Raw genomic sequence first — 57,671 nt, forward strand, 5'->3', positions numbered from 1 at the left:
GCCGCCCGCGCCGCCCAGGGCGTCGCCGCCGCCGTCGCCGCGCCGAGCGCCATGGCGCTGATCGCCACGAACTTCGAGGGCGCCGCCCGGGTCCGCGCGCTGAGCGTCTTCTCCGCCGTGACCGGCGCGGGCGCCGCCGTCGGCATGATCGCCGGCGGGGTGCTGACCGAGGCCGGGTCGTGGCGGTGGGTGTTCTTCGTCAACGTCCCGGTCGGCCTGGTCCTGGCGCTGGCCGCGCCGCGCGTCCTCACCGAGACGCCGCGCCGCCCCGGCCGGTTCGACGTGCTCGGCGCCCTCGCCTCCACGACCGGCATGACCGCCCTCGTCTACGCGCTGATCCGGGTCGGGACGGACGGCTGGGACGACGGCCGGGCGCTCGCGGCGTTCGGCGCGGCGGCCGCGCTGCTCGCCGCCTTCGTGGCCGTCGAGGCCCGCGCCCGCCGCCCGCTCATGCCGCTGTGGCTGCTGACCGGGCGCGACCGGGCCGCGTCCTACCTGACCCAGCTGTGCCTGGCGGCCGCGATGTTCGGCTCGTTCTTCTTCCTCACCCAGTACCTGCAGCAGGTGCTCGGCTACGGGCCGCTGCGCGCCGGGGCCGCGTTCCTGCCCATGGTGGGGATGCAGTTCGCCGTCGTGCGGACCGCGCCGCGCCTGCTGGCGCGCGCCGGCGCCCGCCCCCTGGTCGTCGCCGGAACCGCCCTCCTCACCGTCGGGCTGCTGTGGCTGACCCGGCTCTCCCCGGGGGACGGCTACGCCGGCGCGGTGCTGACGCCGTTCCTCCTGATGGGCGCGGGCGGCGGGCTGTCGATGCTGCCGCTGAACGCGACGATCCTCGGCAGCGTCGAGCCGGAGCAGTCGGGCGCGGCGGCCGGGGTCGCCCAGGCCATGCTGTGGTCGGGCGGGTCGCTGGGCTCGGCCGTCATGGTGACGGCCTACGGGTCCGCGGCGTCCGGGCACGGCCCCGCGGCCGCCGTCGACGGCATGGACGCGGCGTTCACGACCGGTGCGGGGTTCGCCGCCGCGGCGCTTCTGGTGGCGCTCCTCATCCTGCGCGTCCGGCGCTGAGCGCTCACGCGGGCGGGGGAGCGGCCTCCTCGAACCACGCGAGGAGTTCGCTGTCGCCGACCAGCCGCGCCGTGTCGGCGGCCGACGGCGACCCCGCCCGCGGGTCGGCCCCCGCCTCCAGCAGGGCCCGCACGACCTCGGTCTCCCGCTTGAACACCGCGCCGGTCAGCGGGCGGTGGCCGCGGTCGTCGGCGCGGTCCGGGTCGGCGCCCCGCAGCGTGAGCGCCCGGACGGTCTCCACGTGCCCGTGGCAGGCCGCGTGCATCAGCAGGGTCTCGCCCCTGTGGTCGGACAGGTTCACCGGCACCCCGTCGTTCACGTGCGAGAGGATCCCCTGGGTGTCGCCGGCCCGGGCCATCTCGAACAGCCGGGCCGCGAGCTCGTCCGAACCGGGCCGGAAGCCGTCCGCGAGCGGGGCCGCGCTCTCGGCGGTGAGGAGCCCGCCGAGGCTGTCCTCGCCGTAGGACAGGCGCTTCTCCAGCGCGACCAGCGCCCCGTCCTCGGGGAACGAGGCGAACCGGACGTCGTCGGCCAGCGCCCTCATGATCATCAGACCGCGCCCCTGCTCGGCGGCCGGATCGGGCGCCGGGACGCGCGCCGCGTCGAAGCCCGTCCCCGAGTCGATCACCTTGATCACGCAGCGCCGGTCCTGGATCATCGCCCGCACGGTGTAGTCCGCCCCGTGCTCGGCGTGCTTGATCACGTTGGTGCACGCCTCGGTCAGCATCATCTCGATGTCGTCGCGGATGTGGCCCTCGACACCGAGCGCGGCCAGCGCCGCGTCCAGGAGCTTGCGCGTCGCCGGAACGCTCGCCACGTCGCGCGGAAGCACGAGGTCCATGGTGATTTCCACATCATCTCCATCCGTCCCCATGAATGGTGCCCAATCGGTCACGCTGAAACATGGGGCGGACGGTCAGCGCGGCTCGGCGGGCCTCGGCGCGTAGTCGTCCACGTACTCCTGGCCCGACAGCCCCCGGATGGCCTCCATGATCTCGTCGGTGATCTGCCGGGCCGCCCGGCCGCGCGGCACGCCCACGTCCCGTCCCCGGAAGTCCATCGGCGCGCCGATGCGCAGCCCGATCCGGCCCGGCCGCGGGACGGCCTGCCCCCGGGGCTGCACCTTGTCGGTGCCCTCGATCGCCACCGGGACGACCGGCGCCCCGGTCCGCATCGCCAGGCGCGCCACCCCCGTCCGGCCGCGGTAGAGCCGCCCGTCCGGCGACCGCGTCCCCTCGGGGTGGATGGCGAACACCCCGCCGCCCTCCAGCACCGCCGCCGAGGTGTCGAGCGCGTCGAAGGCGGCCCGCCCCCCGGACCGGTCCACCGCGATCGCGCCGACGCTGCGGAAGAACGTCGCCGTGGCGCGGCCCTTCAGGCCCGCCCCGGTGAAGTACTCGTGCTTGCCGAGGAAGTGGACCCGGCGCGGCACCATCAGCGGCAGCACGAACGAGTCCAGGAACCCCAGGTGGTTCGCCGCGAGGATCACCGGCCCGATCCGCGGGACGTGCCGCAGGCCGCTCACGCTCGGCAGGAAGGCCAGGCGCATCGCGGGTCCCATGACCACGTGCTTCATGAGGGGATAGATCAGGCGTTCGGGGTCCATGTCCGAGCAGGCTATGGGGCGCGCCGCCCGGTCGCCGCTGGCGCCCGATACAAGTTCGGCACCCCGGATCTTGTAGGGATCCGCACTTGCCCCGCCCGCACCGCTAGCCCTCGCTCCCGCCCCCCGGCGGGCCGCCGTCCCCGTCGTCCCGGGCCTTGCGCGGCCGCCCGGGGCCTCGCATCCGTCCCGCCGTCCCGGGCATCCGCCCCGCGTCCGCGAGCGCCTTGCGCAGCAGGTACTCGATCTGCGCGTTGGTGCTGCGCAGCTCGTCCGCGGCCCACCGCGCCAGCGCGTCGTGCACGGCCGGGTCGAGCCGCAGCAGGATCTTCTTGCGCTCCGCCACTGGTCGCGGCGCTCACTGGTAGAGCGAGCCGGTGTTGAGCACCGGCTGGGCGTCGCGGTCGGCGCACAGCACCACGAGCAGGTTGCTGACCATCGCCGCCTTGCGCTCCTCGTCCAGGTCGACCACGTTCTCCTCGTCCAGCCGGTCGAGGGCGAGCTGCACCATGCCGACCGCGCCCTCCACGATCCGCTGCCGCGCCGCCACCACCGCGCCCGCCTGCTGGCGGCGCAGCATCGCCTGCGCGATCTCCGGCGCGTACGCCAGCCCGGTGATCCGCGACTCGATGATCTTCACGCCGGCGGACGCCACCCGCTGCGCCAGCTCGTCCGACAGCTGCCCGGTGATCTCGTCGGCGTTGTCGCGCAGCGACGTCCGGTCGTGGGCGTCGTAGGGGAAGCTGCCCGCGATGTGCCGGACGGCCGCCTCGGTCTGGAACGCCACGAACTCCACGAAGTCGTCCACCTCGAACACGGCCCGCGCGGTGTCGGCCACCTGCCACACCACCACGGCCGAGATCTCGATCGGGTTCCCGTCCAGGTCGTTGACCTTCGCCCGCCCGGTCTCGTGGTTGCGGATCCGCGTGGAGACCTTGCGCCGCTCCGTCAGCGGATTCACCCACCGCAGCCCGTCGTCGCGGACGGTCCCCTTGTACCGCCCGAGAAGCTGCAGCACCCGCGCCTCCCCGGGCGCCACCGGCGTCAGCCCCGCCGCGACGACCAGCCCGGCCAGCGCCAGCAGCGACCCGACGACCACGCCCGCCGCGAACGCCGCGCTCCCGCCCGCCGCGACCCCTCCGACCACCGCCGCCGTCCCCGCCAGGACCAGCACCACCGCGACCCCGAGCATCCCCCACCCGCCCCGGTCCGCCGCCGCCCGCTCCGTGATCTTCGGCCGTGGCATGTCCACCGTCGCCGCCGCGTCCACCATCCCGTCCCCCTGCTCCCGCGCCATCACTGACATAGCAAAGTGATATCACATTTTCTGCAAGGAGGGCGACCGCCCGCTAGAAGGAGCCTTCGGCCGGCACCAGCGGCGTGTCGTCGGCGATGGGCGCCATGCGCACGCCCATCAGGGCGAGGGTCCTACGCAGAACGGTCTCGCTGTTGACCACGAGGCCGAGGATGTCCGCCGACTCCAGCGCCTGGGCGAGCTTGGTCACGTGTTCGAGCAGTTCCTCGGCACCCTCTCGCCGCTCCCGCTGGAGCGTGCCGAGGGTCTCCGCCGCCTGATGCGGCTCATGGGTGAGCCGCACGGCGTACCGGGCCGTGGGATTGCCGGCGCTCTCCTCCAGGAAACGCTGCCACCGGAGTCGGAGGTCGTCCGTCTTCTTCAACCGCAAGGTGTCGGCCTCGGCCTTCGCCTCGATCCTGTACCTGTCGAGAGCGCTCTCCCGCATCGCGTCGCGCACTTCATCGGGCGCCCGCAGCTCCACGCGGACCGTCCACGCCCGGGTGCCGTCCGAATCCAGCGCCATCTCGGCGAGGCGGTCCGAGAGGTCCCGGTTGGCCGCCTCCTCTGCCCTTCCGGCATCGAAGACCGTGAAGCGGCGGGCGGTCTCGCGCACCGCTATGCGAACTGTCTCCATCAGCCGCTCCACCTCTGTGGCGTTGTCCCGCCACAGAGCCATCCGCCGCCACCCGGCGGCCGTGCTGGCGCAGTAGGCGGTGACAGCGAAGTCGAACGCGCCTCCCTGCGCCGGCACGGTGAAGCGCGTGGGCTCGAACGCGGAATCGGACGTCGGCGGTTCCGGGGCATGGGCGGGGAACTGGTGCTTGATCAACCACATTGCTTTCTCAACTCCGTGTCTGATGCCGGGAGGGGGTGAGCCGGAGTAGGCGGTGGTACTCGGTCGGCGTGATGTCGCCGCGGTGGAGGAGGAGACGCGCGTGGAGGCAGAACGCCGCTCTCAGCCGGTTCGATCCCGCCCCACCAGAGGGGATGACCTGTTCGATCACCGGCCGGAGTGCGGGAGCGTTCCCGTAGGCCACCATCCACCGGGCGAACAACTCCCAGGCTTCCGGGACGGCGGGGCGCTCCCGGCCGGACGGTTCGGTGATGCGGAGCGACAGTGCGTGCTGCCATAGACATGCGATATGCCCGGTGGCACCGCCTTGTCGCGCCACCTCGGTGAGCGCCGGGCGACCGGAACGGGGCCGCAGCGCGGCGAGTCGAAGGAACGCGGTCGCGGCGGTGAGACGGTTTCCGGAATGCTCGCTCTCCGCCCAGTTCGCCAGGGTTTCGATGATCTCGATGGCCGTTCGCGCCGAGTACAGAAACGAGAGGGATGTGGCCACGGCATCTGCGGTGCCCTGGCCGGACCGCCGGGAAGCCGTCTCGAATACCCTCAGCGCGTCGTTGAGATCGTCGGCGCCGAGGTGCGAGCCGTGAGCCCGGATCGCCACCATGACTTCGCCACGAGTGCCCCGGGACAGTAGCCGCAGGTGTTCTCGAACCCTTGGTTCCAGCGCGGGTTCCTGGGCGGCTGCCTCAAGTACCCAGGCTGCGAGGCGCTGATCCTGCCGTGAATCGGACTTGCTCCAGGGACGGATGAACCGTTCGTCGACCGTGGTGAAGTCGAATGTCGCGAACAGTCCCACCGCATGGGCGGCTCTGATCGCGGTCTCCCGGCTGTGGGCGAGCCCGTCCAGCCATGCCATGAGCGGCTCGCGGATCGTGGGTTGCTCCTCCCACAGCACCTGGAGGGTCGTTCTTGCACGAGTCCGCTGCTGCAGTTCCACGATCCGGCCGCCGCCCCTCGGCGTCGGGCGGGTTACGGCCCCCGCGCGGTCCAGCCAGGTTCGAAGATCCTCCCAAGCGGGCAGCGGTCGCTTCTTGTCCTCTCGCTTCCAGGCGGTATCGATACGGTCGGCGAGGTCCAGTGCTGCCCGCGAGACCGTGCTCTCCTGCATACCGTGCAGTACGGCCACGCTCGCTATGAAGCAGCGGCTGAGAATGGGCCGTCGTTCGGACAACCGCTGCCGGACCTCTTCCCTCACACGGTCGGGAAACTCAGCGATCACATCCTCGGCCGGCCTCCCCTCGGCCAAGCCTCGGGCCAACCTGCGGGCATGGTCGGCGGCCTTACGCGGCGACGTCTCCTCCGCGAGTTGGTCTTCGGCGGCCCGCAGCGCCGATTCGGTGAGAAGGTGCGGTTTCACTCCGTACGCGGCCGCCTCCCGGTCGAACACTCGTCTGAAGACCTCGACGGCGGCGGGCGGCCGGTGCTCGATGACAGTGCCGAACGGCGCCGGTCCGCGAGCGGAGACGAGAAGCACCAGACGGCAGCCCCTCTTGACGGCGAGGTGTTCCAGATCGGCGAGTTCCGCGTCCGGGCCATGACTCTTTTCGACCTCGATCACATACCCGTGCCGCGGACGCAGGTCCGCCGGGCGGATCAGCGTCAGGGAACCTTCGACCCGGACGAAACCGACGGGTGACTCGTCCATGGGCGCGACCGCGGCATGAGGAAGGCACCACTGCATCAGGGCGGTCAGCGCGGCGGTCAGACGTCCTGTTTCGCTTGTTCCGCGTACGTGTACCACGGGGGAGCGCTGCAGGGCCCGTTGGAGTTCGGGCAGTGAGGGGATCGAGGCGATGTGGTCTGGGGTGAGCCGCTCGGCCACCTGTTTGGGGACGTACTGGATCCGGACGGGACGATCTTCTTTCGCGCTTTCGAACACGTAGAGGTCCCGCTGAGCGTTCTGAAAGGTGCCGCCTGAGACCTCGTTGGAGACGCTGCCGATCCAGTCGCGCCCAGCCGCGGCACCAGGGCCGTCTGCCTCGAGGGAACGCAGGCTTTCCCGCCGCTGCTGTTCCTCGCGTTCGTCCGCGGCGACCCGCTGGTAGAAGCGGCGTCCGTCGGACCGATCGGGGTCTCGTTCGCCGTCCGCGGAACCAGCCGCGCCGCTCTGCTCTTCGGGTTCGGGCCCGGTCTCTGCTTCTGACCCAGCCTGGTCATCGGTGGGGCTGGGCGATGACGGCTCTGGGGCCGCGGCTCCAGGGCCGCCCGGTCCTGGTTCCCTCATCGGTCTCGCTCCCTGCCGATGTTCATGTCGCGGCCGGACGACTGAAGGGTGCCGGAACCGCTGACCTCCATTCGCTGTGTACCGATGTAGTCCCGCCCCACGGTGGGGGCCTGACTGGGAGCAGAGGGGGCGGAGTGAGGCTCCCCCGTTGCGGTGCCGACCGGGCCCTTCCTGTTGGGGCCGGTGTTCTCCGGGACGTCGCCGTCCGGCATCTGGAGGTCGTGGACGTCGAACCGAGGCACGTACAGATAAGCGTCGTACGCCTGCTTCTTCACCTGCACTCGGACGGAGCGGAAGTCGGACGGGCGCGGCTCGCCCGGGCCCTGCGTGACGTAGTCGCGGTAGACCTCCGTGGAGACGATCACCGCTAGGTCCGCGTCGGGCAGTGCCGCGAGTGCGGCGCGCACGGGGGCGGAGTCCCGGAGGCGCGCTGGGAGGACGGCGTGCTGCCCGGGCCATCCGATCGCCCCGTCCAGGTGGATCGGCCCGACGTGCACGGCCAGGCGCAGGCGGATCCTCGTCCAGTGATCGTCGGCTCGCCTGCGGTTGTGGACGCCAAGAGCGGTGTCCAGTTCGCGGACGAAGACGTCCATGAGCGCCGCGACATCGGCGTCCCTGGGCAGGACGGCGAAAACGCCGTCCCCGCCTACCTGTCTCACCCATGCCTGCCTGTCGAGTTCCGCCCAGTCGGCCGCGGTGTCGAGTGAGTCGCCGAGTGCGCTCTGCAGGACTCGTTGTTCGGCGTCGTTGCGACTGCTGTAGTCCTCGATGTCCGCGGTGACGAGCACCCGGTGCTCGGGGACGGGCCTGCCGGTCATCGTGCCTCCCTGGCTCGGTTTCGACGTCCAGGGTGAGCGCCGAGCTGGGAAACGAGGGCCGATAAATCAGGCTTCAGCGAAATTGCTCTGGCGCGCCTCAGGGCTGCCACGGGGGCAGGTCTGCGTAGGCTGCGAGCCTTCGGAGGTCGTGAATGATCAGTCGGCGCCGTCCCGGGCTGGTCACCAGCCCGAGAGCCGCCAGTTCGCGCAGCGCCTTGTGGACGGTGTTCTCCTTGGCCCCGATCAAGCCTCCGATCTCGGCCTGGGTCAGCGGTATTCCGAGGTCCGTTCCGGTGGAGACGGGGAGGCCGTGGCGTTCGGCGAGTGCGAGCAGGACTCGTGCCAGGCACCGGGAGGCGTCATAGTTCGCGAAGTCCAGACGTCGCTGATTGGACCAGCGAAGACGTTCGCTGGTCATATGCGTGAGCGCGAGGGCGGCGGCGGGCCTGCGCCGCAGGAACTCCAGGAAGACCGAGCCCCGGATCTGGCTCACGGCGACCCGCCCGCAGGTGACGACGGTGGCCGAGCGCGGAGCGCCGTCCAGGGCGGCCATCTCCCCGATCAGGTCGCCGCTCACCCGGAGCGCGAGAAGGGCCTGACGCCCGTTCTCGGTCTGTGCCGTCACCTTGACCAGCGCATCCAGGAGCAGCCACACCGAACCAGTCGGATCACCCTGGCGGACGAGGACATGTCGCGCGGGAAAGGCGCGGATCTGTCCGATCTTCATCAGGTCTGCTCTGCACTCTTCCGGAAGCCGGCCGAGGAAGGTGCCAGAAGGCCAGCGACGTCCGGAGCTCGAACCATTCGGCATGATCTCCTCCCGTCTGCGAATGCGTCCGGACCCAATCTTGCGCCGTTCCGCGCTGATCGGCCTCCCCGGCGGTGTGGCCGGCCTTAGGTCGGCTCAGCGACCGCTTGTCGTTTCCCTTTCGCTCAAGTGCGAAGCCGTTCTCGGTGAGGAAGCACTGCGGTCCCGCCGCATTGGACGGGACCGGTCAGGCATGGCCGATCAAGGGACGGAGACGAGTTCCGGCTCCTCGGTGTCGGGGATGAGTTTGGGGACGTTGCGCAGGGTGACCAGGGCGAAGACGGCGACCAGGACGGCGAGGCCGGCGCTGCAGGTGAGGGCGGCGTGCATGCCGTCCACGAAGGCGCCGCGGGCGGCGGCGGCGACCTGCGCGCCGAGGGCGCCGGGCAGGTTCGCGGCGGCCTGGAGCGCGCCGCCGAGGGAGTCGCGGGCGGCGGACGCGGCCGGGGCCGGGACGCCGGCGGGCAGGTCCAGGACGTTCCGGTACACCGCGTTCAGCACGCTGCCGAGGACGGCCATGCCGAGCGCGCCGCCGAGTTCGGTGGCCGTCTCGGAGATCGCGGACGCGGCGCCGGAGCGGTCCTTCGGGACCGACGCGAGGACGGTGTCGGCGGTGACCGTCAGCGCCAGCCCCATCCCGATGCCCGACAGCAGCATCGCCGGGACCATCGTCCAGTAGGACGTGTGCAGGCCGATCGCCATGTAGAGGGCGAAGCCGCCGGCCGACAGCGCCATGCCCGCCGCCACGGCGCGGGCCCGGCCGAGCGCGTTGATGAGCGGCGGGGCGAGCGCGGCGCCGCCGACCATGGCGCCCGCGGCGCCGGGCAGGCCCGCCAGGCCCGCCCGCAGCGGCGACCAGCCGAGCGCGAGCTGGAAGAACAGCGAGAAGATCAGCGACTGGGCGACCAGGGTGAACATCGCGAACATGTTGGTGCCGACCGACCCGGAGAACGCGGCGCGGCGGAACAGCGTGATGTCGATGAGCGGCTCGGCCACCCGCCCCTGCCGGACGAGGAACGCCGCCAGCGACAGCAGGCCGGCCAGCGCCGAGACGTAGACCACGGGCTCGTCCACGCCGTGCGCGGCGGCCTCCTTGACCGCGTACACGACGCCGAGGACGCCGGCGACCGACAGCGGCACGCTGATCAGGTCGAGGCGGCCCGGGACGGAGGTGCGCGACTCGGGCAGCACGAGCGCACCCGCGACGCACGCCACCGCCATCAGCGGCACGTTGATCATGAAGATGGAGCCCCACCAGAAGTGGTCGAGCAGGGCGCCGCCGACGACGGGCCCGAGCCCGACCGCGAGGCCGGCGACGCCGCTGAACGCGCCGACCGCCATCGTCCGCTCCTTCGGCTCGGTGAACGCGCGGCGCAGCAGCGACAGGCAGGACGGCATCAGCGTCGCTCCCGCGACCCCGAGCAGCGCGCGGGCCGCGATCAGCAGCTCGGCGCTCGGCGCGTAGGCGGTGAGGGCGGACGTGGCGGCGAACACCGCGGTCCCGATCAGCAGCAGCTTCTTGTGGCCGATGCGGTCGCCGACGCCGCCCATGGTGATCAGCAAGCCGGCCAGCGCGAACCCGTAGGCGTCGGCGATCCACAGGATCTGCGTGGCGGAGGGGTGCAGGTCCGCGGACAGGTGCGGGACGGCCTGGTTCAGCGCGGTCAGGTCGATGTTCGGCACGAGCGCGACGAGCAGGCAGATCGCGAAGGTGCCCCATTTGCGGGCGGAGGAGTCCATGCCCCGGAGGTTCGCGCGGCGCGCTGACCGTCCGCGCACCGTCCGCTGACGGCGGGACCGGGGCCCGGTCAGCCGCCGCCTAGCAGCGCGAGGGCCCGGTCGCGGGGGAGGGACGCGGCCCGCGCGAACGCCGCCTCGCGGGCGTCGTCGTCCAGCAGGCCGCGGACCCGGGCGAGGACGCGCTCGGTGTCGGGGTCGCCGGACACCGAGACGCCCCGCAGCACCCGGCCCGCGCCGAGCAGCAGCGCCGCCCGCTCCCCGTCGCCCTCCCCGGCGGCCAGGTCCGCCAGCGCGGTCGCCACGTCCGCCTGGTAGCCGAAGATCGGATGGTCGAACGACATGTCCACCGCCTCGCGCAGCAGCGCCCGGGCCCGTCCGGCGTCGCCCTCGTCCACCGCGAGCCATCCCAGCCCGACCAGCGCTGCGCCCCGCACGGCGGCGGCGATGAACCGCTCGGAGCCGTAGCCGGTCAGCGCCGCCTCGTACATGGCCCGCGCCTCGGCGGCGTCCCCGCGCAGCCGCGCGACCGTGCCGAGCCCCAGGCAGCCCCCGGCGACCTTGTCGGGGGTGCCGGCCCTGCGCGCCAGCTCGGCGCCGCGCTCGTAGTCCGCCCGTGCCGCGTCGAGGTCGCCCCCGCGGATGTGGACGACGGCGCGCTGGTAGAGCAGGTCGGCGGTGTCCTCCAGGGCGCCGAGCTGGCCGACCAGGTCCAGCGCCTCGTCCAGCAGCGCTCGGGCGCGCTCCCGGTCGCCGCGCAAGGCGGCGAGCTGCGCGAGCGGGTCGAGCGAGTTGGCCGTGCCCCAGCGGTCCCCGCACGCCCGGAAACCGCGCACCGCCTCCTCGCACGCCTTCTCCGCCTCGGCCAGGTCGCCGCCGAACTGGGCGAGGAAGCCGTCGCTCATCCGCACCAGCGCCCGCGTCCACGGGTCGTCCCCGACCTGCCGCTGGAAGACCTCGATGTCGGTGCGTCCCGGGCCCGCCGTCAGGGCCCACAGCACGATGACCGCCGGGTACCGGACGGGACGGTCGATGCCGCGCAGGAGCTCGGCGGCCCGGTCGAGCCACGCCACCGCGCGCTCGCCCGTGACCCCGCCCGACACCGCGTTCGTGACGCACAGGACGTACTCCTCGTCGAGGCCCTCCGGCGGGTCGGTGCCGACCACGTCCAGCAGGTCCGCCGCCAGCGCGGCGCCCTCGACGCGCCCCCGCAGCCACCAGTACCACGACAGCAGCGCGATCATCCGCAGCGCCGTCGCGGGGTCGGACCGGACGGTCCGCCGCAGCGCCGCGTGCAGGTTCCCGTGGTCGGCGGCGAGCAGTTCGAGCCACTCCAGCTGCTCGGCGCCCCGCAGGTGGGGTTCCGCGCGCCCGGCCAGCTCGGCGAAGTACTCCGCGTGGGCCCGTTCGAACCGTTCCACCTCCCCGGCCCCGGCGAGCCGCTCGGCGCAGAACGCCCGGACGGTGTCGAGCATCCGGTACCGGGACCCGTCGCTCTGCACCAGCGACTTGTCGGCGAGCTCCACCAGCAGCTCGTCGGCGTCGTCGAGGCCGCACACGCCCATCGCCGCCTCCAGCGTCAGGCCCCCGGAGAACACCGTCAGCCGCCGCGCGAGGGTCTGCTCCGCCTCGTCCAGCAGGTCCCAGCTCCACTCCACGACGGCCCGGAGCGTCTGGTGGCGCGGCGGCGCCGTCCGGTTGCCGCGCGACAGCAGCCGGAACCGGTCGTCCAGCCGCGTCGCGACCTCCGCCACCGGCAGGGACCTCAGGCGCGCCGCCGCCAGCTCGATCGCCAGCGGCAGCCCGTCCAGCGCCCGGCAGATCCGCAGCACGGCCCCCGCGTTGCCCTCGTCCACCGCGAACCCGGGGCGCACCGCCGCCGCCCTGTCGAGGAACAGCCGCACCGCCGGATACCGGGGCAGCTCGGCGAGCGCCGCGCCCGGGGGCGGCAGCTCCAGCGGCGGCAACGGCCGCAACGCCTCACCCGTGATCGCGAGGGCCTCCCGGCTGGTCGCCAGCACCCGCAGCTCGGGGCAGGCGCTCAGCAGCCGGTGCGCCAGCTCCGCGACGGCCGCGACCACGTGCTCGCAGTTGTCCAAGACGAGCAGGACCCGCCGCCCCTCCAGCGCCGTGACCAGCCGCTCCACCGCGTCCGGCGGCTGCTCGCCGGGCGCCGGACGCATCCCGGCCTCGCGCAGCCCGAGCGCCCCGAGCAGCGCCTTGCCGACCTCGCCGGAGACGACCGGCGCCAGGTCGACGAAGCAGACCTCGCCTCCGTCCCGCGCCGCCGCCTCGATCGCCAGCCGCGTCTTGCCGGCCCCGCCCGGCCCGAGCAGCGTGACGAGCCGCCCGTCCGCGAGCATCCTCCCGACGCGGCGCAGCTCCTCCTCCCGCCCGATGAAGCTCGTGAGCTGCGCCGGCAGGTTCGCCCGGACGGCCGCCGGAGCCTCCCCGCGCAGGATCGCCAGGTGGACGTCCGCCAGCTCCCGCGACGGATCGGCGCCGAGCTCCTCGGCCAGGACCTCGCGCCCGTCCTCGAACACCGCGAGCGCCTCGGCCTGCCGCCCGCTCCGGTGCAGCGCCCGCATGAGCAGCGCCCGCGCCCGCTCCCGCAGCGGCTGCGCGTCCACCAGGTCCCGCAGCGCCGCGACCGCCGCCCCGGGGTCCTCCGCGAGCAGCGCCTCGCCGTACTCCTCGACGGCGCAGGCCCGCTCCTCCTCCAGCCGCGCCGCCTGCCCCGCCGCGAAAGGCGCGCCCACGCCCGCCAGCGCGGGGCCGCGCCACAGCCCGAGCGCCTCCCTGAGCAGCCCGGCCGCCTCGTGCCGCCCGGCGGCCCCGGCGTCCGCCACGAGCCGCTGGAACCGGTGGACGTCGACGTCCTCCCGCCGCACGGCGATCCGGTACCCGGCGGGCGTCCCCTCGACCAGCGCCGGGTCGCCCAGCCCCCGCCGCAGCCGCGACACCTGCGACTGCAGCGCGTTGGCCGCTCCGCTCGGCGGCTCCTCCCCGTACAGCCCGTCGATGAGCCGCTCGACCGGGACGAGCCGCCCCGCGTCCAGGAGGAGCATCGCCAGCAGCGCCCGCACCAGCGGCCCGCCCACCGGGACGACCGCCCCGTCCGCTCGGACCTCGACGGGCCCCAGAACGCCGAACTGCATTCCCCGATTCTTCCGCATGACGGAGGTTGCACCGACCTCCGGAGGCATGCGCCATGACCGAGCACCGGCACGACTGCCGCCGCCCCCGGAACGGTGGCGGTGGGTACGGCTCAGCAGGGTGGGGATCTGGCAGCGGAAGTAGACCTGTCGTCGCTGAAGTAGTGCCTGAGCTCGATGGTGAACAGGCCCCCGGCCGAGGTACCTCCGGTCCGGTGGCCGCGACGGGCTGCCGGACCGGAGGTCGTTCACTCTTGGTCACGGCCCGACTCGGGCGGTGACGCGTCCATCAGATCCTGGGGTGATCCCGCTTCTGCTGTTGCTCCAGCAAGGCGGTGACGACCTGTTCGAAGGTCTGGTCCGGCTCGACGGTGATCCCGTGGAGGGGCACCGGGGCGCCCCGAAGCCGGGCCAGGCGGTGGACGAGCTCCGCGAACTCCTCGAACGTGCGCTCGCGCCGCCAGAGCCATTCGAGCTCCACGGTCACCAGTTCCGGGCTCGTGCCCGGACGAACGAGGAGGGACACTCCCCGATCGAGTTCGAGCAGTACCGGGTGCCCCTGGTTGTCGGCCGCACTGACGGCGATCTCCGCCAGTTCGCCGGGCCCCGTCATGGCAGGAGGGCGGAGGATCTCCGCCCGTTCGGTCTCGTCCTGGTCCATCTCTGCTCCGTTCCTCTGCGTTGTCACGCGGCATGCCACGCGTCGGCGGCCACGACGGCCGTCGCGCTGTTGACCGTCCGGCCCCGCACTTCGAAGTCAATTCCCGAAGGCGTTACCGAGGGGCCGGTGGAGCGCGCTGAGCGCGGAGGCACGGGGGGCGCCTGGCCTGTTCGGCCGCGCGGAGAAGGGCGGAAAACAGTGATCCCCGGGGCGGCGTGCCCCGGGGATCGACCTCAGACCGGCCGGCTCGTCACCGGTCGGTCGTGCTGGGCGTGGCGTCCGCGGAACCCTTGCAGGACGGGTACTCCTTGAACACCATGCGCGTCCGGTTGGGCTCGCAGGCCCGGAGCGCGTCGGTGGAGACGTTCACCTTCCAGGCCTCCGAGATCGGCAGCGCCGTCACGTCCAGGTTCCGGAGGGCGTCCTTCTGCGCCGACGCGTACTCCAGGTCGCCCTGGTCCTCGTCGATCGGCGCGAGGACGAGGAACGGACCCTCGGGCCCGTCCTCGAACGCGGCGACGACCTTGCCCGGGCGGACCGAGGTGTCGGAGGCCGTGGCCTCCGGCTGGCTGGTGGACGGCGACGCGGTCGGCTCCGCGGTCGCGGTCTCGCTCACGTCCGTGACGGAGGGCGTGGGCTGGGGGGCGGTCGTCGCGGCCGACGACTGTCCGTTGTCCGGAGCCTCCGGAGAGGACGGGGAGGAGCACCCGGCCGCGAAGGCCACGAAGAGCGCCGCGAGTGCTGCGACGCCCCAGAAGAGCTTGCGTACGGGGACTCGGGCAAACAAGTAGGACATAGTTTGTTGGCCAGCTGGCAGGTCCGACGCGACGCCGGACACGCGTATGCCGCTGACTCCTTTCGCAGAAGGGACCGTCCGGACTCCGGCCGCGTTGGCCACCACCGGTCGGCGCGGCGGAGAACCGCCTGGTCCGGGCGCACGTCCCGCTTCGATCCGTACCGGCAGACCATGGCCGCGACCGCCTTGCCGAGCGGGCCGGGTCCGGCACGGTAGAGCCCAGCGCCCGTGGTGAAGCACGGGGTCTCCAACAACCGACCGGCGCTCGTGAAGCACGAGCGCCCCAACGCAAACCGGGAACAACATGAAGAGATTCGTCCTGAACGGGCTGCTCGCGATCGCGGCCGGCGCCCTCGCCGGCGTGTGCGGCGGAGGTCTCGTCGAGCACCTGTTCCACACCCCCCACATCGCCGAGATCGTTCACGTCTTCGGCGGCGGCCCGGCGGGGTCCACCTGCTCCGGCTTCATGGCCGACATAGTCGGCCCCGGCGCATCCGACCGCTTCGTCGCCGGCGCCATCGGCGGCCTCGTCGGTTTCGTCGGCGCGATCATCCGCGACGCCTACCGCGCCGCCCATGGCGGGGCCGTGCCCAGGGACGACTGCGGGCGCTTCGTCGCCGGCGGTCTCGTCCTCGCCGTCGTCTTCGGCGTCGCGGTCCTCGTCTCGGTCGGCGGCTTCGGTCTCCTCGCCGCCGCCACCGCCATCGGCGGCTTCGCCGCCGGCACCGTCGTCGGCGACGCGATCGCCGACTTCTGACCCACCCGCAGGGGCCTGGCGACGCCAGGCCCCTGTTCCGTCCCGCCCGGCATGCCTCGATCATGCGGAAGGTGTCGGTCGACGCGCTCGTCCCCGGGAACCCGCGGGCCGCACAACGTGTGCTCAAACGTACGGCGGCGTTTGTACGAGATAGGGTCGGCGCTGTGGTGCGACGGGACGTGATCAGCGGCCGGTACCGGCTCGGCGAGGAGATCGGCCGGGGCGGGATGGGGATCGTCTGGAAGGCGTACGACGAGTCGTTGGAACGCCCGGTGGCGATGAAGCGGCTTCAGGTCCCGGGCGACCTGGCCGAGGAGGACCGGGACGCCCTCAAGGGCCGGTTCCTGAGGGAGGCCCGCGCCGCCGCGAGGCTGGAGCACCCCTCGATCATCAACGTGTACGACGTCGTCGACGACGCGGCGGGCCCGTGGATCGTCATGCAGTACGTCCAGGGCCGCTCCCTGGAGGAGATCGTCCGCGACGATGGCCCGGTCCCCGTCGCCCGGGCCGCCCAGATCGGGCTCGCCCTGCTGGAGGCGCTGGACTGCGCCCATGCGGCGGGCATCCTGCACCGCGACGTCAAGCCCGCCAATGTCCTGATCGCCGATGATGGTCGTGTCGTCCTCACCGACTTCGGGATCGCGGCCGTTTCCAACGCCACCGCGTACACCAGGACGGGCGGTTTCGTCGGAACGCCGGTCTTCATGGCCCCTGAACGTTTCCGGACCGGTACGCCGGGCCCGGCATCGGACCTGTGGTCACTGGGGGCGACCCTCTACATGGCGGTGGAGGGCCATCCGCCGTTTTAGGCCGATGAACTGGAGGTCCTCATCGGTCGGCTCCTCATGGGAGACGACCCCGCGTTCGTCCGATCCGGCGCCCTGAAGCCGGTCTTGAGGGGACTCCTGGAAAGGGACCCCGGAAAACGTTGGACCTCCGGGCAGGCCGCGCAGGGATTGAAGGCTGTCCAGGACGGGCGAACTCCGACAAAGCCGCTGATGAGAAATGCCCTACCCGGGAAACCGAGAAAAGGCGTCCTGATTATCGCGGGCCTTCTCGTCCTCCTCATCCCGCTCGTCCTTGTCGCGGTCACGGGCGGAGTGAAGGCGCCCTTCCGGGGCTCGTCCGACTCGGGCTCGAAGGACAGGTTCGAGTCCATCCCGGATGCCTGTGCCGTCGTCCGCGACAGCCCCGCCCTCAGGGAGACCCTGTCCAACCCCGACGAGAGCGAGGCCCTGGACTGGGGCCCCTACCAGGATCACGACGACGCCGTCACCTGCACATGGAGCGACGTCGTTTCGGATGACGGCAGTTCCAAGACCGCCGACGCCACGCTAGCGATCCGCGCCTCCCTCCCTCGGAGATCGACGGTCGCCGACCTGCTGGCCTGGACCAAGGTCCCGGGCCTCGGGGACGCGGCGGTCCGGAAGAGTCTCCCCGGCGACGGGCAGAGCGACTGGCGCACCGAGATGGTCATCTTCACCCTGCGGAACGCCGAGATAGGCGTCTACCTCATCGAATCCCCCTCACTGCGCACGGACGAGGAACGGCGGACCAAGGTCCTCCAGATCGCCGAAGTCATCGAAAGGGCCCTCAGGGAAACCCCAGGGTAATTTCAAAGTCGGTTGTTGATCGCTGGCCGGTGACGTTATGTGATCAGTGGGACGGCTCGCATGGGGCGGCGACCGATGGCCTGCACGGTCTGTTTGATCTGGGTGATGCCGTGGATGCTGAACAGGCCGAGGGCCAGGTTGCGCAGGGTGGCCATCGCCCGGGGGCCGTTGCCGAGGTAGGCCTGCTGGTCGTCCTCGCGCCAGATGGTGTCGCGGGCCCGGTGCTCGAGGTTTTCGATGCCCCAGTGCCAGCCAGGCCATTCTGGACGCCAGTAACCTCAGCGCCCACCTGGAGCGCCACGCCGACCCCGCCGAGGCGCTCCGGGCCTACCAACGCGATCGCCTGCCGGTTACCGGCGAGGTGGTCCTCCGCAACCGCCAGGGCGGACCGGAAAACGTGATCCACGAGGTCGAACGCCGCGCCCCCGAGGGCTTCTCCCGCCTGGAGGACGTGATCGACCCCGCGGAACTGGAAGCCGTCGTCAACGCCTGCGCCCACGCGTCCGGCTCTCCAAGGACCAGGTCAACCGCCCCTGATCCTGCAGTTCTCGCACGAGGACCCACAAACAGCTGAGGGCCCGGCGGTCACCGGGCCCTCGAGTCAGTGACGGTCACTCGGACCTGATGTGACCGTCACTGGTGTTGAGGTCGATCTCGGTGTCGTGCGGCACCGAGATGACGACCTGCAGTCCAGAGGGGTCACCGGGCGCGCTCATGGTGATCCCTTCCGGGCTCACGTTAGCGTCACCTTCGGCGCCCATGCGCTGGACGATGGCGCCCTTGGTACGCACGTTCTTCATGACCTGGCTCGCCGGGCGGGACCGCCCATCGGCATCGCGGCCCATGCTCTGGACAACGTTGCCCCCGGCGGTCACCCCCCTCAGGACCTGGCTGTTCCCCTGGCCCTGGTGGGGCTCACCGCCAAGGAGGCGGCGAAGACTGGCCCACAGACCATGCGGTCGCGCCGGAGGCGCCGGTCGCGCCGAAGGCACCGTCAGGACCACACGGTCGCCGTCGGGGATGAGTTCGGTGGTCTCCACCGTCGCCGCCTGCTCGGCGGTTCCGGTGATGACGACCGTGATGTTGTGGTTTTCCCAGCCTCGCTGGACGGTGACGGAGGCGTCGCCTACGTCACCCTCAAGCCGAGCCAGGGCCGGAGCAGTCAGAGTACGCTGCTGCACGTTCGACTCCCTTTTCGTTGCGACTGCACTGCGTTTTTGACCGTCCGGACCGATAGGGGCCCGGCAAGCTGGGCAGCTCCGCTCCCGAGCAGGGCGATTTCAAAGTCGGCTGCTGATCGACGGCTGTGACGCTATGTGATCAGAGCGACGGCGCGTATGGGGTTGCGGCCGATCGCTTGGACGGTCTGCTTGATCTTGGTGATGCCGTGGATACTGAACAGGCCGAGGGCCAGGTTGCGGAGGGTGGGGCAGGCCGATGCTGTGATCGGTGTCAGCGGCCCAGGTGGTCCAGCGGTTGATCCTCCCGTGGCCGCGTTCTTCGACGATGTGATCGGGTTCGGGGGCGATCAGCTCACGGCCGGCGGTGACGGCCGCGGCGTGCGGGACGACCGGTTTCCCTTGATGGTCAGCAGGTGGTCGGCGCCGCAGTCTTCGACCAGGTAACGGGCGGTCTCGACGCAGTATGGGCGGCATCGGCCGTCACCAGGGCCCCGGCGACGTACAGACCCTCCAGCAGCGTTCTGACCTGGGTGGTCTCGGTGGTGCCCTCGGGCACGGCGATCTGGGCCAGGACCACGGCGGCCTGCCGCTCGGTCCGGTGGGTCATCGCCGTGAACAGCACCAGCCGGCCGTCATCAGACCAGGATCCGCGCGGATTCTTGCCGTCCAACGCGATCGCCCCCCGCTGGTCGCAGACGGCGTACTCACGCAGCCACGCCCCAAGGGCGATGTCAAGCTCGTCGGCGACCAGCCCGATCAGCACCCGCCGCAGCGTGGCGCCGCTGGGCACGGCGAACCGGCGCCTCACCTCATCCCGGCGGGCCCCCAGCAACCGCAACAGCTGCTGGGGCAGATCCGCCGCGACCGACCCCAGCTCCCGGTAGTTGGCCGCCCCCGCCAACGTCGCCACCACCGCGGTCCCCAGCACAGCCAGCAGCGGATGCCGAACCCCGCGCGGGTCATGCGGATCGGTGATGGCCGCCAGCATCTCCAGCAGCGACGAAACCCGGCCCTGAACATGCGAAACTGGCACCGATGACCTTCTTGTCGTGACCATGGCTGTGTGAGAACTCCATGATCACAGACGGGAAGGTCATCGCCGTTTCGGCCATCACGCTATGTGATCGTCACCGATCCAGACATCAAGCAACGATCACCCCAGACAGGCGACCTTGAAATCGCCCTGGGGAAACCCTCTGAGACCGATCAGCACGTTGAGTGGAACAGACCGCCGACAGCCGCGGACCGGGCGAGCTCGTTGTAGAGGTTCACGGCGACCGTGGTCTCCTCCACGTGCACTTCGATCCCTGCTTCCTCCAGCTGCCTGAGGGTCTCCGGCATGGTCAGCAGACGTAGTTCCATGCCGCGGCTGAGCACGATGACCGTGCACCCGTGATCCAGGAGTTCCCGGACGTCGGCGGGCTGGATCCCGGGTTCGTGACGCGTCCCGGTCTCGGACCAATCCCAGGCGCGGCCGCCACCGGGATAAAGCTTGAAATCCTTGCCCGGTTCGAGACCCTCGACTTCCATGCGGCCCCAGGAGACATGTGTGATCTGAGGTGATGTCGTCATCGCGGATTTTCTCCGTCCCACGGCGTGTCCGATCTGCAGAGCAGTATGGCCGGACCCACGCTTGGGCGCCCTTCGCCCGGCCAGGTTCGATGCCGCTTCGCTCGGACATAGGTCAGGCAGCGCCGATACCGCTGTGAATTGAAGCTAGGGGGACAGCCCGATCCGGTAGAGCGCGAGGGCGGCGAATCCGAGAAGTGATCGGTCCCAGGGGATCGGGAACGCGGTTGCGCTGATCTCATCGGCATGATCCTGTGCCTCGGCGAGCACCCCCACTCCGGCATCGGGTATCTGCTCGCCGAGCCGGATCGCGAGAGCGACGGCCGCGGTGAGCCGGATACCGAAGGTCCTGGCGGCGAGCAAGGTCGTCAACCGGTGGTCGATCGCCGGTTCGTCCGGGGCGAGATAGCCGAGGCTGAGGTTGGCGCTCGCTCGCGCCACCCGGTGCTCCTCGGTCTCGGGAACCTCCAACAGGTGCGAGACCGCGGGTCGGGTTGCGGGAAACCAGGCCAGCAGCTCGGCCGCCATCGCGGCGATCATCGGGTCGGGATCACCGGTCCAGGCGACGAACCGGTCGCTGATCGCGGCTGCCGCGAGGTAGGCGTCGCGGTCCCAGGACACCGCGACCGCATCGCATTCCCCGGGCTCGGCGTCTTCGTCGTAGAGCCAACGCACGACCGTTGCCACGTCGGTGCTGGTCACGTTGTCGGCCTGGGCGAACTCACGGTCGGGCTCGAAGGGGAGACAAGTGTCGTCACGGTCTCCGAGCGCGACGGCGCGAAGCAGATCGACCACCGCCGCACGGTCCGGCGTCGCCGGATCGTCCGCCAACTTGGTCAGGAACGGAACGACGTGGCAACTCACCTGCCAGCGGGTTCCTTGGTGATAGACGTTCCCCCTCAGCTGGGCATGAGCCTGGTGACGTTCCTCGGCGTCCTCTGACAGCAGCGCTGTGAGCTGGCCGGGGACGTCTTCGGCCGGGCCGTACGCGTGGTGGAGTCCAGCCCAGTCGACCGCCTCCAGGCCTTCCAGCGGGCTCCTTGCCGTGGTGCTCATGATGGCTGCTCGGTCCGCTTCCGATGCCGCATCTCATCGTCTCCGTTCGAGGTCGTCGGGCAGGCGATCTGCGTCGACACGGTCGGCGAAGTCGATCATGACACCTTCGGAGCCCCGGGTGGTGACGGGTTCACGGGGTGATGGGCGGGTTCGTGAGCTGCAGGCGCGGCGCCGGCGGCAGAGTCTGCTCCCGGTCGGCGGCGAACTCCCGGCTGCGGGCGTGGAGTTCGCACAGGCCCCGGAATCCGTGCCAGGGGTCCGGGTCCGCGAGGGCGTCGCGGACGATGGCCCGGCAGGCCCACCGAGGGCGGTAGCGCCGTCCCACCCCAGAGCCACCCTGGCCTGGGAGCCGGTTCGCCGTCCACGGCCGAGGCGGCCGTGACCCCGTCCCACGCACCGCCCGAAGGAGCCCCGATGAAAGCCGTCGTGATGACGCAGTTCGGGCATGTTGTATCCCGACGGGCGGTTCATGGCCGTCGGAGTGGTCGGCGGACACCCACCGGAGGGGTTCGGCAGCCGAACCAGCCGAACACCGGCTCACCGATCACTGGATCCGGCTGGATCATGGTCAGAGGCCTGCGCCTCCGGCTCCGGGGCCACGGCCTTCGCCAGGGCACCCGGCCGGGGATCGCCCCTGACGGCGACACAGATCCCGAAGACCCGTTCGCGGCCTGTCCAGCCGTTGATCCGGCCGCGGTTGTTGCTGATCTGTACACGGCCCTTGGTCGGGTCGAGAGCCGAGACGAGGTGCAGGTAGACCATCCCGGCCACCCGGGCCAGCACGATGTCACCGACCTCGAGCCTCGCCGGATCGACCGGCGCGACGGTGACCAGATCCCCGCTTCGGATCAGCGGCACCATCGAGGACCCTGAGGGCCGGAAATCGACCGTCGCGCCCTCGGCGACCCGGGCGGCGATCGCATCCATCCTTCCCACATAAGCAGGATGCGGAGCTTCGCCCGTGCCCGTCCATCGAATTCCGCTTCCGCGGCAGTGGACCGCCGCTCAGGCGGAGCAGCAGATCACTTCTTGTAGGGGGCCACCTTCTCGCGCAGCTCCCGCATGGTGCCCTGGAGGAGCTGCCTGAGCCGGTCACGGTCGGTGCCGTCGGCGTCGGCGTAGTCGTCGATGTCGATGAGCTGCTTCTTCGTGGCGGTGATCGAGTTGAGCTGGTGGTCCAGCTTGACGTCACCGAACCACGGGCTGCGCAGCATGTTCGCCATGTCGGTGCGGAACATCGCCACCAGATCGTCGGGGTCGGCGATGTGGTTCTTCACCTCCGCGACGAACGTCAGCGTCGCCTTGCTGCCCAGGACGGCCTGCTGCAGCACGCCGTCCCCGGTCTTGCGGTCCAGCACGATCGTGAAGCTGTACAGGACCGGGTCGCCCACAGGCTTGAACCGCACGTACTGCAGGTCCCCGCCGGACTTGATCCCGATGACGGGACACCCCAGGTGCGCCATCGTGAACACCATCTCGCCGATGAGGGCCTCGTCCTTGCTCTCCCGCTCCTCGGCGTTGTTCTTGAACTTGTTAATCATCGAGAGCATGTCGGTCCTCCGGTTCAGGCGGCGATGCGGCCGTGCAGGTACTTCGCGCAGGCCTGGGTGACGGCGGCGATGTGCTCCTGCAGGACGGGGTACTTCACCGTGTAGTGGTCGGCGAAGTACGGCTCCAGGTCCAGCAGCAGGGGCACCTGCACATAGACGTAGCCGGTGGCGAGATCCGCGTCGACGGTGAACACGCCGGGTTCCCCGACGTCCAGGAAACCGCTCTTCACCTCGGACTTCAGCGCCTGCCACACCGTCCGCGCGTCCCGCACGTACTCGCCGTAGGCGATCGTCACAGCCGCGTGCTGGCCGAGCGTCTTGGCGGCCATGACGGTGCCGGCCCGGTGCGTGAGCTGGAACATCAGCCGGTGCTTGCGCTCCCGGTGCTGGAACCGCAGGTAGTGGTGGTTGCCGTCGGAGTTCAGGTCGATGAGCGCGTTGCCCTGGGCGACCGCCGCGGTGATCACGGCGCCGACGAGCAGATCGTCGATCTCGCGGGTGTGGAGCTCTTCGGAGAAACGCTGCCAGCTGCGGTTGACCAACCGGCCGAAGACCTGGTCGAGCTGCTCGGTCACGATCACCTTCCGTCCAGTGGGATCAAGGAATGGAGGTGAGACTCCCCGTCCGCCCATCCGGTTTCACGATCTGCCGTTCGAACAGCCCGGACCTCGCTTCGAGCCCGCCGCCGCGGGTGTCGGCTGTGCCGCGCCGCGCCGACGAGGTCCGCTCCGCCGAGGGCGGCGCGGGTCAGATCGGCCCTGCTCATGTCCGCTCGCGCCAACACGGGCTGGCGTCGCCCCAGGCCCCGCGAAGGCTGAGCAGGCGGCGGAGGCGAGGCCACCGTCCGGCCGGAGAGGAACCGAACGCACCGGTGGCGACCAGGACCCGAGCCCATCGGGACGACAAGGTCAGACGAAGCCACGGCCTGATGGGAGCGCGCGGTGAACGCGTCCACCCGGTTCTGAGAACACCCCCGGCCAGCGGCGGCTCGCCGAAGGCGCTCCCGACGTCGTCCGTGGACAGGGAGGCGGCGGCTGAGCAACTCTCGCAGAGCGTCAGGGGCGGTCGGGTGGCCCGATGTGCGCGGCTTGCGACTGATCGGATTCTCCGGACTGTACCGCTGGGGTGGCTGAACTGCGCTCCCCACCGGCAAGAACGGGACAAACAAGGAGAGAAACCCAAATGCGTGAGTTCACAGACGAAATAGTGCTTACCGTGGGCGTCGCGGAAGGCTGGGCGGATCGCGAAGAGGACCCGACCGAGATCGACTGGACGATTCGGAAGCGCGTGGCCGCGATCCCCTTCGAGGTGATCAACGGCCGTCCGGTCAACCCCTGCGAGAAGACGCGCATCCAGCGTGGCCGCAACAAGCTGGGCCGCTGGGCCGAGAACCTGACCGGCGATGGGCTCGCGTCGGTTCTGGACGAGTTCGGCGACCGCTGGGCTCTCCTGGTCGAGCGGAAACGCGGTCGCGGCTGGGGGCTCCCCGGCGGCTTCCAGAACCCGGGTGAGACCGCCGTGGACACGGCGTGCCGTGAACTGCGAGAAGAAGCAGGTGTGGACCTGCGGAACCTGGCGTGGCGGTCGACACCGGCGCGCTACGTGCACAGCAAGCGCGCTTCCGACGAGGCGTGGAACGTCACCGTCCTGTGCACGGTGGACCTGGGAACCCTGAACCGGGCCGACTTCCCGCGCACCACCCCCCGGGACGACGCGAAGAAGGCGGCCTGGGTACGTGCCAACACCTACGAGGAACTGACCACCTATCTGAAGGCCGCCCATGGGGGCGAGGTGACCTCCAAGAACCACGTCGGGATGCTCACCGACTGGTTCGCGGCAGCCTGAAGACCGCGATCGAGCAGGAGGGGCGGGTGACCGACCCTCCTGGCACCACCGGGCCGGCTTCCTCATTCTTCTGAGGTCGTCGGCTGCTCCATGCGCGATTCAGGGCCCGGCGTGCACCGCCGGGCCCTGACGTTCTGGTCGAGATCTCTTGCTGAAGCCGACCCGGGGCATCCACAGTCCGACGCCAGCCGGATGGGCGTGTTGGTCCTGGTTGCCGATCGTGTGCACTGCGCAGGGCGGAGGCACCGCACTCCTCGCCGAGCGGGCCGAAGCGGCTTGTGCCGCCCGCATCGCAGCGGTCAGCAGCGCGCAACTCGGTTCCTTGCGGCCGGACACCTGGCGGGCTTGAGAAGGGGCGTCGCCGAGCCCTGGAGGGCCCGGCGACGTGTCGGCCTCACCCCGCGAGGTTCAGGCCGCGGGGCCGAGTGGCCAGGGGACCGGCCGTAGCCGACCGGCCCCCTGCTAGGCACCTGGTCATTCGCCTCCGGCTGGCGAGACCTCGTGCTTGCGGGTCAGTATCTTCAGCGGTTGAACATCCACGGGTTGTGCGTGCGGCAACCCCAAACGGTGGTTTCCTTTCCGTTGACCACCTTGGTCACCGGCTCCAGATCCTGGCCGCACCGGATACGTCTGTTCCCGTGCACGGCGTCACCCCGCCCGAGGACGGTTTGGCACGTCTGCTGCTTTTCCATCGCAATCTTCCGATCTGGTTTGTAAGGACCTCTGATTAAAGGCGCCGCGAGCCGGATGCGCGAACGCTTGGTCCTACCGTCCCAGACCAAGGAGCCCGCGCAAGCCGAGGCAGACGCCCCCGCAACCCTCAGCGATGAGGGGTGTCGGGACGCGACCTCCTGACGTCCCAGCTCGACGGCGTCGACGGGCCCAACCGCTGCTAGAGCTGATCTCCGAGGTGGCCCGCGCTACCTGTCCTCGATATGCCGTCCGTTCTGGACGACCACGGCGACGTGGCCCACCTGCTCGCGGTTGAGACCAAAGAATTCACGGGCACCTGGACGGCTGATCGAGGAGCCGCTCGCGTTCACGTCCGTCATGGAGTTCGGCCCGCGCCTTCGACAGGCCTCACCTGGACCTCACCAGGACCGCTGTCGCCGAGGTCGCCGTCCACGACATTGCCGCGCCCTCAGCCCGTCCCTCAGCGCCCCGCTGGCTGGTGCGCGATCACATCAAGAGGACTGCGGGGCCTCCAGAGCCTCCACCGGGAGCGCGGGAGCGTCCGTCTCCGCCGTGGCATCGGCCGGAGCAGCGTGCCGACGGGGGTGGAACACCCAGCCGCTCAAAAGCACGAACCGCACCACGGTTGCCACCGCGTAGGAGACCAGCATCGCCCCGACCTCAACGGCACGAGGTGCGGACGGCGCGAGCAGATGCACCAGGCCGAGCCCGGCGCTGCTGAGCCCCAGCCCGATCAGGAAGACGACGCCGCCTTCGATCTGGTGCCGCAGCGCCCCCTCCGACCCCACGACCCCGAACGTGAAGCGGCGGTTCGCCGCCGTGTTCGCGACAGTGGTGACCACCAGCGAGAGCGCGTTGGCGGCCAGCGACGGCATCACGGTGCGGAACACGAGATAGAGCAGAAGCCAAGCGACAGTGCACAGTGCGCCGATCACAGCGAACGCCGACAGGTGCCGCGCCAATCCCTTGAACAAGTTCCGCTCTCCGATTCCGCACCAATACAAGCTGCCGCCGGGTGTGAGGCGGCGGCTACGACAGTAACGACCGTCCAGGCTCTGCGGGCGGCCGCCACCTGACACGGTTGCAGAGCGGCATCCGTGACACCGCTCAAACCGCCGGGCCGATGAGGCATCGGCTCAGGAGCAACGCGCGTGCCCGGCGCGACGAAGTCCTGGCCCGCCTTGCCGCCCATCCGACCGCATTATCCCGGACGAACGAGATACAGAGAGGTCTCGACGAGGCGGCCGCCCGGCACGATGACCGTCGGAGAGGGGCTTGATCGCCTGCTGTCGGTGAAGCGCCGACGCAGATGCTCGACCCCGACCGTGGTCCCGGCCGATCAGCACCAGACGTCCGAGCTTGGTACCCGGCAGTTTCGCGGGGCGCCCGGACACTTTGGTTGTTGTGCACCGTGCGGGATCTGTTCGTTACGCTGTCCGAGTGTCTGCCTCGAAACGGACCCGGCGCCGGCTGTTCGAGCGCGGCGGTGGGCGATGCGCGATGTGCCAGCGGTCGCTGGTAATCGACCCGGGGCCGGACGGCACTGAGTACCACATCGCCGAGGCGGCGCACATCGTCGCGGAGAAGCCCGACGGCCCCAGGGGCGCCGTCGACCGGCCGGGCGACATCGACGGACTCGCCAATCTGGTGTTGCTGTGCCCGTCCGACCACAGCACCATCGATAAGGGCGACGGGCCGAGGCTGTGGCCGCGCGCCAAGCTGCTCAGGCTCAAGCGCGACCACGAATCGTGGATGGCCGTGCTCGCCGGACGTACAGAGCCCCGACCGTTCCAACAATGGCGCATCCTGACGCCTCCTCGACCTGGTGACATTGTCGTAGTGGACGGCGAGCCGTATCGGCTGTGCGGTGAAACCACCTCGGCGAAGGCTGCCGACGATTGTACTGACGGCGCTTTCGAAACCATGACGTGCGATGGCGGTATCTGGCTCCAGGGGCACGCGTTCGGTGAGGGAACCATTGCCGGCCATGTGTGGCTGCGCCGATCGGAGGCGGCCCCGGGCTTACGCGCCGCGCTGGTCGACGAGGCCGCGTTGCTGATGGACCTTCCCCCGATCCCCGGACTGCCGCCCCTCTCCGGGGTGGATATGACGCCGGAAACGGTCACTCTGGTTACTGCGATGGTGTCGCCGACGTCGATCCTCGACCGGCTCGCAGGTGCGCGGAAGGTCCTCGGTCATGACGAATTGCTCCTGCTCTCACGCGCGCTTCCGAGCCTGGCCGACGCGCTCGCTGAACTGCACGGTCGCGGCTTCGCCCACCGGGCGCTGAGCCCTGGGGCGATCTTGATGCCCGACGCACGCACTCTCGCCCTGCGCGACCTGGGTCTGGCGACCGTTCCCCCGCGGGCGGGCGAGCGCGACGACCCGTACCACGCGCCCGAGCAAGCGGCCGGCAGTGCGCCGCCCGGACCGCCCGCCGACGTCCACCGGCTCGCGCGGATCCTCTACGAACTGGTCACGGGGCGCCCGGCGGGCCGCGGGGCCCGGCAGGTGGCGCCGTCCGTCCTCAACCCCGCCGTCCCTGCGGCCTGCGACGCTGTGTTCGCCGCCGCGCTGACCCCCGACCCGGCGCGGCGGCCTGGCGTGCGCGCCTTCGCCGAAGGTCTTCGAGTGGCCTGCATCGCCCCGTTCGGCGCCTAAAGCGAGAACCCCGACCCCCGGAAACGGAGAACGCGATGCACGGCCTCCATGTCAATCTGCCAGAAATCGTCCACCTGGTGCCTTCGCTGCGCTTCGTGGAGAGACTGGCTGAGCAGCGGGCCCGGTACCCGTACCTCCCAGATGTCGAGGGCATCCGGCGGGACCTGCTAGAGGTCGCCTCGCGAGGTCCGGTCCCCGCGAGGGTGGAGCGCGGACGGGGCGGTCGCGACGACTATCTCAAGGTTTACATCGATGGCCGGTACGTCGTGACCCTGAACGTGACCAAGCACGGCAACGGGCTCCAGGTGACCGGCGCGTTCCCGATGGGCTTCGAGGACCACAACAAGATCGTGCGAGGGGCTCTGTGGCTCAGCGCCCCTGGCTGGCGCTACCACCACCAGATCCGGGAGCTGCCTTTCGGGATCGACCCCGGATGGGATCTCGTGCGGGAACGCTGGAGACAGCTTGTCGGAACCGCCGCAACCCCCGCGAGCGCGAGCACGCCGAAGGCGCACGAGGAGTTCCTGGACGCCCTCGACAGGGTGATCGAGGAGGGGCGCCGTGTCGAACTGGCCGCCGCCCGCGCCGACATCATGATCTCGTACCGCCGGGTGGACGCGTCCGCTGCGCGCCGCCGGTCCGCCCGCGGCGTGCACGACTTCCAGCTCGTCGGGAGCCGGCGGCCTGTCGTCGGCACCCGGTTACATGTCCGCGGCGAGCCGGACCTGCGCGGACGTGTAGACCTGCTTCGCGGGACGCTGATGACGGTGCGCTTCGAGCGTCCCGTGGACTTCGACGCCCTCCCGAAGGTCGGTGCTTTCGTCGAGTCGCCGTCCACCATCCCCTTCGACCGGCAGGCGGAGGCTGTGCGGATGCTGCGCGACGGAGAGGCCGCCAACCCGTACCTGCTGGACGCGCTGGCCGGGCACACGTTCCGCCCTTTCACGCCCGCCGTCGCCGAGCCCGAGCGCGCTCTGGACGCCAGTCAGAGGTCGGCGTTCCGCAAGGCTCTCGCCGTCCCGGACATCGGTCTGATCCTCGGGCCGCCCGGCACAGGCAAGACTCGCACGATCACTGAGATCGCCCGCGCCTGCGCCGCGGCGCGCGAACGCATCCTCATCACCTCCTTCACCAACCGCGCGGTCGACAACGTCCTCCAAGAACTCCCCTCCGACCTGGTGATCCTGCGCGTCGGCCGCGACGACGGCGTCACACCCGGCTGCGAGCACCTGACGCTGGAGGCGCAGGCGGAGACGCTGCAAGGCGAGATCCTTCGCCGGACCGACCTGGCCGCCCGCGGTTACGGACCCGCACGCGGCGAGGCCGACGGGTGGCTCCACCAACTCGATCACTCGCTCGAGTCCCTCCGAGCGGCCGAAACAGCGGAAATCCAGGCGATCGGCGTTCTGGACGAACACACCGCCCGGCTCACCGCCCCGATCGAGCAACACGCGCGCCGCCTCACCGACGCCGTCGAAGCCCATCAACGCGACCTCGCCGAACGCGATACCGACCTGGAGATCCTCTCCCAGCGCCGAGACCACGCCGAAGCACGCGCACGGTGGCCGCTCATCGGCCTCTTTCTGCGCCGGTCCGCGAGCCGCCTCGCTGACGAGCACCGGCGGTGCCGCACCGAACGCGAGCAAGTGGACGCCACGCTCAACGCCGCCCTCCGAGAGCGGTACGCCGCCCTCATGGAGCTCAAGGGATTTCGCGAAACCGCGCCCGAATTGGCGGAGCACCGCCGCACACTGGACAACGCGCGAAGCGCCGTGCGCGAACGAGCGAAGGCCGCTGCCGAGGACGCTGACGAACTCCGCGGTCTCCTGCACGGCGTGCCCGTCCCGCCGCGCCCCGAGGCCAGCCTCGCCGCGCTCACCGCTTTCCGCGACCAGGCGGCCGCGGCACTGGACCTCATGCGCCGCCGCCTGGACCTCCTCGCCGAATGGCGCGGCCACCTGGGCAGCCGCACTGAGCAGCTCTACCCCGAACTGGCCCGCTACGCCGACGTCATCGGCGCGACCTGCATCGGAACCGCCACCACGCGCGCCCTCGACGGACTCGACTTCTCCCTGGCCGTTGTGGACGAGGCCGGCCAGATCAGCACCCCCAACGTCCTGGTCCCCCTGGTGCGGGCGCGGCGCGCCGTCCTCGTCGGCGACCACAACCAGCTCCCGCCGTTCGTCGACCCGCAGGTGATGGGCTGGGCCCGCGGCGACACCCGCACGACCGACCTCGTCACGAAAAGCGGGTTCGAGCTGCTGTTCCCCGCTGTCCCCGAAGGCCACCGCGAGATACTCCGATACCAGCGCCGGATGCCCCCCGTCATCGCCCGTTTCGTCTCGCAGTGGTTCTACGACGGGTTCCTCAAATCGGACGTCGAACGCCCGCACCGTGACGGCCTGTTCGCCTCCCCGCTGGTGTTCGCCGATACCGCCGGCCTGCCCCTGCGCGCACGGCGCGAACGTTCGCCGCGCCCGGACGAGCCATGGGCCGACAAGGGCTACGCCAACGACGCCGAGGCCCACCTCATCACCGACCTCATCGCCCATTACCACGGGACGGTCGCCGACTGGGCAGTGATCCTCCCCTACCAGGCTCAGGTCGGCCTCGTCACCGAGATGATCGCCCGGCGCCTCGGCGATGAGGAGGCCGCGGCCGGAGTCGGCACTGTGGACTCCTTCCAGGGCGGCGAACGCGATCTCATCATCTTCGGATTCACCCGCAGCAATCCCACCGGCACCGTCGGATTTCTCAGCGAGCTCCGCCGCGCCAACGTCGCGTTCTCCCGTCCGCGCCGCCTGCTGATCCTGGTCGGTGACTCCGTGACCCTGACCCAGGCCCGCGATCCAGGCTTCCGGGCCATGGCCGAGGCACTGCTCAACCACGTCCGCGCCCACGGCGACTTCCGCGACGGACGTGAGATCAAGAAGCTGCTCGTTCAGGAGGGCGAACGGTGAGTGACGCGCTGTACGACCCCGCTCGCGCCCTGGAGGACGCGGCCGCCATGCCCGGAGTACGCCCCGTCCGCCTCCACCGGATCGGCCTGCCGCTGTTCGCCGTCGAGATCGACGCGCTCATCGACGACCGGCAGCCTTACGACCTCCTCGACCGCTTCGTCGGCCGTGCGATCGCTGAGGCGGAACTGCGCACCGTCCCAGAGATCGCGGGCTTCCTCGGCCTGGACGAAGTGATGGTGGACCGGGTCCTGCGCTTCCTCAGTGGCGTCGGCCACGTGGTCTCCCGCCCGGACGGTACCGTCGCTCTCACCGACCTCGGTGCCCGCTCCGTCCGCGACGACACCCGCTACGTCTCGAAACGCGACCGCCAGAAGCTCTACTTCGACGGCGTCCTCGGCGAACCCCTGCCCGCCGCCTACTACGGCCGCAAGGTCGTCGTCTGGGATGCCGCGCAGGCTGTGGAACAGCAATGGCACCGCCTCATGACCCACGCCTGCGCCTTCCACAACGACGCCTTGACCCGCCTTGCCGCACGCCCCGACCGCCGCGATTTCAACATCCCGGACGAACTTCGCGAAGTGGCCTTCAGCTCTTCGGGCCACGCTTACCTGCCCTGCTATCTCCTGCGCACCGAGACCCCGAGGGGCCCGTCCCTCCTGGCCTACTCCGCCGTCTCAGAAAGCCACGACGAGCATTTGGAGAAGCTCTGCCGCGGGTGGCCCGCCCTGACCGCCATCCTGAATACGGGCGACTCCGACGACGTTCGCGCCGAGTTCGGCCCCTGGCTCGACAAACGCGACATCGACCCGTCCCGTCTCTCCTGGACCGCCGACGGCACCCTGCGCCTCACCCTGTCGCCCGCCGACTTCACCGCGGGAGGCCGCAAGGGCATCTTTTCGATCGTCCGCCTGGGCTCCTACATCACGCCCCGCAGCCACGTCCTGCAGCTATGGTGCGACGATCCGGACTTCCGCCGCCAAGCCGTCCTGGAACGGGCTCTGACCCGCGTAACGGCGTCGCGCGACATCGAACCCGCCGAGGCAGAAGCCTTCCTAAGCCGCCTTTGCACCCAACTGGAGACCGAGCCTCTGAGCCTCGACGACCTGCGCCGCCACGCCCACAAGACCGGCCATTTCCTTCTCCCACTGTGACCTTGGGGGCAACGACGCATACAGCGGCGAACGGGAGGTCGGAGGTGTCGCCTGCGGCCGTCCCCAACCTCCCGTTTTGGAATCTCCTTCGGATCGTCTCATCGCCCGCCGGGGCCCGCCATCCTCCCTAGGGCGATGTCCAGTTCCCGCCCGGCCCACCGGTCACCGGCGCGCCAGATGACGGACATGCCGAACGCCTCCGCGAGGACCTCCGGGGCCCACGGCTCCGCCGGCGGCTCCGGCAGAACGAGGAATCGGTGCTCGGCCGGTTCTCCCTCCGCGTGCTGGACCTCGAGGATCCGCAGGACGGCGTCCCGCATGCGCGCGTAGGTGTTCCCGCCCTCACCGAGCACCTCGTACAGGACCTTGCCGCTGGCGCTGTCGCAGATGACGTCGGCCGTGGAGGAGTCCACCGTGGGGATTAGCCCGGCCCCGTACAGTTCGGAGATCAGCGCATACCGCACCCCTTCGTGGACGGTGCTCCGGCGTTCCTGCCGCACCGTGGCCTCCAGTTCCGCGATGAACGCGCCGAAGCTCGTCTGCGCGGGGCCTGCGCCGTCCTCGGCCGCGGGCGCGTCGATCATGGGGTCGCCTTCCTGCGAGTCGCCGGACGCCGGGCGCAGCATAGGGGGGAGGGGGGCCGAATGCACGATCACCAACGACCGCGTGCAGCGGGTGACCGCCACGTACAGCAGGCCGTGGCCGCCCGGTGTGCGCGCTGCGACCTCCGCCGGCTCGACCAGCACGACGTGGTCGAACTCCAGCCCCTTGGACTCCGCCGCTGTGATCACGGTTGCGCGCTCGCCGCCGGGGAGTGCCGCCCGGATCTCTGGAACCTCGTCGCCGAAGGCATCCGGAACGATCACGGCGACGGAGCGGCCGTCCTGGGAGGTGAGGAGGGAACGCGCCCGAGCGACCGCCTCGTCCCGCAGCCGGGCGGTCTCGACCGGGACCAGCGTGAGTCCGCCCGGCCCCACGGGGCGGATCGACCGGGGGAACGGGGTACTGGGGGAGATGGAGCGGCCGAGCACCTCGGCGAATTCCATGACCTCCTTCGGGACGCGGTAGCCGACGGTCAGCTCCGCCAGGTGCCAGCCGTCCTCACCCGCGAGTGCGGAGCCGAGCAGGGACCAATCCTCGTAGGAGTGGTCGCCGGTCGCCTGCGCGAGATCTCCCAGCACGGTCATGGACCCGCTAGGGCAGCGCCGAGCCAGCGATCTGGCCTGCATCGGGGTCAGGTCCTGGGCCTCGTCCACCATGATGTGCCGGTAGCGGGGCGGGTCATCGCCAGTGAGCAGGACTCGCAGTTCCTCCAGGCAGACGCGGTCCTCCAGTGACCACGGCTCCTCGTCGGCCCGCGGAGCAGGCGCCCGTGTGATCGCCGCCTGCTCCTCCGCGGTGAGCACTTCGTCGGCGGCCGCCCGCAGGACGGCGGGGTCGCCCAGCAGGTCCCGCAGGACCCTCTCCGCCGTGACGTTGGGCCACACGCGGTTCACCAGTTTGAGGATCTGTCTGTCCTGAGCGATCCGGTGCCGGATGTCCTGGTCGGCACGGCGGGGCCTCTGCTCGGAGTGCAACAGCATCAAGTGATCGACGAGGCGGGTCGCGAACGCGTTCCTTCGGTCTGCGTATCGACCCGACTTGTTGCCCGTGGCGAACGCCTGCATGGTCTCGCCGGGTATCGCGAGCCGGGCGCCGTCGAGCAGGAAAACAAAGCCTCGGTCGCGCAATTGCTGCATCCGGGCTTCGCCCGGCAGGTTCTCGACAGCCCGCCGCAGTACTTCGGCCATCCGGGCGTCCGACTTGACCGACCGGGCGGGGAGCGGGTCAGCCCCGCGCGGCGCGTCCCAGAGCTTGCTCAGTTCGAGCGCCGTCACGTCGCGCGTCCCGAGACGAGGCAGGACGCCGCGGACGTAGTCCAGGAATCGGCGATGGGGGCCCACGACCAGGATTTCGCCGGTCCTGAACCGGCGGTTGTAGAGCAGCCACGATATGCGGTGCAGCCCCACGGCGGTTTTCCCGGTGCCCGGCCCGCCTTGCACAACGAGGACGCCTTGGCGCTGGTCCGACACCAGCAGGAGCTGCTCCTGCTGGATCGTCTCGACAATGTCGCGCATCCGCCCGTCACGGGCACGTTCCAGGTCTTCGAGAAGGAAGTCCTTGAGCCCTACGGGCGGGGCCGCTGGCGTGGTCTCCGTGGTGCTGTCTGTGCCCTTCGGGAGCAAGGCTTTGATCTCGTCCTGGAAGTCCTTGACCCGGTCGCGGTCGCAACGCAGGCGGCGCCGCAGGGTCATCCCGCCGGGAGCGTTCGGCCGCCGCAGCAACCATTCGGTCGCCTGGGGCGCCTGCCAGTTCACGACGAAGCTGTCACCCGCTTCGTCCCGGACGTTGCGGCGCCCGATGTACCACGTGCCGGTGTCCCCGTCCTCGTCGACGTCGACGCGTGCGATGACGAGTGCCTCCCCGTCGAGGTCGCCTTCGAACCGCACCTCGGGTGCGACGTCCGGGATGAACGCGGTACCGGCGTGCGCGTCGGTGATCTCGGACGGCTTGAACATCGCGCGGTTGGTCGCGAAGCGCCGCTCGTAGCAGGTGTAGGCGTAGTCGACGGCCCGCTGCTCCTGCGCGAGCGTAGACATCCGATCGGTCAAGCCTGGTCTCCCGTCATCCCCGTCGTGGGGGCCGGCGGACAGCTCCTGAAGCGGTGTCGGGCCCCTGTGCCAGATGGGACGCCCTGTCCGCACCGCCGGTTGCCAGGGCGGCCCGAGGCGGCCACTGCTCTGCGAGTTTGCGGCCCGTACGGTTCTCGCGGAACCCTGTCATCCGGTGGCCCGTCGGAAGCGTCATTCTGAGGAGCCGGTGACATGCGGGGGCAGGAGGGGCGAGGCGTATGGACGTCTTCGGCGTGCACGACCGGCTGATCAAGGACTACGCGGACTTCACCTCCTCGCTGGTCCAGGTCCGCGACGACAAGATCGCCGCGCATCTGAGGGGGGGAGGAGAGGGACAAGGTCCGCTGGCCCGATCCCTGGCTCTCGCTCAACCCCAACTTCGAGCCGGGCGGTACCGTCACCCGGCTCGTCGAGAAAGGCGTCCTGCACCCCTACTGCGACCGCTTCTTCCGCGCGAAGAAGCACGAAGTGGACGCGGGTGCCCGCACGCTCACCCTCCACAGGCACCAGCTCGAGGCGATCGAGGCCGCGCGGGGGACCCGCGAGAGCTACGTGCTCACGACCGGCACCGGCTCCGGCAAGAGCCTCACCTACATCCTGCCCATCGTCGACTCGGTGCTGCGCGACCCCGAGCTCGGGCGCATCAAGGCGATCGTCGTCTATCCGATGAACGCCCTGGCCAACAGCCAGCTCCACGAGCTGGAGAAGTACCTGACGTGGGGCATGGCCGCCGACGACCGGCCCGTCACCTTCGCCCGCTACACCGGCCAGGAGGGCGAGGAGGAGCGCGATCGCATTCTGCGCCGCGCTCCTGACATCCTGCTCACCAACTACGTGATGCTGGAGTACCTGTTGACCCGGCCGGCCGAGCGTCAGCAGCTCATCGGCGCCGCCCAGGGGCTGCGGTTCCTGGTCTTGGACGAGCTGCACACCTACCGGGGGCGGCAGGGCGCGGACGTGGCCATGCTCGTCCGGCGGCTGCGGGACGCCTGCAGCGCGCTCGACCTCCAGTGTGTCGGCACGTCGGCCACCATGGCGACCGGCGCCACGTTCGAGGACGCGCAGGAGCGGGTCGCCTCCGTCGCGTCCAGGTTGTTCGGCACCGAGCTGGGCCCGCACCGGGTGATCGGCGAGACGCTGCGCCGCGCCACCCCGGACGCCGACCCGTCACCGGAGGATCTGTGCGCCGGCATGGCCGCCGCCCTCAGCGGACCGGGCCCGGCTCGCCGCTACGACGAGCTCGCGCGCGACCCGCTGTCCGCCTGGATCGAGACGACCTTCGGCCTGCGCAACGACGGTGACAGGCTGGTCCGCGGCCGTCCCCGGACCCTTCCGAGCGCGGCCGCTGAGCTGGCAGAACTGACCGGCGAAACCCGGCAGCGTTGTGCGCAAGCCATCGCGGAGGCCCTTCGGCAGGGCGCGCGCGCCCGCCACCCTGAAACCGGCTGGCCTCTCTTCGCGTTCCGCCTGCACCAGTTCCTGTCCAAGGGCGACACCGTCTACGTCAGCCTGGAGCCCGAGGACGAGCGGCACGTCACCAGCCAGTACCAGGTGAGCGTGCCGGGGGAGCGGGAGAAGATCCTGCTGCCGTTGGCGTTCTGCCGCGAGTGCGGTCAGGAGTACCACGTCGTGGCCCGCACCCGCCGGTCCGACGGCGTCTTCTACACGCCCCGCCAGGACCAGGACGCCGCCGGTGGCGACGAGGCCAACGGCTACCTCTACATCAGCACCGAAGACCCGTGGCCCGTCCAGGACCCGATCGCCGCCGGCCGCCTGCCCGACTCCTGGATCGACACCGACGAGAGCGGCGCCGCGCACGTGCTGCCGCGGCTCCGCGACCACCTGCCCCGTGAGGTCTGGCTGGGCACCGACGGGCGCGAGCGGAGGGAGGGCGACGGTGTCCGGGCGGCCTACTTCTCCACCCCGTTCCGGTTCTGCCTGCGCTGCCGCGTCTCCTACACCCAGACGCGCGGCAAGGACTTCGCCAAACTCGCCTCCTACGCCGCCGAGGGCCGCAGCTCGGCGGTCTCGGTGATCAGCTCCAGCATCGTCCGGAGCCTGCGCGCCCAGAGCGGCCTGGACGACGAGGCCAAGAAGCTGCTCACCTTCGTCGACAACCGGCAGGACGCCAGCCTCCAGGCGGGCTTCTTCAACGACTTCGTCCAGGTCACGCAGGTGCGCGGCGCCCTGTACCACGCGGCGCGGGAGGCCGGGGAGAAGGGGCTCACCCACGAGAACGTCGCGCACGCGGTCGCGGACGCCCTGAGTCTCGACATGAAGGACTTCGCGCAGAACCCGGGCGTGAAGTTCAGCCAGAAGGAGAATGTGAAGCGGGCCCTGCGCATGGTCCTGGCCTACCGTCTCTACGCCGACCTCGAACGCGGCTGGCGCGTCACGATGCCGAATCTGGAGCAGACCGGCCTGATCCGCTTCGGCTACTCCGACCTCGACGATATCGCCGCCGACGAGGAGTGCTGGGAGAACGCCCACCACGCTCTCCGTGACGACGGGCCGGAGCACCGCGCCGCCCTCGCACACCTCCTGCTGGACGAGATGCGCCGCCAGCTCGCCGTGGACATCGACGTCCTCACCCAGCACGGGCAGGAGCGCATCGAGAGCCTGTCGGACCAGCTCCTGCGGGGAACATGGGCGCTCCCGCACGGCGAACCCATGGTCAAGGCCCGGACGGTCTTCGCGATCCCTGCCACCAGGGGCGGCAGCCGCGGCAGCGTCCACTTCACTGGGCGTACCGCGCTCGGCCGGTACCTGCGCGCACCGCGGCGGTTCCCCGCGTTTCCCGGCACGCTCTCCGTCACCGACGCCGAGCAGATCATCGCCGATCTGCTGAGGGTCCTGGAGGACGTGGGGCTCCTCGCCGTGGAGACCGAGACGAAGGAGGGCGTCCCCGGCTACCGGCTGAAGGCGTCCGCCCTGGTCTGGCGCGCGGGCGACGGGACGTCCGGTGCCCCCGACCCCCTCCGGAAGGTCGTCGACCCGCAGGCCGAGATCCGCGTCAACGGCTTCTTCCGCGACCTGTACCGGGAGACGGCGAGCCGACTCGTCGGGCTGGAGGCGCGCGAGCACACCGCCCAGGTCCGCAACGAGGACCGCATGCAGCGCGAGACCGACTTCCGCGAGGGCAGGCTCCCCGTCCTGTACTGCTCGCCGACGATGGAGCTGGGCGTCGACATCGCCACCCTGAACGCGGTCGGGATGCGCAACGTGCCGCCCACCCCCGCCAACTACGCCCAGCGCTCGGGCCGCGCCGGGCGCAGCGGCCAGCCGGCTCTCGTGACCACCTACTGCTCGACGGGCCGCGCCCACGACCAGTACTACTTCCGCCGCTCTGAGCAGATGGTGGCGGGCAGTGTCGAACCACCCCGGCTGGATCTCACCAACGAGGACCTTCTGCGCTCCCACGTGCACGCGATCTGGCTGGCCGAGACGGGTGTCTCCCTGCACTCGCGCATGGCGGACGTCCTGGACGTCACCGGCGACGAGCCGTCCCTGGAGATCCACCCGCACCTGTGGGACCAGTTCGTGGACGAGACCGCACGCCGCCGCGCCGTCGAGCGCGCGGACCGGGTCCTCGCCGACCTGTCGGGCGAGGAACGAGAGACGATCGAGGACACCTCGTGGTGGTACGAGGACTGGGTCCGCGACGTCGTCCGCGGCGCCGCCCAGCGGTTCGACGCCGCCTGCGACCGGTGGCGGCAGCTTTACCGGGGGGCGCTCGCCGAGCAGCGCGAGCAGAACCGCCGCGTCCTCGACCACTCCACGGAACCGAAGGCGAGGGCCCGGGCCCAGCGGCGGCGGATGGACGCCGAGAACCAGATCAAGCTGCTGAAGAACGAGGATTCCGAGCAGCAGTTCAGCGACTTCTACACCTACCGATACTTCGCCTCGGAGGGGTTCCTGCCCGGATACTCCTTCCCCCGGCTTCCCCTGGCCGCCTACATCCCGGGCGAGCGCAGGCGCGGCGCCTACATCCAGCGGCCCCGTTTCATCGCCATCGGGGAGTTCGGCCCCGGCGCGCTCATCTACCACGAGGGCGCCCGCTACCAGGTCGCCAGCGTCCAGGTCCCGGCGGGCGCGGAGGCGGGCGACGTCGCCACCACCGAGTCCCGCATCTGCGGGTCGTGCGGCTACTGGCACTCCCGGCAGGCGGGCGTGGACCGCTGCGAGGAGTGCGACGCCGAACTCGGCGGGACGCTGTCGCAGATGATGGCGCTGCAGACCGTGCACACCGTCCGCCGGCAGCGGATCTCCTCCGACGAGGAGGAGCGGCGCCGGGCGGGCTTCGAGCTCCAGACCGTCTACCGGTTCAGCACCCACGGCACCCGCCCGGGCCGCCTGCACGCCGAGGCGGAGAGCGGTGGCGCCCGGATCGCCGACCTCGTCTACGGCGACGCCGCCGCGATCCGCGTCATCAACCGGGGCCGCCGCCGCCGCAAGGACGCGAGCGACGTCGGGTTCTGGCTCGACCCAATCCGGGGCCGCTGGCTGAGCGAGACGAGCGCGGCCGACCTGGCGCCCGAGGACGACGGGCTCCGCCCGCTGAAGGACGCCGCCCGCGCGGTGAAGGTCGTCCCGTTCGTCGAGGACCACAAGAACATCTGTGTGTTCCGGCTGACCCGCCGGTTGTCGGAGGCCGAAGCCGTCACCCTGCGCTACGCCCTGGAGCGCGGGATGGAGACCCACTTCCAGCTGGAGGACTCCGAGCTGACCAGCGAGGGCCTGCCGGACGCCGACGGCCGTGGCCGGATGCTGTTCGTGGAGAGCGCCGAGGGCGGCGCCGGGGCGCTGCGCCGCCTGCACGACGAGCGCGGCACCCTCGCCGAGGTCGCGAGGACCGCCCTGCGGATCATCCACGTCGACCCGGCCACGCTGGAGGACCTCGGCTCCGCGCCCGGTGCCCGCGAACGCTGCGAGCGCGGATGCTACGACTGCCTGCTGTCCTACACCAACCAGCTCTTCCACCAGCGGATCGACCGGCACGCCGTCATCGGCCTGCTGGCGGAGCTGGCCGGGGCGGAGACGGTCGCCCGCGCCGCTCAGCAGGGAACGGTGGACGAGCACGCCGGCGGCCTCGCCGACGCGTCCGGCAGCGAGCTGGAGCGCCGGTTCGTCACCTTCCTCAAGCAGAGCGACTATCGTCTGCCGGACGAGGCGCAGACGCTGGTGGCCGGCGCGCTGGCCCGTCCCGACTTCGTGTACCGGCTGGCGGCCGGGCCCGTCGCCGTGTTCGTCGACGGCCCCCACCACGAGCACGCGACGGTGCGGGAACGCGACGTGCAGGCGGAGGCGCGGCTGCTCGACCTCGGCTGGCTGGTCATCCGGTTCGCGTACGACAAGGAGTGGAGCGACATCGTGGGCGAGTACCCGAGCGTCTTCGGCACCGGGCGGGGCAGCGCCTGATGCCCGCGTCCGCCCCCGCCTACTCGCCCGGCTCCCTCATCTCCGCCCGCGGCCGCGAATGGGTCGTCCTGCCCGAATCCGCGGACGGGTTCATCGTCGCCCGGCCCCTAAACGGCGACCGCGAGTTCACCACCGGCCTGTTCGCCGACGAGGTGGAGCCCGCCAGCTTCCCGCGCCCGGCGGCGGTCCCGGGGCAGATCGGCGACAGCGTCGCCGCGGGCCTGCTGCGCACCGCGATGCGGATCGGCTTCACCTCGGCCGCCGGACCGTTCCGCTCCCTCGCCGCCATCGCCGTCGAGCCCCGCCAGTACCAGCTCCTCCCGCTGCTGATCGCGCTGCGGATGGACACCGTCCGCCTCCTCATCGGCGACGACGTCGGCATCGGCAAGACCATCGAGGCGTCCCTGATCGCCAAGGAGCTGATCGAGCAGGGCGAGGCGGAGCGCCTCACCGTGCTGTGCTCGCCCGCGCTCGCCGAGCAGTGGCAGGCCGAGCTGCGCGACAAGTTCGCGATCGACGCGCGGCTCGTCCTGCCGTCCACGGTCACCCGCCTCCAGCGCGGCATGCGCGCCGACGAGTCGATCTTCGAGAAGTACCCGTACACGGTCGTGTCCACCGACTTCATCAAGGGCGACCAGCGCCGCGCCCAGTTCCTGCGCGCCTGCCCCGAACTGGTCATCGTGGACGAGGCCCACACCTGCGTCCCGGCGGGCGGCGCCGGGACGGCTCTCCGGCAGCGCCGCTACGACCTCCTCAAGGAGCTCGCCGAGGACTCCGAGCGGCACCTGATCCTCGTCACCGCCACCCCGCACAGCGGCAAGGAGGACGCCTTCCGCGACCTCATCGGCCTGCTCGACCCCGAGCTCGCCACCGTCGATCTGGAGACCGAGAAGGGGCGCGACCGGCTCGCCCGCCACTTCGTGCAGCGCCGCCGCCGCGACATCCGCCGCTACCTGGACGAGGAGACCCGCTTCCCCAAGGACAGGATGCTCCTGCCCGTCGAGTACGAGCAGGACGAGGGCCAGGCCGAGTTGATGGCCAAGGTCCTGTCCTACGCCCGCGAGACCGTCCGCGACCCGGAGACCCATGAGGTGCGGCGCCAGGTCCGGTGGTGGTCGGCGCTGGCGCTGCTGCGCTCGGTGGCGTCCTCGCCCCGCGCCGCCGCCGCGACGCTCCTCGCCCGCTCTGCCGCCGACGCCGCCGAGACCGTCACCGAGGCCGACGCGCTCGGCGCCCAGGGCGTGCTCGACATGGTCGAGGAGGAGGCTCTCGAAGGAGTCGACGTCGCACCCGGCGCCGACCACGAGGACCTTTCCGCGCGGGCCCGCGCCCGCCTGCGCGCCCTGGCGGACGAGGCCCGCGCGCTGGAGGGCGCCGGGCACGACGCGAAGCTGCGCAAGCTCATCGCCGAGGTCAAGGCGCTGCTCGCCGACGGCTACGACCCGATCGTGTTCTGCAAGTACATCCCCACCGCCGAGTACGTCGCCGAACACCTCGCCGCGGCTCTCGGACGCAAGGCCGGTGTGGAGGCGGTGACGGGCACCCTCCCGCCCGCCGAACGCATCGACCGCATCGAGGAGCTCACCAAGCGGTCCAGGCGCCGCGTCCTCGTCGCCACCGACTGCCTGTCCGAAGGCGTCAACCTCCAGGAGCACTTCAACGCCGTCGTCCACTACGACCTCGCCTGGAACCCGACCCGGCACGAGCAGCGCGAAGGCCGCGTCGACCGGTTCGGTCAGCGCAGCCAGAAGGTCCGCGCCATCACCCTGTTCGGCACCGACAACGGCATAGACGGCGTCGTCCTGGACGTCCTGATCCGCAAGCACGCCACTATCGCCAAGCAGACCGGCGTGGCCGTCCCCGTCCCCGAACGCAGCGAGACGGTCGTGAAGGCCCTCGTCGAGGGTCTGCTCCTTCACAGGAAGGACCCCGACCAGCTCGCCTTCGACTTCGAGGTCGTCCAGGCCCGCGACCGGCTGCACCGCTCCTGGGAGAGCGCCGCCGCCCGCGAGTCGAAGGTGCTCACCAAGTACGCGCACTCCGGAGTCAAGGAGCTGGACGAGGTGCGGCGCGAGGCCGCAGAGGCCCGCACCGCGCTCGGACGGCACACCGACGTGGCCCGCTTCGTCCGAGAGTCGCTGTCGGCCATGGGCGGCGCCGTCCAGGTCGGGGCGGACGGCTTCACCGTCCAGACCCAGGGCCTGCCCATCGGCACCCGGCACGCCCTCGGCCTGATCGGCCCCGCCGAGGAGGAGACGAAGCAGCCCCTCCTGGACTTCCTGCACGACGTGCCGGCCCCCACCGGGAAGCACGCTCTCGTCCGCACCGACCCGGCGGTCGTCGCGCTCGCCCGCTACGTCGTGGACGCCGCCCTCGACCCGGAACTGCCGGACCGCGAGCGGCCCGCCCGCCGCTGCGGCGCGATCCGCACCACCGCCGTCACCTCCCGGACGACGCTCCTCCTCGTCCGCTACCGCTTCCACCTCACGCTGCCCAGGCCGCCCCGGCGCGACGACCCTCGGCCCGAGCCCCGCACGCTCGTCGCCGAGGACGCCCAGATACTGGCCTACAGGTCGGTTCCGGGCGCGGCAGGTCCCCCCACGGGGGAGGCGTCGGGCCCCGGCGGACGCGAATGGCTGACGGACGAGGAGGTCACCGCGCTGCTCGGCGCCGGACCCGACGCGAACGTCCTGCCCGAACTCGTCCAGCGCGCCGTCCAGGCGTCCATCGACGAACTGGGCACCCCGCCCGCGCCCGGTGAAGCTGCGCCGCCCGGCTCCGTGCAAGCCGACCTCGACGCCCGCGCCGCCGGCCTCGCGGACCGGCTGGAGGCCGCGCACCGCCGCGTCCGGACGTCGGTGGGCGCGGTCCGCCGCGGCCTCGACGTTCGCCCCCACGACCACGCCGACGTCCTCGGCGTCTACGTCTACCTGCCCGCGGGAGGCGCCCGGTGACCGGCTCGCCCTACAACGCCGTCCACATCGAGGGCGGCCTGCTGTCCGCCGACCTGATCGAGCGCATCCGGTCGGCCGCAAGGGACCTGCCCGGCAACCGCCCGGAGGACTACCATCTCGCCGCCGGGGAGCGCCTCGGCGAGGCCGCCAGCCGCAAGTGGGACTACCTCAAGGGCGCCTACCGCGCCTTTCGTGAGCGCCTGGACGCGCTGCCGCCGACCGACTCGGCCGTCACCGAGACCCGTGAACGCTGGCTGCTGCGCCTTTTCGACGAACTCGGCTTCGGACGCCTCACGTTTCTGCGGGGCGGCATCACGGTGGGGGAGAAGACGTACCCGGTCTCCCACCAGTGGGGCGAGCACGTCGCCGTCCACCTGCTCGGCTGGAACACCGACCTGGACCGCCGGACCAAGGCCCACGGGCAGACCGGCCGCGCCCCGCAGTCGATGCTGCAGGAGTTCCTCAACGCCAGCGACCCGCACCTGTGGGCCGTGCTGTCGAACGGGCGGGTCCTCCGCATCCTGCTGACTCGTCCGCGCTCGTCGGGTCGGCGTACGTGCAGTTCGACCTGGAAGCCATCTTCGACGGCGACCTGTACCCGGAGTTCGTGCAGCTCTTCGCGCTCCTGCACTCGTCCCGGTTCGAGCTGCTGCCCCGCGACGACGGCGGAGAGCCGACCGTCGCCGACTGCTGGCTCGAACGCTGGCGCGCTCACGGAATCGACACCGGCAGCCGCGCACGCGAGCAACTGCGGCTCAACGTCGAGCTTGCCCTGAACGAACTGGGCACGGGTTTCCTCGAAGCGAACCCGAAACTGCGCAAGGACCTGGCGGACGGACGCCTTTCCCGTCAGGACCTCCGGCAGGAACTGCTCCGCCTCGCCTACCAGCTCATCTTCCTGTTCGTCGCCGAAGGCCGTAAGGCTCTCCTTGTGCAGGACCCGCCGGACGCGACACGCGAGCAGCGGGCCGAGTTCCAGGCCGCCCGCGACCGCTACACGGACTACTTCTCCGTCGAGCGCCTCCGCCGCATCGCGTCCCGCCGCCGGGGCGACCGCCACAAGGACCTGTGGCGGACGCTCGTCGTGGTCATGGACGCCCTCGGCACGGACGGCGGGCGTCCGCAGCTCGCCCTGCCCGCCCTCGGCGGTTTGTTCTTCCGGGCCGGAGACCCCCTCAACGACGGCGACCTCGCCCCCGACCTGCTGCGGGGCTGCGAACTCACCAACGAGCGGCTCCTGTCCGCCATCCGGCTCCTCACCGAGTTCAAGGACAAGAAGGGCCGCGTCCACCGCGTCGACTACCAGCACCTCGGCGCGGAGGAACTCGGGAGCGTCTACGAGTCGCTGCTCGAACTCGAACCCCAGATCGACGGCGCCGCGCCCCGCTTCTGGCTGGAGAACCTGCGCGGCAACCAGCGCAAGACCACCGGCTCCTACTACACGCCCACGGCCCTCATCGACGAGCTGCTGAAGACCACACTCGACCCGATCATCGATGAGTACGCCAAGTCGGGAAACCCCGACGACCTCCTCAAGATCACCGTCTGCGACCCGGCCTGTGGCTCAGGGCACTTCCTGGTGGCCGCCGCCCGTCGCATCGCCAAGAAGTACGCGGTCCTCTGGAGCGGCGACGACGAACCGACGCCGATGGTGGTCCGCGAAGCGATGCACAAAGTCGTCGAGCGGTGCGTCTACGGCGTGGACATCAACCCCATGGCCGCCGAGCTCGCCAAGTTCTCCCTCTGGCTCGAATCGCTGGAACCGGGACGCCCCCTGGCGTTCCTGGACTCCCACATCAAGGTCGGCAACTCCCTGCTGGGAACGACCCCGAAGCTGCTGATCGGGGGAATCCCGGACGAGGCTTTCAAACCCATCGGGGACGACGACAAGAAGATCGCTGCACAGTTCCGCAAGGACAACGCCAAGGAACGCGGCCGGCAGCTGGCCATCCAGGACGCGGGCCTGTTCGACCTCGGCCCCGTCAACGGCCCGGATGACACGTCCGAGCTGACCCGGCAGGTCACCGCCCTGAACCGGATGCGCATCGGCTCCATCGAGGACATCCGCGAACAGGCCCGCCGCTTCCGCGCCCTGCTCGACGCTCCGGAACGCGCTCAGCGCAAGCGCATCGCCGACGCCTGGTGCGCGGCGTTCGTGTTCCCCAAGCAGAAGGAGCCGCGCCCCATCACCTCCGCCACCCTCAAGATCATGGGCGGGGACGAGGAGGCGGAGAAGCTCTTCGCGCAGGCCGCGCCCACCGAGGCGATGGAGCGGGAACTCGACAAGATCGTCGAGCAGTACGGCTTCTTCCACTGGCACCTGGAGTTCCCCGACATCTTCCGCGTCGGCGACGACTCCACTCCGGATGCGAACCACGACACCGGCTGGCAGGGCGGCTTCACCTGCGTCCTCGGCAACCCGCCATGGGAGCGCGTGAAACTCCAGGAGCAGGAATTCTTCGACTCCCGCAATGAGGAGATCACTAAAGCCCACAATGCGGCCGCCCGGAAGAAGCTCATCGACAAGCTGAAGACGAGCGAGGAACTCTCTGACCGGGCGCTCTATCAAGAGTTTCAGACTGAATTGCGCAAGGCCGCAGGGTGGAGTCAACTACTCCGTTCCTCGGGTCGATACCCGCTGACGGGACATGGTGACGTCAACACCTACGCAGTCTTTGCGGAGACCGCTCGGACGGTCATTGGCCCTTGGGGCCGCACTGGTCTCGTGCTCCCGACAGGCATCGCTACTGACGCCACTACTGCCCCTTTCTTTGGGGGCCTCGTGCGCCAGAGTAGGTTGATTTCGTTCATGGAGTTCGAGAACGAAGAATTTCTCCTCAGTCGGGACGTCCACCACAGCTTCCGTTTTTGTCTTCTGAGTATGGCAGGACGAGAATGCAAGGTGGATGAGGCGAACTTCTCTTTTGGGGCGCGGCGGATCTCGGATATCGAGAACCGTCGCTTCACGATGCCTCCAGAAGACATACTTCTGCTCAACCCTAACACGGGGACGGCGCCACTGTTTCGTTCTCGACGGGACGCTGAGATCACTCTCGACATTTACCGGAGGGTGCCGGTTCTCTGGCGCGATTCGCCGCGCAGCAACCCGTGGGGAATCTCTTTCATGACCATGTTTCACATGGCGAACGATTCATCAATGTTCAAAGCCCGGGAGGAATTGGAGGCGGAAGGCTGGACTTCAAAGGGTAGTAGCTTTGTTCGTAACGGCCAGGTGATGATGCCGCTCTATGAAGCTAAAATGCTTCATCATTTTGACCACCGGCTCGGCACCTATGAGGGGCAGACGGCTGCACAGGCAAAGATGGGTACGCTTCCGCGTCTCTCGGTAGAGGATAAAGCAAACCCTGATAGGCGTGCACTGGCGCGCTATTGGGTTCCCGAAGAAGAAGTAATTGCTGCTCTTGAGGGACGCTGGGACAAGAATTGGCTCATTGGGTGGCGGGATATTGCACGTAGTACGGACGAACGCACGCTGATCAGCTCCGTACTTCCTGTCGCTGCCGTAGGGCATACATTCCCGATCGCGCGTATCTCCGCCTCGCCAGTTTCTGGCTATTACGCAAACTCCTGCACTTTCATTATCGATTACCTATTGCGGCAGAAGTTGGCGGGCACTCATCTTACATACGGATATCTTAAGCAACTCCCGTTCATTGCGCCCCAAGCATATGATCGCATATCGCCCTGGGATTCGACAGATAAGCTGCGTGACTGGGTTCGAGATCGAGTCTTGGAGCTGACCTTTGTCACTCAGGACCTCGCCTCATTTGCCTTGGAGTTGGGGGACGAGGGGCGCCCCTTCCTCTGGGATGAAGAGCGGCGGTTCGCTATGCGTGCGGAGCTCGATGCTGCGTACTTTCACCTATACGGCGTCGCCCGCGATGATGTCGGCTACGTCATGGACAGCTTCAGGGCCTTCCAGCGCAACGATCCTGAGCGCTTCGCGCGGACCAAGGCGTTGATCTTGGATGTCTATGATGCGATGGAGCGGGCGATGGAGACTGAAAAATTGTACGAGACGATTGTCGACCCGCCGCCAGGTGAAGGCCCGCGTCATCCGGATAGGTGATTCAGGGAGTCCGAAATGCCGACGGCCTTGAGACGACATTACGTCTCAAGGCCGGTGACGTTACTGAGGGTCAGTGGCCAACCGTTCGGATCCTGTGGAGGAAGCTACGCCATTCCTCTCTGGTGAAGTTCAGAATGGGCCCGGTGCAGTGAAGCCGAGTGTCCCGGACACCGACCGTGCCGTCAGTTGCTCGGCCCGCTTCGACGCAGTGTCCGTCGGGGTCGCTGTGGCGTGACTTGCGCCAGTTGTGGAACTCCTTGGTCATGTCCTCGATCCTGTCTCGTCGGTAAGCCTCTTGGCTACCCGTTCGAGGAAGGCGATGCTGGCCTCGCGAGACAGAGCAGCCTCCCGGAGGCGGTCGTACATCCCTATATATCGCATCACCTCGGCGCGCTGGTTGAGGATGACGTCTGTGGTGACGGTGTCAACTATCGCCATAGGGGGATCGCCGGGCTCGGGGAACGTGTACAGGTAGAAGGACGACTTGGGAAGCAAGCCCCCCGGGATGCCAGCGCTGTGGAGGAGCACGCGAACCGTGATTCGTTCCTGCTCCGAGACCACCCTCACCATGTGTTCGAGTTGGGCTGCCATCGTTTGCGGTGGCACAGTCAATCGATGGATCACGCACTCGTCCAGGATGGTCTCGTATGTGGGGCCGCCCTGCCTGAGCAGTTCACGTTGCCGGTTCACGCGGGCCTCGGTCAGCCGCTCCGGTTGATAGTTGAGGCTCCTCTGGCTCTCGTCGAGCTTGATGAGAGCCTCGATGAACGGACGGCACTGTAGAGCGCCAGGCATCGCGGTCTGGTCGTAGGTACGGACGCTCGCGGCGTTGTATTCGAGGTCGGCTGCGAGCTTCTGACGGGGACCCATGGACATGCCGTAGCGGTCCCACCAGCCCTTCTGCGCGGCCTCGCGGGCGAGTTGGAGTAGCCGGTCGTACTGGCTGCCGGTGATCTCGAGGGCGTCGAGCATGTTCATGATCTCGGCCAGGTCGGGGCGGATCTGGGCGTTCTCCAGGCGGGTGATCTTTGTCCGGGAGTGGAAGACGAGGCGGGCGAGGTCGTCGGTCGTGAGGCCGCGGCTCTCCCGGAGTTTGCGGATCTCGACCGCCAGCCGGCGGCGGCGGACGTAGGGGCTCGGCATGGCCGTCCTCCCGATATCGCGTCGGACACGTTCCGTACTGATCGCTTACTGACTGCAATCGAACGTGCCCGGCAATAGTAAAGTCACGCCCCGACAAAACCTCGCCACACCGACGTGGGGTCGAAAATCCGCACGTGCGAAACTTGGAAGTTGCAGCCTTTGCCAGCCCGATATGGTCGTGAAGACCATTTTTTATACGCCCATACCTGCGTGTACCGGAAACGTGCGATAAGGCCTGGGGAGTCGAGCCGCTTCGTCCTCGTGCTAATTCCGGCCGTCGCGGCGGCCGGAGAGGGCTGTCAGGGCGTCATGGCCTCTACGGTCTGCGCCGCGTCCGTTGCCACTGCGCCAAACACTTCCTGGAGCGGCCGAGTCTGCGGCCGTCATCCTGGTTGCCCTTTTCAGGAGGATGTGGAGGCCGAGGCGGAGGCTTCATCCCGCCGCGCCGCAAGCCACTCCTCGGTATAAGCGGCGACCTCATCGATGAACTGTTCCAGCCCCGCCCGATCGAGCTCCATCTCGGCGACGAGGTAGAGCAGGATGAAGACTTCAGCGTAGAGCACAGCTCTCAAATCATCTGTTCTGCCGACTTGAAGTGTTGGTGCGCCGACGGCAGAGCGAAGCATGTCCTCGGCGAGCGAAACGTCGATCAGCCCTGCGGTCTCTTGGGCCTTGACCCGCACGTCGGCCACGAGTCGAACGATCTCGCTGTCCGTGTAAGTCGGCGAAAATCTCCGACGCACCGCAACACAGAACGCCCCGTAGAGCAGTGACATGTAACCGGCCGCTGTCTCCTCGTTCGCCTGGATCTTGTCCTTCAGGGGAACCCACGCCTCCGGCCCCTCCAGCAGGAAGGACCGCAACGCCAGGATGTTTTCCTCGGAGACCTGTGTGGCTGGAAAATTGGTCACTTGTGTCACCCCTCGTCGGCCATTGCCCTCGCTTTAGCTATAAAAGCAGTCAACTCCGCATCAGTTAGATTGGCGTCAGAGATCAAACCTGCCAGCAGAAACAGCTCGGTTGTGTACACAGTACTATCGTCGATGTCGGCGATAGACCCTTCGCCGAGCACGGCCCGCAGTAGCCGCTCGGCGATGTGTGCGTCAACTTTCTCGGTGGCTTCTGGCGTCCTTGCGCGGAGGGAGGCGACGAAGTCAATTATTTGAGATGTGACAGTAGTTGGGTCACTCTTGCTGAAACGGCGATTTGTGGCGAGAAAGAAGGCGGCAGCGATCAGAATTGGGTATTCGGACTGGACGTTTTCCTTGTCAAGCCCTCGCAGTCGCCTCAAATGCTCATCTGTCTGCCCTGCAAGTTGTGCATGCAAGGTGGCAGCCATGTCGTCAGTTATGGGCACGTTCTGCTCCTGTCACTTTTACTCGGATCTTCTTTATGCCAGTGCGAGCGGCGCGCGCGACCTCGTAGACTACAATTCCTGCCCCGAGAATACCTATAGCGGCATTAGCGCCCTGGATGCTTTCATGATGGGGCTTTGCTTCGACGGCGGGCTTACTTGTTGCGGTACCTGTTGGTCGGTCCCATTTAAGTACTTTGCCGATGTCTTTGGCGAGTTTCTCCGTAGTGTCCATGACGTCGTCGGACATTCGAATGAACTCACGTCCGTTCTGCTTCCAGCGAGCAAGGGCCTCGGTATCTTCGTCAGAATCTTCTGAGTTTTCTGGATCGTCATCGGGGTCGCGGAGTTCGCCGCGGCCAGGCTCGCCGCCTCTGGCTCCGACCGGGTCGAGGACTTCACGAGTCGGGAGTCCTGCCGGTTCTGTGATTTCCGGTTCGCTGCCCGTCTGGTCGGTTTCCTCTCGTCCGTATCGAGGCTCGACGTGTACCTGGCCTTGGCTGTCGGTGTACACATCGGAAATAATTAGATTTGAGCGAACTTCCGGTCCTGACGCATCTGTACCTTCCGGGTCCGACTCGGTGCCGTCGCCCTCGGCATTTCTACCATGGCCGTCGCTCTGTTCATCGAGAGCTTCTGGGGGCGTGGGGTTCTCGCCGGTTCCTTCGGGAGGGGGTGGGGGCTCGTCGGCGGGCTTCGGGTGGTCTGTCTCGTTGCCCGTGGTTCCGTCGGCAGCCCCAGGCTCTGGGGGCTCGGTGCCTTGGTCTGTGGCTTCTGGGCCAGTGGTCGAAACTTCGCGGCCGGGTTCGGGAACGGCGGGGTCGGTCTCGGCGGCTGGTTCGGTGGGTTGGCCGACCTCTGATCCCGGCGGCGTCTCGTCCTTCCCGCCTTGAGGCTGGTCATCGGCGGGCGATGCGTTGTCTGCTGGTGGTCCAGTCGGCGGGTCGCCGCTATCGCCGCCGTCGTCGCCCGAGCCGGAGGAGTCTGGTCGCGGGAGGGGCTCGTGTTCCTGATCTTGCGGGCGTGGTGCCTCTTGCGTCGGGGGCTCGGCCTCTACTGCGGGGGTCCCAGTCGGAGGCTGGTCGCGGCCGTTGGACCCTTCGCCGTCGCCGGTGGTGCCGGGCGGTGTCTCGGCGGCCGGGGGTTGTGTTTCGGGTCCGTGGCCGTCCGTTCCCGTGTTCTCGTTCTGCGGCTGAGTTCCGCTGTCACCGCTTTCGCTGGTGGTTCCTTCTCCGGTGCCATCGGTGGGCTGGGTGTCTTGGAATACGGCTCGCCAGTGGTCCGCGTCTGCCGCTTGTTGCTCTCGGGTGGCGGCGAGGCTTGCTAGGCGGGAGCCTGGGGGGAACTGGGAAGCCTCAGTCGGACTGCTCGGCTGCTCGGAGGACGCGGGGTCGTCGGCGGCATCGCCGTTGTCCTTGCCGCCGTCCCCCTCTTCCGCCTTGCCTGGCTCGGACTGATCGGTCTTGGGGCCGCGGTCGTCGCCGCCCCGCTCGCCCTCGTCTTGCCGAGGGCTCTCGATCTCGACCTGGCCGGGCTTTTCCGCTTCCGCGCCCCCGTTGTCGGCCCGAGTCGGGTCGGGAGCGTCGTGGTCACGCTCTTCCCCCGACTCGGAGCCGACTTCGGTCTTGCCGGCCTCTGGTTCCTTCTCGGTCTTCGGCTCGGCTTCCGACGGCGGGTCGCCAGGGGTCTGCGGCTTCTCCGCGGCCGGGCCGGTGGAGGAGGAATCGGTTGAGGATCCGTTGGGTTGCGCCTCGCGGTCGCCTCGCTGTTCGGTGCCGGTTTCCGGCCGGCCTGGAACCGGCTGGCCCGCTGCCACATAGCTGTCTATGCGAGGCGTCTGAGATCCGCCGGAGGCGTCGGCCGGGGGTTTGGCGTCGGTGCGCGGCGGGGTGGGTTTGTCGGGGCCCTCGGGGCCCTCGGGGCCCTCGCCCGGCCCGCCAGGGCGGTTGTCAAAGCCCACGCTCGCAGCCCTTTCCGTCGGGGGAGGCGAACCGGTCGGCCAGACGGTTCACCAGACGTGTCCGTGACGTGCGGGGCCAACGCCGGATCACACCGGCCCCTATGTAATCGCGCACGTGCGAACTTTGCACGTGCCGATTTGCCGCTCACATCCGACTGGTGCGCGTATCGCGTGACCGTGTGACGGTTTCACGGTGCTTCCGTCCGCTTTTCCGGATGGGTGAGGACGGTACGGCGCCAAAGGGCAAGTCATTCAAGTGTTCCGGTGGTGCGGCTTTCATGCCTAGATGGGTGGTCTGAGCGACGGCTCCTCGTCGCTCCGCCCGCGCGTGCTGGCTTCGGGCGCGTGAATTCCGCACATGCGGAGATCGGACGTTAGACCGGCACTTGTGCTGAATCCCTTGCTGGGGCAAGTGGAGCTCTGATTCTCCGTGCCTGAATGGCGACCGAGTGTGACGATGTGCGTGCGGATAACGGTGGGACCTGCCAGATCCGCAACGCTGACGTCCATCACGACCCGAGGTGCTCTGATGTCCCTGACCATGCTTCCGGCGGTCCAGCCGGCGCCGCTGTGCTGGCGGCGCTCCTTCCCCGGCGGGCCCGAGCAGGCCCGCAACGCCCGCCGGTTCGTCAGCTGCCTGCTGGACGGCTGCCCCTTCCTCGACGACGTCCTGCTCGCCGCCGACGAACTGGTCGTGAACGCGCTGCGGCACACCAAGTCGGGCCAGGAGGGCGGCTCCTTCACCGTCCAGGTCGTGCGGGACGGCGGCCTGGTGGCCGTGTCGGTCACGGACCAGGGCGGTCCCGGCGAGCCCGCGGCGCTGGACGCCGCCGAGCTGGCCGAGTCCGGCCGTGGCCTGCGCACCGTCTCGCTCACCGCCGCGAGTTGGGGATGGCACGGCAACGGCGAAGGCCGGACGGTCACCGCCGTGTTCACGGGGGAGTGGGCCGCGTGACCGAGCCCGCCTCCTGGACGCACGACCAGGTCCACCTGCGCGTGCACGCCGCGATGACCGCCGCGATGCGCGCCGACCCCCACTCCATCGACGCCGCCCTCGTCCAGACCGGAGGCCTCGACCCCTCCAGCCGGACGTTCGTCGCCCGTTCACGGCGCCTCGTCCTCGCCTGCACCGCCGCGCTGACCTGCGTCCTCGCCTCCCACCGCCCCGGCGAGAACCCGCAAGGCGAACCGGTCTGCCGGGGCTGGGGGACCTCCGAATGCCGGACGCTGCGCGGCCTCGCCCACGTCCTCGCCGCTTACAGCGTCCGCCCGGCCCTGGTCGACCGGGCCGAGGCATGGCGGCGCGCGGACGCGCACTTCTGGCGCGGCGGCCGACCCGTCCCGCTGCTCATCGAGGACTTCGCGGACGGATTCGTCGCCCGCGCCGCCGACGGCCCCGGCGACGACGAGGCCCCGCTACTGATCATCGACCGTCACACGGGCGCCCTGAGCCGCTGGCCGTCCATGCCCGTCGACGCCCTCGCCTGCGAATATGTCCGCTACAAGGAAGGGCTCTAGACGGCTCATGCGCAGAATGCGCACTCGACACTTCTGCGCCCGCCGCGACCGCTCTCCGCGCAGCGGTCCGCGGTCGGCGGACGAATAGTGGAACGCGGCGTATGGGTGGCATCGTGCGGCCCATATCTGCCAGCCTTTGCGGTATGTCCAGCCGCAGCGAACTCCGAAGCGAGATGCTCTTCACCGCCGCGCACCTCCTGGCCGAATTTCATTCGGGTTCGCCTGGTGCCGGTGTCCCCTACCGGGAGCTCCACGACCGGGTTCTGGAGACCAATCCCGATCTGAAAGGGCGCTGGCAGGAGTTCGCGGGCGACGCGTGGTATGACAACTCCTACCTTGAGCTGCAGTTCGCCAGTATCGGGTTGGTCAAGGCCGGATGGGTGCACAAGAGCCGGCGGAGGTGGTTTCCGACGGGCTTGGGACGTTCGGCGCTGGCGGCCTGTCCCGATCCGGTCTCCCTGTCCGCCGAACTCGATCGGGTTTATGCGTACTGGGAGCGGCACAAGGAGAACTTCCAGACCGCGATGGCGATGGCCGAGGTGCTTCCCGAGGGGCGCTGGGCGTCTGTGAACGAAGTCGCCTCCGAAACCGGGCTGGAGACCGCCGCGCTCGTCGGCCTGCTGCTCGGGAACCGGCCCGAGGGCTGGCACCGGCTCCTCTCCGACGACGGCACGCTCCCGCGCGAGGCACATACCACCGAGTCCGAGCGGACGCAGTGGCTCCGGATGCTGGATGAGGAAGGCGCGGCGACCTTCATCGGTGGAGGGGCCGATGCACACCACCGGATGGGCGCGACCGAACTCCGGCTCCTGGTCGTCACGAACCCGGGTCCGGATCCGGCTGACCGGAGGCGCCGTGCATGGCTGGTGCGGTCGTCCGACCTCACGAACCTGTGGCTGGACGAAGGAGTGTGCTCGCTGCCGGCGGAACGGCTCCGCGACCTGGCGCCGGGCTCCCCGCTCGAGCTGATCGCCGCGGCTGTCGGGGACGACTACGCGGAGAAGAACGTCCAGGACCGCGACCGGCTCACCGCGCAGTTCCACGTCTTCCTCAGCCGGATGAAAGAGCACGACATCGTCGTCACCAACGAGGGCAGCCGGATCTACCTCGGTGAGATCACCGGAGGGCCGTCGTTCGTCAGCAGCGTGGGGGAGCGAGCGAACCTCCAACGTCCCGTCCGGTGGCACGACACCGACCGGACCCTCGACTACGAAGACCTTCCCGACGAGTTCAGCGACCTCGTCAGCAACCCCGACGCCGACATAGTCGATCTCACCTCGCTGCGGGGAGAACTGGAGAAGCTCCTCGGAGAACCCGTGGCCGTCGTCGAACGCAAGATGGTCCTACCGGAGGTCGAGGAGGACCTCGCCGAAGGTTTGCTGGTCGACCGGGAGTGGCTGCAGGAAAGCGTCGAGCTCCTGCGCGAACGTCCGCAGCTCATCTTCTACGGACCTCCCGGTACCGGGAAGACGTACCTGGCGCGGGAACTCGCCAAGCACCTCGCAGGCGGGCGGCCGGAATGCGTGCAGCTCGTCCAGTTCCACCCCGCCTACGCCTACGAGGACTTCTTCGAGGGCTACCGCCCCAAGAGGGCCGACGACGGCACCGTCACCTTCGACCTGGTGCGCGGACCTTTCCGCCGCCTGGTCAGCGCCGCGCTCTCCCATCCCGGCCGCCCCTACGTCCTGATCATCGACGAGATCAACCGCGGGAACCTCGCGAAAATCTTCGGTGAGCTGTACTTCCTGCTGGAGTACCGCAACGATCCGGTCAACCTCCTGTACGGCTCCGGGGAGGACAAAGGCTTCAGGCTCCCGCCCAACGTGATCGTCATCGGCACCATGAACACCGCCGACCGGTCCATCGCCCTCGTGGACGCGGCCATGCGCCGCCGCTTCTGGTTCGTCGAACTCCATCCGGACGCGCCGCCCACCCGCGACATGCTCGCGAAGTGGCTCGGGAAGAAGGAGCTCTCCGACGAGCCGGCGCGGCTGCTCGCCGAACTCAACAGCCGCATCGAGGACCGCGACTACCGCATCGGCCCGTCCTACCTGATGCGGGAGAGCGCAGCCACCGAAGCAGGCCTGGCTCGAATCTGGCGGACCCAGATCCTGCCACTGCTCGAGGAGCACCACTACGGCGACGGCACCGACGTCCAGGCGAGGTACGGCCTGGATGCGCTGCGAAGCGGGCTGCGGTGACCGTCGTCCGCCTCCAGGAGAACGCCTCCTGGGCGGAGCACGGACTGACCTCCGGCCAGGCCGCAGCCCTCGCCGCCACCGAACTGGTGCGGATCGCCCCCGGCCCCCGCCCCGGACTCTGGCGGCTCCGCGACAACGGCCTCGTCGGAGCCGCCCGGATCGGTCCCCGCCACGATCCCGTCGAGGTCCGCGTCCAGCCCAAGACGCCCATCGACCGCATGCTCTTCCTGCTCGGCTACGCGCGGCGGCCCCGCGGTTGGCGGCAGGACACGGTGGACGCGGGGGAGCGACCCGACCTCGTTCCCGCCCTGGCCCACGCGTTCGCCCGGTCAGCCGAACGGGCACTGCGCCAAGGCGTTCTTCTCGGCTACCGCGAGAGGGAGGAGGCGCTGTCGGTCGTCCGCGGTCGCATCCGCATGGTCGACCAGGTGCGGCGGCGCCACGGCCTTCCCGTCCCCGTCGAGGTGCGCTACGACGACTACACCGTCGACATCGCGGAGAACCGGCTCCTCCTCGCCGCCGCCCATCGGCTCCTGCGCCTCCCGGGCGTGCCGGCGGACACCCGCAGGCTGCTTCGCCACCTGCTGCTGCGACTGGACGATGTGACCCGACTCGTCCCAAGAGGACCCCTGCCTGACTGGACGCCGTCCCGCCTCAACAACCGCTACCACACGGCGCTCGGCCTGGCCGAACTCGTCCTTCGCGGCGCGTCCTACGAACTCGACGACGGAACCGCCGTCCGCGTGGACGGCCTGATGCTGGAGATGTGGCGCGTCTTCGAGGACTTCGTGTGCGTAGCCCTCGCCGAAGCGCTACGACCGTACGGCGGCACGGTGACGCTCCAGGACAAGCGCCACCACCTCGATCGTGCCCGCCGCGTAAGTCTCCGGCCCGACCTCGTCGTCAACTCCGCCGACGGGAGTCCCGTGACCGTGGTGGACGCGAAATACAAGACCGGAAAGACGCCCCAGGAAGACCTCTACCAAGTCCTGGCCTACTGCACAGCGATGAAGCTGAACCGTGCCTACCTGGTCTACGCGGCCAAGACCGAGGCCCATATCCACGTCATCACCGGCACGAACGGCCTGCAGATCATAGAGACGGCGCTCGACCTGGCGTCCACTTCGGACGACCTCCGCGCCCAGATAGCCGCCCTCGCCCACCGGATCGCCGTCGAAGAAGAAAACCCTGTTCGATGAAAGCCGCGGATGAGTCGGCTCTGCGGCGTCCGTGCCTGCCCCTCACACGCGTTTCGCCTCCTCGAACCGCCGGGCGAGGGCGGGTGAGGTGAGCGTCACCCGGGGCAGCGGCGGCTTGGCGTACCAATCGGCCTTGTACTTGCGGAGCAGGGCCTCGCCGTCGCGCTCCCAGGAGAAGCCCGGCTTCTTCAGCAGCTTCTGGAAAAGGCGGCTCGACGCGTCGGGGCCGGCCTCGGCCGCCAGGCGCCGGATCGGGACGGGGCTGATCCCCTCCTCGCGCAGGTAGGCGGAGACGATGTCGCGGTAGCGCCGTCGCCGGACGAGGTCGGGTTCGGCGAAGGCCTGCCGCGCGGCGGCGTAGTCGACGTAGAACCCGAGACCGTCCTCGGCGTCGTAGATGAGCGCGACGCTGTCCGCGTCCGTCCATTCCTCGGGCAGCGGCGGCAGGTCCGGTTCCGTCCACGGCCCCGCCTTGCTGCCGGCCAGTTCGTACGCATGACGGTAGGAGGCCATCAGGGTCCGGCGGACCTCGCCACCCGGGACGACGACCATGTCACCGCCGTACAGGTCGATGAAGGCGCGGCGCTGCTGGTCCTGCAGTTCTCGCGCCTCGGCGAGCTTTTCGGGGTTGCGGAAGACCCGCTCCGGATACCGCATGACGATCTCGGGGAGTCCGGCCAGGACGTCGTCGGCCTGGTCGGCGGGGAAGGCCATCGGGGTACCGCTGATCATCCACTCGCCGCCGACGGGCACGATCCCACCGATGAGAATCGTGCCGGGGATGAGCGCCGCGACGCCTTCCGGGCCCATGTTGGAGCGGACACGGTAGGTCAGTTCGTCCACATGGTTGAAGGCGACGACGCCGTCGTCACCGTACGGCTCCATGATCTCGAACATGCCCTGGACGCGGTCGAGCCAGCCGAGTACCAGCGCCGTGTCCTGCTCGTCGAGGCCAGGGTGTGCGGCGGCGAACAGTTCCACCACCCGGGATCCGCTCGGGAGGCGGTGGGTGAACAGGAAGTCCTCGATGACGGCCGCGAGGACGCCCTCGTCGTCGACGGCGCCGTCCGGAAAGGCGTCCAGGATCAACTCTCCCAACGCGTCGCCGAAGC

At 69.7% G+C, this 57,671-nt stretch carries 45 protein-coding genes (1 of these 45 running past the window's edge); 16 read left to right on the forward strand and 29 right to left on the reverse strand.

The window, feature by feature from the left end; all coding sequences use genetic code 11:
• On the forward strand, positions 1-1,065 hold a 1,065-nt coding region (locus AB0K37_RS09420; protein WP_363977278.1), incomplete at its 5' end, for an MFS transporter.
• Positions 1,066-1,069: 4 nt separating this feature from the next.
• Here AB0K37_RS09420 and AB0K37_RS09425 read toward each other — a convergent pair.
• From AB0K37_RS09425 to AB0K37_RS09480, 12 genes are all read right to left on the reverse strand, one after another.
• On the reverse strand, positions 1,070-1,918 hold the full coding sequence (locus AB0K37_RS09425; RefSeq protein WP_363977281.1) for an ATP-binding protein: 849 nt from the start codon (positions 1,916-1,918) through the stop codon (positions 1,070-1,072).
• Between the two features lie 63 nt (positions 1,919-1,981).
• Positions 1,982-2,671 carry a lysophospholipid acyltransferase family protein gene (locus AB0K37_RS09430; protein ID WP_363977284.1) on the reverse strand — a complete coding sequence of 230 codons (690 nt, stop codon included), beginning with the start codon at positions 2,669-2,671 and terminating at the stop codon, positions 1,982-1,984.
• 103 nt (positions 2,672-2,774) lie between these two features.
• The gene (locus AB0K37_RS09435; RefSeq protein ID WP_363977287.1) at positions 2,775-3,014 is read right to left on the reverse strand and encodes a hypothetical protein; all 240 of its coding nucleotides are present in this window, start codon (positions 3,012-3,014) and stop codon (positions 2,775-2,777) included.
• 12 nt (positions 3,015-3,026) lie between these two features.
• Positions 3,027-3,941: an SPFH domain-containing protein gene (locus AB0K37_RS09440; protein ID WP_363977418.1), complete on the reverse strand. Its 915-nt coding sequence runs from the start codon at positions 3,939-3,941 to the stop codon at positions 3,027-3,029.
• 76 nt (positions 3,942-4,017) lie between these two features.
• The gene (locus AB0K37_RS09445; RefSeq protein WP_363977290.1) at positions 4,018-4,800 is read right to left on the reverse strand and encodes a hypothetical protein; all 783 of its coding nucleotides are present in this window, start codon (positions 4,798-4,800) and stop codon (positions 4,018-4,020) included.
• A 7-nt stretch (positions 4,801-4,807) separates the two neighbouring features.
• Entirely contained in the window at positions 4,808-7,039 is a 2,232-nt protein-coding gene (locus AB0K37_RS09450; RefSeq protein WP_363977293.1) for a hypothetical protein, read from the reverse strand.
• The gene (locus AB0K37_RS09455; RefSeq protein ID WP_363977296.1) at positions 7,036-7,857 is read right to left on the reverse strand and encodes a hypothetical protein; all 822 of its coding nucleotides are present in this window, start codon (positions 7,855-7,857) and stop codon (positions 7,036-7,038) included. Before AB0K37_RS09455 ends, AB0K37_RS09450 begins: the two co-directional genes overlap by 4 nt.
• A 97-nt stretch (positions 7,858-7,954) precedes the next feature.
• The gene (locus AB0K37_RS09460) at positions 7,955-8,584 is read right to left on the reverse strand and encodes a Crp/Fnr family transcriptional regulator (protein ID WP_363977298.1); all 630 of its coding nucleotides are present in this window, start codon (positions 8,582-8,584) and stop codon (positions 7,955-7,957) included.
• A gap of 282 nt (positions 8,585-8,866) precedes the next feature.
• Positions 8,867-10,405, reverse strand: a complete 1,539-nt coding sequence (locus tag AB0K37_RS09465) for an MFS transporter (RefSeq protein ID WP_363977301.1) — start codon at positions 10,403-10,405, stop codon at positions 8,867-8,869.
• A 68-nt stretch (positions 10,406-10,473) separates the two neighbouring features.
• Positions 10,474-13,560, reverse strand: coding sequence for a BTAD domain-containing putative transcriptional regulator (locus AB0K37_RS09470; protein WP_363977304.1), 3,087 nt, complete (start codon positions 13,558-13,560; stop codon positions 10,474-10,476).
• A gap of 286 nt (positions 13,561-13,846) precedes the next feature.
• The gene (locus AB0K37_RS09475) at positions 13,847-14,218 is read right to left on the reverse strand and encodes a hypothetical protein (RefSeq protein ID WP_363977307.1); all 372 of its coding nucleotides are present in this window, start codon (positions 14,216-14,218) and stop codon (positions 13,847-13,849) included.
• Positions 14,219-14,468: 250 nt separating this feature from the next.
• On the reverse strand, positions 14,469-14,834 hold the full coding sequence (locus AB0K37_RS09480) for a hypothetical protein (protein ID WP_363977310.1): 366 nt from the start codon (positions 14,832-14,834) through the stop codon (positions 14,469-14,471).
• A 484-nt stretch (positions 14,835-15,318) separates the two neighbouring features.
• On the opposite strand from AB0K37_RS09480, the gene AB0K37_RS09485 reads away from it, so the two are divergent.
• From AB0K37_RS09485 to AB0K37_RS09495, 3 genes are all read left to right on the forward strand, one after another.
• Entirely contained in the window at positions 15,319-15,771 is a 453-nt protein-coding gene (locus AB0K37_RS09485; protein ID WP_363977313.1) for a hypothetical protein, read from the forward strand.
• 164 nt (positions 15,772-15,935) lie between these two features.
• A complete protein-coding gene (locus AB0K37_RS09490) occupies positions 15,936-16,580 on the forward strand; it encodes a serine/threonine-protein kinase (RefSeq protein ID WP_363977316.1) in 645 nt (214 codons plus the stop codon).
• Positions 16,581-16,616: 36 nt separating this feature from the next.
• On the forward strand, positions 16,617-17,384 hold the full coding sequence (locus AB0K37_RS09495) for a hypothetical protein (protein WP_363977319.1): 768 nt from the start codon (positions 16,617-16,619) through the stop codon (positions 17,382-17,384).
• Between the two features lie 611 nt (positions 17,385-17,995).
• On the opposite strand, the gene AB0K37_RS09500 is transcribed toward AB0K37_RS09495, so the two are convergent.
• The 9 genes from AB0K37_RS09500 to AB0K37_RS09540 form a co-directional block, all read right to left on the reverse strand.
• Entirely contained in the window at positions 17,996-18,565 is a 570-nt protein-coding gene (locus tag AB0K37_RS09500) for a hypothetical protein (RefSeq protein WP_363977322.1), read from the reverse strand.
• Positions 18,566-18,971: 406 nt separating this feature from the next.
• On the reverse strand, positions 18,972-19,598 hold the full coding sequence (locus AB0K37_RS09505; protein ID WP_363977325.1) for a transposase family protein: 627 nt from the start codon (positions 19,596-19,598) through the stop codon (positions 18,972-18,974).
• A gap of 173 nt (positions 19,599-19,771) precedes the next feature.
• A complete protein-coding gene (locus tag AB0K37_RS09510) occupies positions 19,772-20,137 on the reverse strand; it encodes an Mth938-like domain-containing protein (protein ID WP_363977328.1) in 366 nt (121 codons plus the stop codon).
• Between the two features lie 144 nt (positions 20,138-20,281).
• Positions 20,282-21,190, reverse strand: a complete 909-nt coding sequence (locus tag AB0K37_RS09515; protein ID WP_363977331.1) for a hypothetical protein — start codon at positions 21,188-21,190, stop codon at positions 20,282-20,284.
• Positions 21,191-21,320: 130 nt separating this feature from the next.
• Complete coding sequence (locus tag AB0K37_RS09520) at positions 21,321-21,515, reverse strand: hypothetical protein (protein ID WP_363977333.1); 195 nt, start codon at positions 21,513-21,515, stop codon at positions 21,321-21,323.
• A gap of 212 nt (positions 21,516-21,727) precedes the next feature.
• Positions 21,728-22,117: a S24 family peptidase gene (locus tag AB0K37_RS09525; protein WP_363977336.1), complete on the reverse strand. Its 390-nt coding sequence runs from the start codon at positions 22,115-22,117 to the stop codon at positions 21,728-21,730.
• Between the two features lie 95 nt (positions 22,118-22,212).
• Entirely contained in the window at positions 22,213-22,740 is a 528-nt protein-coding gene (locus AB0K37_RS09530; RefSeq protein WP_363977339.1) for a hypothetical protein, read from the reverse strand.
• Between the two features lie 14 nt (positions 22,741-22,754).
• Positions 22,755-23,315: a hypothetical protein gene (locus AB0K37_RS09535; protein ID WP_363977341.1), complete on the reverse strand. Its 561-nt coding sequence runs from the start codon at positions 23,313-23,315 to the stop codon at positions 22,755-22,757.
• 2 nt (positions 23,316-23,317) lie between these two features.
• The gene (locus AB0K37_RS09540; protein WP_363977421.1) at positions 23,318-23,635 is read right to left on the reverse strand and encodes a pentapeptide repeat-containing protein; all 318 of its coding nucleotides are present in this window, start codon (positions 23,633-23,635) and stop codon (positions 23,318-23,320) included.
• Between the two features lie 287 nt (positions 23,636-23,922).
• Here AB0K37_RS09540 and AB0K37_RS09545 point away from each other — a divergent pair, with 287 nt between their 5' ends.
• Positions 23,923-24,585 (forward strand): NUDIX hydrolase, encoded by a 663-nt coding sequence (locus AB0K37_RS09545; protein WP_363977344.1) that lies wholly within the window; start codon positions 23,923-23,925, stop codon positions 24,583-24,585.
• 1,184 nt (positions 24,586-25,769) lie between these two features.
• On the opposite strand, the gene AB0K37_RS09550 is transcribed toward AB0K37_RS09545, so the two are convergent.
• On the reverse strand, positions 25,770-26,252 hold the full coding sequence (locus tag AB0K37_RS09550; protein WP_363977347.1) for a GtrA family protein: 483 nt from the start codon (positions 26,250-26,252) through the stop codon (positions 25,770-25,772).
• Positions 26,253-26,718: 466 nt separating this feature from the next.
• On the opposite strand from AB0K37_RS09550, the gene AB0K37_RS09555 reads away from it, so the two are divergent.
• From AB0K37_RS09555 to AB0K37_RS09565, 3 genes are all read left to right on the forward strand, one after another.
• On the forward strand, positions 26,719-27,939 hold the full coding sequence (locus AB0K37_RS09555) for a hypothetical protein (RefSeq protein WP_363977350.1): 1,221 nt from the start codon (positions 26,719-26,721) through the stop codon (positions 27,937-27,939).
• Between the two features lie 95 nt (positions 27,940-28,034).
• Positions 28,035-30,899: an AAA domain-containing protein gene (locus tag AB0K37_RS09560; RefSeq protein ID WP_363977353.1), complete on the forward strand. Its 2,865-nt coding sequence runs from the start codon at positions 28,035-28,037 to the stop codon at positions 30,897-30,899.
• The gene (locus tag AB0K37_RS09565) at positions 30,896-32,050 is read left to right on the forward strand and encodes a hypothetical protein (protein ID WP_363977356.1); all 1,155 of its coding nucleotides are present in this window, start codon (positions 30,896-30,898) and stop codon (positions 32,048-32,050) included. Before AB0K37_RS09560 ends, AB0K37_RS09565 begins: the two co-directional genes overlap by 4 nt.
• 98 nt (positions 32,051-32,148) lie before the next feature.
• On the opposite strand, the gene AB0K37_RS09570 is transcribed toward AB0K37_RS09565, so the two are convergent.
• A complete protein-coding gene (locus tag AB0K37_RS09570; protein WP_363977359.1) occupies positions 32,149-34,701 on the reverse strand; it encodes an ATP-binding domain-containing protein in 2,553 nt (850 codons plus the stop codon).
• A gap of 489 nt (positions 34,702-35,190) precedes the next feature.
• On the opposite strand from AB0K37_RS09570, the gene AB0K37_RS09575 reads away from it, so the two are divergent.
• From AB0K37_RS09575 to AB0K37_RS09590, 4 genes are all read left to right on the forward strand, one after another.
• Positions 35,191-40,140, forward strand: coding sequence for a DEAD/DEAH box helicase (locus AB0K37_RS09575; protein ID WP_363977362.1), 4,950 nt, complete (start codon positions 35,191-35,193; stop codon positions 40,138-40,140).
• A complete protein-coding gene (locus tag AB0K37_RS09580; protein ID WP_363977365.1) occupies positions 40,140-43,094 on the forward strand; it encodes a helicase-related protein in 2,955 nt (984 codons plus the stop codon). Before AB0K37_RS09575 ends, AB0K37_RS09580 begins: the two co-directional genes overlap by 1 nt.
• Positions 43,091-43,870, forward strand: a complete 780-nt coding sequence (locus tag AB0K37_RS09585) for a hypothetical protein (protein ID WP_363977368.1) — start codon at positions 43,091-43,093, stop codon at positions 43,868-43,870. The genes AB0K37_RS09580 and AB0K37_RS09585 overlap by 4 nt, the downstream gene beginning before the upstream one ends.
• 314 nt (positions 43,871-44,184) lie before the next feature.
• Positions 44,185-47,184, forward strand: coding sequence for an N-6 DNA methylase (locus AB0K37_RS09590; protein WP_363977424.1), 3,000 nt, complete (start codon positions 44,185-44,187; stop codon positions 47,182-47,184).
• 70 nt (positions 47,185-47,254) lie between these two features.
• On the opposite strand, the gene AB0K37_RS09595 is transcribed toward AB0K37_RS09590, so the two are convergent.
• From AB0K37_RS09595 to AB0K37_RS09615, 5 genes are all read right to left on the reverse strand, one after another.
• Positions 47,255-47,449, reverse strand: coding sequence for a DUF397 domain-containing protein (locus tag AB0K37_RS09595; protein WP_363977371.1), 195 nt, complete (start codon positions 47,447-47,449; stop codon positions 47,255-47,257).
• Positions 47,446-48,327, reverse strand: coding sequence for a helix-turn-helix transcriptional regulator (locus AB0K37_RS09600; RefSeq protein WP_363977374.1), 882 nt, complete (start codon positions 48,325-48,327; stop codon positions 47,446-47,448). Before AB0K37_RS09600 ends, AB0K37_RS09595 begins: the two co-directional genes overlap by 4 nt.
• A 401-nt stretch (positions 48,328-48,728) precedes the next feature.
• The gene (locus AB0K37_RS09605) at positions 48,729-49,238 is read right to left on the reverse strand and encodes a hypothetical protein (RefSeq protein WP_363977377.1); all 510 of its coding nucleotides are present in this window, start codon (positions 49,236-49,238) and stop codon (positions 48,729-48,731) included.
• A 5-nt stretch (positions 49,239-49,243) separates the two neighbouring features.
• Positions 49,244-49,666: a hypothetical protein gene (locus AB0K37_RS09610; RefSeq protein WP_363977380.1), complete on the reverse strand. Its 423-nt coding sequence runs from the start codon at positions 49,664-49,666 to the stop codon at positions 49,244-49,246.
• 4 nt (positions 49,667-49,670) lie between these two features.
• On the reverse strand, positions 49,671-51,497 hold the full coding sequence (locus AB0K37_RS09615) for a hypothetical protein (RefSeq protein ID WP_363977383.1): 1,827 nt from the start codon (positions 51,495-51,497) through the stop codon (positions 49,671-49,673).
• 673 nt (positions 51,498-52,170) lie between these two features.
• Between AB0K37_RS09615 and AB0K37_RS09620 the strand changes: the two genes are divergently transcribed.
• The 4 genes from AB0K37_RS09620 (at position 52,171) to AB0K37_RS09635 (ending at position 56,559) form a co-directional block, all read left to right on the forward strand.
• Positions 52,171-52,596 (forward strand): ATP-binding protein, encoded by a 426-nt coding sequence (locus AB0K37_RS09620; RefSeq protein ID WP_363977386.1) that lies wholly within the window; start codon positions 52,171-52,173, stop codon positions 52,594-52,596.
• Positions 52,593-53,159: a hypothetical protein gene (locus AB0K37_RS09625; RefSeq protein WP_363977389.1), complete on the forward strand. Its 567-nt coding sequence runs from the start codon at positions 52,593-52,595 to the stop codon at positions 53,157-53,159. The genes AB0K37_RS09620 and AB0K37_RS09625 overlap by 4 nt, the downstream gene beginning before the upstream one ends.
• Positions 53,160-53,302: 143 nt before the next feature.
• Positions 53,303-55,360 (forward strand): AAA family ATPase, encoded by a 2,058-nt coding sequence (locus tag AB0K37_RS09630; RefSeq protein WP_363977392.1) that lies wholly within the window; start codon positions 53,303-53,305, stop codon positions 55,358-55,360.
• On the forward strand, positions 55,357-56,559 hold the full coding sequence (locus AB0K37_RS09635; protein ID WP_363977395.1) for a hypothetical protein: 1,203 nt from the start codon (positions 55,357-55,359) through the stop codon (positions 56,557-56,559). The genes AB0K37_RS09630 and AB0K37_RS09635 overlap by 4 nt, the downstream gene beginning before the upstream one ends.
• A 42-nt stretch (positions 56,560-56,601) precedes the next feature.
• On the opposite strand, the gene AB0K37_RS09640 is transcribed toward AB0K37_RS09635, so the two are convergent.
• Positions 56,602-57,671, reverse strand: partial view of a hypothetical protein gene (locus AB0K37_RS09640; RefSeq protein ID WP_363977398.1) — the 3' portion only. 55 nt of this gene lie beyond the right edge of the window; the window shows 1,070 of its 1,125 coding nt (coding positions 56-1,125); the start codon falls outside the window, past its right edge; its stop codon occupies positions 56,602-56,604.

The sequence above is a fragment of the Actinomadura sp. NPDC049753 genome (assembly GCF_040674655.1).
Lineage (GTDB): Bacteria > Actinomycetota > Actinomycetes > Streptosporangiales > Streptosporangiaceae > Spirillospora > Spirillospora verrucosospora.

Excerpts from the sequence above, each read along its gene's own strand:
- AB0K37_RS09430 (WP_363977284.1), bottom strand. The coding sequence starts at position 2,671 with ATGGACCCCGAACGCCTGATCTATCCCCTCATGAAGCACGTGGTCATG.
- AB0K37_RS09440 (WP_363977418.1), bottom strand. The coding sequence starts at position 3,941 with ATGGTGGACGCGGCGGCGACGGTGGACATGCCACGGCCGAAGATCACG.
- AB0K37_RS09445 (WP_363977290.1), bottom strand. The coding sequence starts at position 4,800 with ATGTGGTTGATCAAGCACCAGTTCCCCGCCCATGCCCCGGAACCGCCG.
- AB0K37_RS09450 (WP_363977293.1), bottom strand. The coding sequence starts at position 7,039 with ATGAGGGAACCAGGACCGGGCGGCCCTGGAGCCGCGGCCCCAGAGCCG.
- AB0K37_RS09455 (WP_363977296.1), bottom strand. The coding sequence starts at position 7,857 with ATGACCGGCAGGCCCGTCCCCGAGCACCGGGTGCTCGTCACCGCGGAC.
- AB0K37_RS09460 (WP_363977298.1), bottom strand. The coding sequence starts at position 8,584 with ATGAAGATCGGACAGATCCGCGCCTTTCCCGCGCGACATGTCCTCGTC.
- AB0K37_RS09465 (WP_363977301.1), bottom strand. The coding sequence starts at position 10,405 with ATGGACTCCTCCGCCCGCAAATGGGGCACCTTCGCGATCTGCCTGCTC.
- AB0K37_RS09470 (WP_363977304.1), bottom strand. The coding sequence starts at position 13,560 with ATGCAGTTCGGCGTTCTGGGGCCCGTCGAGGTCCGAGCGGACGGGGCG.
- AB0K37_RS09475 (WP_363977307.1), bottom strand. The coding sequence starts at position 14,218 with ATGGACCAGGACGAGACCGAACGGGCGGAGATCCTCCGCCCTCCTGCC.
- AB0K37_RS09485 (WP_363977313.1), top strand. The coding sequence starts at position 15,319 with ATGAAGAGATTCGTCCTGAACGGGCTGCTCGCGATCGCGGCCGGCGCC.
- AB0K37_RS09495 (WP_363977319.1), top strand. The coding sequence starts at position 16,617 with ATGGGAGACGACCCCGCGTTCGTCCGATCCGGCGCCCTGAAGCCGGTC.
- AB0K37_RS09510 (WP_363977328.1), bottom strand. The coding sequence starts at position 20,137 with ATGACGACATCACCTCAGATCACACATGTCTCCTGGGGCCGCATGGAA.
- AB0K37_RS09515 (WP_363977331.1), bottom strand. The coding sequence starts at position 21,190 with ATGAGCACCACGGCAAGGAGCCCGCTGGAAGGCCTGGAGGCGGTCGAC.
- AB0K37_RS09525 (WP_363977336.1), bottom strand. The coding sequence starts at position 22,117 with ATGGATGCGATCGCCGCCCGGGTCGCCGAGGGCGCGACGGTCGATTTC.
- AB0K37_RS09530 (WP_363977339.1), bottom strand. The coding sequence starts at position 22,740 with ATGCTCTCGATGATTAACAAGTTCAAGAACAACGCCGAGGAGCGGGAG.
- AB0K37_RS09540 (WP_363977421.1), bottom strand. The coding sequence starts at position 23,635 with ATGGGCTCGGGTCCTGGTCGCCACCGGTGCGTTCGGTTCCTCTCCGGC.
- AB0K37_RS09545 (WP_363977344.1), top strand. The coding sequence starts at position 23,923 with ATGCGTGAGTTCACAGACGAAATAGTGCTTACCGTGGGCGTCGCGGAA.
- AB0K37_RS09580 (WP_363977365.1), top strand. The coding sequence starts at position 40,140 with ATGCCCGCGTCCGCCCCCGCCTACTCGCCCGGCTCCCTCATCTCCGCC.
- AB0K37_RS09590 (WP_363977424.1), top strand. The coding sequence starts at position 44,185 with ATGGACGCCCTCGGCACGGACGGCGGGCGTCCGCAGCTCGCCCTGCCC.
- AB0K37_RS09595 (WP_363977371.1), bottom strand. The coding sequence starts at position 47,449 with ATGACCAAGGAGTTCCACAACTGGCGCAAGTCACGCCACAGCGACCCC.
- AB0K37_RS09600 (WP_363977374.1), bottom strand. The coding sequence starts at position 48,327 with ATGCCGAGCCCCTACGTCCGCCGCCGCCGGCTGGCGGTCGAGATCCGC.
- AB0K37_RS09610 (WP_363977380.1), bottom strand. The coding sequence starts at position 49,666 with ATGGCTGCCACCTTGCATGCACAACTTGCAGGGCAGACAGATGAGCAT.
- AB0K37_RS09620 (WP_363977386.1), top strand. The coding sequence starts at position 52,171 with ATGTCCCTGACCATGCTTCCGGCGGTCCAGCCGGCGCCGCTGTGCTGG.
- AB0K37_RS09630 (WP_363977392.1), top strand. The coding sequence starts at position 53,303 with ATGTCCAGCCGCAGCGAACTCCGAAGCGAGATGCTCTTCACCGCCGCG.